Source organism: Clostridium algoriphilum (genome assembly GCF_020443705.1).
Taxonomy (GTDB): Bacteria; Bacillota; Clostridia; order Clostridiales; family Clostridiaceae; genus Clostridium_AD; species Clostridium_AD algoriphilum.
Genome location: NZ_JAIZZK010000004.1, coordinates 173,014 through 230,684 on the forward strand (window position 1 = coordinate 173,014; position 57,671 = coordinate 230,684).

At 31.2% G+C, this 57,671-nt stretch carries 52 protein-coding genes (2 of these 52 only partly in view); 29 read left to right on the top strand and 23 right to left on the bottom strand.

Going from position 1 to position 57,671, the window contains the following annotated elements; all coding sequences use genetic code 11:
* Window positions 1-273: the start of a ComEC/Rec2 family competence protein gene (locus LGK95_RS05685; protein WP_226123103.1), read on the bottom strand. Its footprint begins 600 nt before the window's first position; only the first 273 of its 873 coding nucleotides appear in the window; it begins with the start codon at window positions 271-273; the stop codon falls past the left edge of the window.
* 173 nt (window positions 274-446) lie between these two features.
* On the opposite strand from LGK95_RS05685, the gene LGK95_RS05690 reads away from it, so the two are divergent.
* On the top strand, window positions 447-1,175 hold the full coding sequence (locus LGK95_RS05690) for a lysophospholipid acyltransferase family protein (RefSeq protein ID WP_226123105.1): 729 nt from the start codon (window positions 447-449) through the stop codon (window positions 1,173-1,175).
* Window positions 1,176-1,256: 81 nt separating this feature from the next.
* Here the strand turns inward: LGK95_RS05690 and LGK95_RS05695 are convergent, their stop codons facing one another.
* Together LGK95_RS05695 and LGK95_RS05700 are read right to left on the bottom strand one after the other, a co-directional pair.
* A complete protein-coding gene (locus LGK95_RS05695; RefSeq protein ID WP_226123107.1) occupies window positions 1,257-2,693 on the bottom strand; it encodes an NADP-dependent glyceraldehyde-3-phosphate dehydrogenase in 1,437 nt (478 codons plus the stop codon).
* Between the two features lie 95 nt (window positions 2,694-2,788).
* Window positions 2,789-3,097: a hypothetical protein gene (locus LGK95_RS05700; protein WP_226123109.1), complete on the bottom strand. Its 309-nt coding sequence runs from the start codon at window positions 3,095-3,097 to the stop codon at window positions 2,789-2,791.
* Between the two features lie 38 nt (window positions 3,098-3,135).
* On the opposite strand from LGK95_RS05700, the gene LGK95_RS05705 reads away from it, so the two are divergent.
* Window positions 3,136-3,597, top strand: a complete 462-nt coding sequence (locus LGK95_RS05705) for a hypothetical protein (protein WP_226123111.1) — start codon at window positions 3,136-3,138, stop codon at window positions 3,595-3,597.
* A gap of 95 nt (window positions 3,598-3,692) precedes the next feature.
* On the opposite strand, the gene LGK95_RS05710 is transcribed toward LGK95_RS05705, so the two are convergent.
* The 5 genes from LGK95_RS05710 to LGK95_RS05730 all read right to left on the bottom strand — a co-directional run bounded on the left by LGK95_RS05710 (window position 3,693) and on the right by LGK95_RS05730 (window position 7,113).
* Window positions 3,693-3,914 carry a DUF378 domain-containing protein gene (locus LGK95_RS05710; protein ID WP_226123114.1) on the bottom strand — a complete coding sequence of 74 codons (222 nt, stop codon included), beginning with the start codon at window positions 3,912-3,914 and terminating at the stop codon, window positions 3,693-3,695.
* 78 nt (window positions 3,915-3,992) lie between these two features.
* Complete coding sequence (gene panD, locus LGK95_RS05715; RefSeq protein WP_226123115.1) at window positions 3,993-4,376, bottom strand: aspartate 1-decarboxylase; 384 nt, start codon at window positions 4,374-4,376, stop codon at window positions 3,993-3,995.
* Between the two features lie 124 nt (window positions 4,377-4,500).
* On the bottom strand, window positions 4,501-5,346 hold the full coding sequence (panC, locus tag LGK95_RS05720; RefSeq protein ID WP_226123117.1) for a pantoate--beta-alanine ligase: 846 nt from the start codon (window positions 5,344-5,346) through the stop codon (window positions 4,501-4,503).
* 84 nt (window positions 5,347-5,430) lie between these two features.
* Window positions 5,431-6,258 (bottom strand): 3-methyl-2-oxobutanoate hydroxymethyltransferase, encoded by an 828-nt coding sequence (gene panB / locus LGK95_RS05725; RefSeq protein ID WP_226123120.1) that lies wholly within the window; start codon window positions 6,256-6,258, stop codon window positions 5,431-5,433.
* Entirely contained in the window at window positions 6,259-7,113 is an 855-nt protein-coding gene (locus tag LGK95_RS05730; RefSeq protein ID WP_226123123.1) for a Rossmann-like and DUF2520 domain-containing protein, read from the bottom strand. It abuts the gene before it with no gap.
* Window positions 7,114-7,441: 328 nt separating this feature from the next.
* Here LGK95_RS05730 and LGK95_RS05735 point away from each other — a divergent pair, with 328 nt between their 5' ends.
* Window positions 7,442-7,816 carry a hypothetical protein gene (locus tag LGK95_RS05735; protein WP_226123125.1) on the top strand — a complete coding sequence of 125 codons (375 nt, stop codon included), beginning with the start codon at window positions 7,442-7,444 and terminating at the stop codon, window positions 7,814-7,816.
* A 48-nt stretch (window positions 7,817-7,864) separates the two neighbouring features.
* Here LGK95_RS05735 and LGK95_RS05740 read toward each other — a convergent pair whose 3' ends face one another.
* Both LGK95_RS05740 and LGK95_RS05745 read right to left on the bottom strand, forming a co-directional pair.
* Window positions 7,865-9,466, bottom strand: coding sequence for an amidohydrolase (locus tag LGK95_RS05740; RefSeq protein ID WP_226123131.1), 1,602 nt, complete (start codon window positions 9,464-9,466; stop codon window positions 7,865-7,867).
* Window positions 9,467-9,582: 116 nt separating this feature from the next.
* Window positions 9,583-12,633: a vitamin B12-dependent ribonucleotide reductase gene (locus LGK95_RS05745; RefSeq protein ID WP_226123138.1), complete on the bottom strand. Its 3,051-nt coding sequence runs from the start codon at window positions 12,631-12,633 to the stop codon at window positions 9,583-9,585.
* A 357-nt stretch (window positions 12,634-12,990) separates the two neighbouring features.
* On the opposite strand from LGK95_RS05745, the gene LGK95_RS05750 reads away from it, so the two are divergent.
* The 3 genes from LGK95_RS05750 to LGK95_RS05760 all read left to right on the top strand — a co-directional run bounded on the left by LGK95_RS05750 (window position 12,991) and on the right by LGK95_RS05760 (window position 15,029).
* Window positions 12,991-13,497 (top strand): gamma carbonic anhydrase family protein, encoded by a 507-nt coding sequence (locus LGK95_RS05750; protein ID WP_226123139.1) that lies wholly within the window; start codon window positions 12,991-12,993, stop codon window positions 13,495-13,497.
* Between the two features lie 170 nt (window positions 13,498-13,667).
* Window positions 13,668-14,165: a GAF domain-containing protein gene (locus LGK95_RS05755; protein WP_319001902.1), complete on the top strand. Its 498-nt coding sequence runs from the start codon at window positions 13,668-13,670 to the stop codon at window positions 14,163-14,165.
* Window positions 14,166-14,186: 21 nt separating this feature from the next.
* Entirely contained in the window at window positions 14,187-15,029 is an 843-nt protein-coding gene (locus LGK95_RS05760; protein ID WP_226123140.1) for a CvfB family protein, read from the top strand.
* Between the two features lie 54 nt (window positions 15,030-15,083).
* On the opposite strand, the gene LGK95_RS05765 is transcribed toward LGK95_RS05760, so the two are convergent.
* The 3 genes from LGK95_RS05765 to LGK95_RS05775 all read right to left on the bottom strand — a co-directional run bounded on the left by LGK95_RS05765 (window position 15,084) and on the right by LGK95_RS05775 (window position 18,913).
* Entirely contained in the window at window positions 15,084-17,747 is a 2,664-nt protein-coding gene (locus LGK95_RS05765; protein WP_264174483.1) for a cation-translocating P-type ATPase, read from the bottom strand.
* A gap of 110 nt (window positions 17,748-17,857) precedes the next feature.
* Window positions 17,858-18,394: a chromate transporter gene (locus tag LGK95_RS05770; RefSeq protein WP_226123143.1), complete on the bottom strand. Its 537-nt coding sequence runs from the start codon at window positions 18,392-18,394 to the stop codon at window positions 17,858-17,860.
* Complete coding sequence (locus tag LGK95_RS05775; RefSeq protein WP_264174484.1) at window positions 18,395-18,913, bottom strand: chromate transporter; 519 nt, start codon at window positions 18,911-18,913, stop codon at window positions 18,395-18,397.
* A 314-nt stretch (window positions 18,914-19,227) separates the two neighbouring features.
* Here LGK95_RS05775 and LGK95_RS05780 point away from each other — a divergent pair, with 314 nt between their 5' ends.
* Complete coding sequence (locus tag LGK95_RS05780; protein ID WP_226123149.1) at window positions 19,228-19,650, top strand: YaaR family protein; 423 nt, start codon at window positions 19,228-19,230, stop codon at window positions 19,648-19,650.
* Window positions 19,651-19,720: 70 nt separating this feature from the next.
* On the opposite strand, the gene LGK95_RS05785 is transcribed toward LGK95_RS05780, so the two are convergent.
* A complete protein-coding gene (locus LGK95_RS05785; protein WP_226123162.1) occupies window positions 19,721-21,631 on the bottom strand; it encodes an NAD(+) synthase in 1,911 nt (636 codons plus the stop codon).
* A gap of 371 nt (window positions 21,632-22,002) precedes the next feature.
* On the opposite strand from LGK95_RS05785, the gene LGK95_RS05790 reads away from it, so the two are divergent.
* The 8 genes from LGK95_RS05790 (at window position 22,003) to LGK95_RS05825 (ending at window position 31,485) form a co-directional block, all read left to right on the top strand.
* Window positions 22,003-22,431 (top strand): NfeD family protein, encoded by a 429-nt coding sequence (locus LGK95_RS05790; protein WP_226123163.1) that lies wholly within the window; start codon window positions 22,003-22,005, stop codon window positions 22,429-22,431.
* 28 nt (window positions 22,432-22,459) lie between these two features.
* Complete coding sequence (locus LGK95_RS05795; RefSeq protein ID WP_226123164.1) at window positions 22,460-23,434, top strand: SPFH domain-containing protein; 975 nt, start codon at window positions 22,460-22,462, stop codon at window positions 23,432-23,434.
* 334 nt (window positions 23,435-23,768) lie between these two features.
* Window positions 23,769-24,392 carry a DUF4867 family protein gene (locus LGK95_RS05800; protein WP_226123168.1) on the top strand — a complete coding sequence of 208 codons (624 nt, stop codon included), beginning with the start codon at window positions 23,769-23,771 and terminating at the stop codon, window positions 24,390-24,392.
* Window positions 24,393-24,452: 60 nt separating this feature from the next.
* Window positions 24,453-25,934, top strand: coding sequence for an L-fucose/L-arabinose isomerase family protein (locus LGK95_RS05805; protein WP_226123170.1), 1,482 nt, complete (start codon window positions 24,453-24,455; stop codon window positions 25,932-25,934).
* A 56-nt stretch (window positions 25,935-25,990) separates the two neighbouring features.
* Window positions 25,991-27,523, top strand: a complete 1,533-nt coding sequence (gene xylB / locus LGK95_RS05810; RefSeq protein ID WP_226123172.1) for a xylulokinase — start codon at window positions 25,991-25,993, stop codon at window positions 27,521-27,523.
* Between the two features lie 12 nt (window positions 27,524-27,535).
* Entirely contained in the window at window positions 27,536-28,183 is a 648-nt protein-coding gene (gene fsa / locus LGK95_RS05815; protein ID WP_226123174.1) for a fructose-6-phosphate aldolase, read from the top strand.
* A gap of 14 nt (window positions 28,184-28,197) precedes the next feature.
* Window positions 28,198-30,186 carry a transketolase gene (gene tkt / locus LGK95_RS05820; RefSeq protein ID WP_226123176.1) on the top strand — a complete coding sequence of 663 codons (1,989 nt, stop codon included), beginning with the start codon at window positions 28,198-28,200 and terminating at the stop codon, window positions 30,184-30,186.
* Between the two features lie 120 nt (window positions 30,187-30,306).
* Window positions 30,307-31,485 (top strand): ROK family transcriptional regulator, encoded by a 1,179-nt coding sequence (locus LGK95_RS05825; protein WP_226123178.1) that lies wholly within the window; start codon window positions 30,307-30,309, stop codon window positions 31,483-31,485.
* A gap of 187 nt (window positions 31,486-31,672) precedes the next feature.
* Here LGK95_RS05825 and LGK95_RS05830 read toward each other — a convergent pair whose 3' ends face one another.
* Window positions 31,673-33,052: a sugar porter family MFS transporter gene (locus LGK95_RS05830; RefSeq protein ID WP_226123180.1), complete on the bottom strand. Its 1,380-nt coding sequence runs from the start codon at window positions 33,050-33,052 to the stop codon at window positions 31,673-31,675.
* Window positions 33,053-33,601: 549 nt separating this feature from the next.
* Between LGK95_RS05830 and LGK95_RS05835 the strand changes: the two genes are divergently transcribed.
* Window positions 33,602-34,780: an ROK family transcriptional regulator gene (locus tag LGK95_RS05835; protein ID WP_226123182.1), complete on the top strand. Its 1,179-nt coding sequence runs from the start codon at window positions 33,602-33,604 to the stop codon at window positions 34,778-34,780.
* Window positions 34,781-34,998: 218 nt separating this feature from the next.
* On the opposite strand, the gene LGK95_RS05840 is transcribed toward LGK95_RS05835, so the two are convergent.
* The gene (locus tag LGK95_RS05840) at window positions 34,999-35,601 is read right to left on the bottom strand and encodes a flavin reductase family protein (protein WP_226123183.1); all 603 of its coding nucleotides are present in this window, start codon (window positions 35,599-35,601) and stop codon (window positions 34,999-35,001) included.
* A 258-nt stretch (window positions 35,602-35,859) separates the two neighbouring features.
* On the opposite strand from LGK95_RS05840, the gene LGK95_RS05845 reads away from it, so the two are divergent.
* Both LGK95_RS05845 and LGK95_RS05850 read left to right on the top strand, forming a co-directional pair.
* Complete coding sequence (locus tag LGK95_RS05845; protein ID WP_226123194.1) at window positions 35,860-36,222, top strand: hypothetical protein; 363 nt, start codon at window positions 35,860-35,862, stop codon at window positions 36,220-36,222.
* A 311-nt stretch (window positions 36,223-36,533) separates the two neighbouring features.
* Window positions 36,534-37,460, top strand: coding sequence for an alpha/beta hydrolase (locus LGK95_RS05850; protein ID WP_226123196.1), 927 nt, complete (start codon window positions 36,534-36,536; stop codon window positions 37,458-37,460).
* 444 nt (window positions 37,461-37,904) lie between these two features.
* Here LGK95_RS05850 and LGK95_RS05855 read toward each other — a convergent pair whose 3' ends face one another.
* Genes LGK95_RS05855 through LGK95_RS05865 form a run of 3 tightly spaced genes read right to left on the bottom strand, consistent with a single transcriptional unit; the run spans window position 37,905 to window position 42,127 of the window.
* Entirely contained in the window at window positions 37,905-39,671 is a 1,767-nt protein-coding gene (locus tag LGK95_RS05855) for an NADH-dependent [FeFe] hydrogenase, group A6 (RefSeq protein WP_226123198.1), read from the bottom strand.
* Between the two features lie 21 nt (window positions 39,672-39,692).
* On the bottom strand, window positions 39,693-41,588 hold the full coding sequence (nuoF, locus tag LGK95_RS05860; RefSeq protein ID WP_226123200.1) for an NADH-quinone oxidoreductase subunit NuoF: 1,896 nt from the start codon (window positions 41,586-41,588) through the stop codon (window positions 39,693-39,695).
* A gap of 59 nt (window positions 41,589-41,647) precedes the next feature.
* On the bottom strand, window positions 41,648-42,127 hold the full coding sequence (locus LGK95_RS05865) for an NADH-quinone oxidoreductase subunit NuoE family protein (RefSeq protein ID WP_226123202.1): 480 nt from the start codon (window positions 42,125-42,127) through the stop codon (window positions 41,648-41,650).
* A gap of 341 nt (window positions 42,128-42,468) precedes the next feature.
* Here LGK95_RS05865 and pepF point away from each other — a divergent pair, with 341 nt between their 5' ends.
* The 4 genes from pepF (at window position 42,469) to LGK95_RS05885 (ending at window position 45,550) form a co-directional block, all read left to right on the top strand.
* Window positions 42,469-44,268, top strand: a complete 1,800-nt coding sequence (pepF, locus tag LGK95_RS05870; RefSeq protein ID WP_226123204.1) for an oligoendopeptidase F — start codon at window positions 42,469-42,471, stop codon at window positions 44,266-44,268.
* Between the two features lie 296 nt (window positions 44,269-44,564).
* On the top strand, window positions 44,565-44,705 hold the full coding sequence (locus LGK95_RS05875; protein ID WP_226123206.1) for a hypothetical protein: 141 nt from the start codon (window positions 44,565-44,567) through the stop codon (window positions 44,703-44,705).
* Window positions 44,706-44,925: 220 nt separating this feature from the next.
* On the top strand, window positions 44,926-45,228 hold the full coding sequence (locus LGK95_RS05880; RefSeq protein ID WP_226123208.1) for a DUF2089 family protein: 303 nt from the start codon (window positions 44,926-44,928) through the stop codon (window positions 45,226-45,228).
* Window position 45,229: 1 nt separating this feature from the next.
* Entirely contained in the window at window positions 45,230-45,550 is a 321-nt protein-coding gene (locus tag LGK95_RS05885) for a hypothetical protein (RefSeq protein WP_226123210.1), read from the top strand.
* A 157-nt stretch (window positions 45,551-45,707) separates the two neighbouring features.
* Here LGK95_RS05885 and LGK95_RS05890 read toward each other — a convergent pair whose 3' ends face one another.
* Window positions 45,708-47,045 carry an APC family permease gene (locus tag LGK95_RS05890; RefSeq protein WP_226123212.1) on the bottom strand — a complete coding sequence of 446 codons (1,338 nt, stop codon included), beginning with the start codon at window positions 47,043-47,045 and terminating at the stop codon, window positions 45,708-45,710.
* 159 nt (window positions 47,046-47,204) lie between these two features.
* Complete coding sequence (locus tag LGK95_RS22795) at window positions 47,205-47,372, bottom strand: lipoate protein ligase C-terminal domain-containing protein (RefSeq protein WP_226123250.1); 168 nt, start codon at window positions 47,370-47,372, stop codon at window positions 47,205-47,207.
* Between the two features lie 371 nt (window positions 47,373-47,743).
* Here LGK95_RS22795 and surE point away from each other — a divergent pair, with 371 nt between their 5' ends.
* Window positions 47,744-48,496, top strand: coding sequence for a 5'/3'-nucleotidase SurE (surE, locus tag LGK95_RS05900; RefSeq protein WP_226123214.1), 753 nt, complete (start codon window positions 47,744-47,746; stop codon window positions 48,494-48,496).
* Between the two features lie 135 nt (window positions 48,497-48,631).
* On the opposite strand, the gene rd is transcribed toward surE, so the two are convergent.
* Window positions 48,632-48,793 carry a rubredoxin gene (gene rd, locus LGK95_RS05905; RefSeq protein ID WP_226123216.1) on the bottom strand — a complete coding sequence of 54 codons (162 nt, stop codon included), beginning with the start codon at window positions 48,791-48,793 and terminating at the stop codon, window positions 48,632-48,634.
* 384 nt (window positions 48,794-49,177) lie between these two features.
* Between rd and LGK95_RS05910 the strand changes: the two genes are divergently transcribed.
* From LGK95_RS05910 to LGK95_RS05925, 4 genes are all read left to right on the top strand, one after another.
* Window positions 49,178-50,083, top strand: a complete 906-nt coding sequence (locus LGK95_RS05910) for a LysR family transcriptional regulator (RefSeq protein WP_226123218.1) — start codon at window positions 49,178-49,180, stop codon at window positions 50,081-50,083.
* Between the two features lie 161 nt (window positions 50,084-50,244).
* Entirely contained in the window at window positions 50,245-52,008 is a 1,764-nt protein-coding gene (locus tag LGK95_RS05915; protein ID WP_226123220.1) for a bifunctional homocysteine S-methyltransferase/methylenetetrahydrofolate reductase, read from the top strand.
* A 189-nt stretch (window positions 52,009-52,197) separates the two neighbouring features.
* Window positions 52,198-52,560 carry an ArsR/SmtB family transcription factor gene (locus tag LGK95_RS05920; RefSeq protein WP_226123222.1) on the top strand — a complete coding sequence of 121 codons (363 nt, stop codon included), beginning with the start codon at window positions 52,198-52,200 and terminating at the stop codon, window positions 52,558-52,560.
* Window positions 52,561-52,627: 67 nt separating this feature from the next.
* Complete coding sequence (locus LGK95_RS05925) at window positions 52,628-54,772, top strand: heavy metal translocating P-type ATPase (protein ID WP_264174486.1); 2,145 nt, start codon at window positions 52,628-52,630, stop codon at window positions 54,770-54,772.
* 66 nt (window positions 54,773-54,838) lie between these two features.
* Here LGK95_RS05925 and nagE read toward each other — a convergent pair whose 3' ends face one another.
* Window positions 54,839-56,239: an N-acetylglucosamine-specific PTS transporter subunit IIBC gene (gene nagE / locus LGK95_RS05930; RefSeq protein WP_226123224.1), complete on the bottom strand. Its 1,401-nt coding sequence runs from the start codon at window positions 56,237-56,239 to the stop codon at window positions 54,839-54,841.
* A 327-nt stretch (window positions 56,240-56,566) separates the two neighbouring features.
* Here nagE and LGK95_RS05935 point away from each other — a divergent pair, with 327 nt between their 5' ends.
* Both LGK95_RS05935 and nagA read left to right on the top strand, forming a co-directional pair.
* Window positions 56,567-57,298, top strand: coding sequence for a GntR family transcriptional regulator (locus LGK95_RS05935; protein ID WP_226123226.1), 732 nt, complete (start codon window positions 56,567-56,569; stop codon window positions 57,296-57,298).
* 78 nt (window positions 57,299-57,376) lie between these two features.
* Window positions 57,377-57,671, top strand: partial view of an N-acetylglucosamine-6-phosphate deacetylase gene (gene nagA / locus LGK95_RS05940; RefSeq protein ID WP_226123252.1) — the 5' portion only. The gene runs 869 nt beyond the window's last position; 295 of the gene's 1,164 nt are visible here — the first part of the coding sequence; it begins with the start codon at window positions 57,377-57,379; the stop codon falls past the right edge of the window.

The following is a 57,671-nucleotide window of genomic DNA, read 5'->3' on the forward strand; positions in this document are numbered from 1 at the left end:
TATATAGTCAAGTTTCTTAATATTATTCTTTTTTAAATACCTAATTAATTTTTGTTTTGAATCACTGGTTCCACTATCAATTAATAGGTTTTTATTATTTACTTGAATAAGTATACAATCACCCTGTCCTACATCAATAAAATGAGTAACTATATTATTTTTTAAATCTAAGTTTGTTTTTATTGTAGAGTTATAACCTACAGCAATGCAGATAGTTATAAAAATTAAAACAATGCAAATCAAGGTATATTTTAACCAGATTTTCTTTGGCATACGACTAATCTCCTATGTATATATTTGAAGTATATATGTAATATTAAAGCATATAAATGATTTTATCCAAATATATAAAAAAATATCAATACATAAGGAGAAATTTGAAATAAGGCTTACTAACTAGTATAATCATAGTTGTAATTTAATCTAAGCATGAAAGGAACAGATATATGAGAACTATATACTTTTATTTACTTATTATTATTAATCTAATTTGGATAAACTTTAAAAAATTAAAATTTAATAGCATAAAAACGAAAAAGTCTATTAAAGAGGCAGAGGTGTATCTATTTAAGGTAGCTACGAATTGGGCTAATTTCGTACTTAAGACTGCAGGTTTAAATTTAACAGTTGAGGGGAAAGAAAACATACCAAATGAGGCCTGCCTTTTTGTGGGAAATCACCAAAGTGATTTTGATATACCTGTAATACTTGCTAATATGGGCAGACTTACGGGTGCAGTTGCTAAAAAAAGTATGGTGAAGATACCAATAATGAGCTATTGGATGAAGCAAATACATTGCGTATTTATGGATAGGGAAAACCCAAGAGAGGCATTAAAGTCAATGGCTGAAGGTGTTGACAATTTGAAAAATGGGTATTCTATGCTTATTTTTCCTGAAGGGACTAGAAGTAGAAGTAACAATATGGGTGAATTTAAGAAGGGAAGTATGAGGCTAGCGATAAAGGCTGGAGTTCCTATTATTCCTATAACAGTTTATGATACTTATAAAGTAATGGAAGGTAATAATGGGAAAATAAAAAAGGCAAATGCTAAACTTATAATTGATAAACCTATATATCTTGATGGTATGTCTAAGGAAGAAAAAGCGAATATTTCAGATAGAGTAAAGAACATTATCCAAGGTAATTTAGATAGGGAACGTGATAAGAACTAAAAATTATATACGATATGTTATTTATTTTAATGTGCATAAAGAAAGAAGCAGCTAAATAAAATGGTTGCTTCTTTCTTTATGCTATGGGTTTATGAGTAATACTGTAGCTTTTGATCTAGTCATAGCTTCAATACTATATCGTATACCTTGAGTACCCATACCTGAGGATTTTGTTCCTGAGAAAGGAAAATGGTCAGGTCCTCTTTCGGGTTTATTGTTAATTTGAACAGTACCTACCTCTAATTGATTTGCAATATTAAAGGCATGATCAATATTTTTAGTATACACAGAGGATTGGAGGCCATACTCAGAACTGTTCGCAATCTCAACAGCTTCATTAATGCTATTGACTCTAATTACCGGGAGTACTGGCCCAAAGGGTTCTTCCCATGCGAGTCTCATATTAGTAGTAACATTATCAAATAATGTTGGAAAAATTAAATTATTATCTCGTTTATTTCCACATAATAAAGTAGCACCCTGACTTATGGCATCATTAATCAGATCTTGAACATAGTCTGCAGCTTTATTATCTATAAGGGGGGTTATCTCACAACTATCTTCTGGATTTCCCACTTTTAGAAGTTTTATATTTTTTAACAATTCATTTATGAGATCATCTGCAATATCATTTAAGACTAATACTCTTTTAACTGCAGTACATCTTTGGCCGGAATAGCTAAAGGCTCCCGCAACAATATCTTTGGCTGCACTATGTATATCAGCATCGCTTAAGATTATAGCCGCATCTTTACCGCCAAGCTCCATAATCATAGGAACCATACCAGCAATTACAGCTATATGTTTTCCGATTTCAGTGCTTCCAGTAAAGTTTATAAAATTTATATCCTTGTGAGTGACTAAATAATCGCCTATTTCAGAACTTTTACCTGTTATTGTGTTTAGTACTCCCTTCGGAACACCTGCCTCGTGGAAAAGGGCAGCTAGATGGAGCGCACTAATAGCTCCTTGAGTAGAAGGTTTAAAAATTACACTATTTCCACCAATTAAGGCTGGAGCAATTTTTGATGCAGGCAGGTTAATTGGATAATTAAAAGGGGAAATAGCAAGAACTATTCCTACTGGTACTTTGGATACAAAAGATATCTTATTTTTCTTAAAACCAGGGAAATTATCTGCACCTATAGTTTCGCCTTCTAAATGTTTGCCAGCGTCAGCAGTGAATCTAATAAAATCTGCAGTTTTTTTTATCTCAGCTATACATGAATCTTTATCTTTAGCAATTTCCTTTTGCATAATGTGTGACAAGTAATCTATATTCCCATCTAGCAATGTAGCGCATTTATGCAAAATTGATGCACGGGAGCTAATGGGCATATCAGCCCAACTCTTTTGATAAATTTTTGAATTTGCAATAACTGCGTTAACTTCGTCAAAGCTCATAGCTGGAATTGTGCCGACTAAACTATTATCTACTGGAGAGAAAATATCTATTGTATTTTTAGACGTAACCCAATCACCATTATATAAATTTTTGTAAGCATTATCTTGGCTCATACTATCGAACAAGAAAAATCACCTCGCTTTAAGATTGTTTTACCTGTATAGTATTAACCAAAGATAAGTATATTATTGCAGGACTAAAGTGATAATTAATAGTGTCTTTTGGTCATTAAATCCTCTATTATAGATATTTTAGACTGCAGTAATGCATTTTCATTTTCAAGTTTTAATATAGTATTTTCAGCTTCTTTATTTTTGTTACTTGCAATAGTTAAAGTTTTTTGTAGTTTTTTATTTTTGTTTAGTTTTTCGTCTATTGCTGGTTTATATTTTTTGCTTAAAGCAAAATTCTTATTGATTAAAAAGTATGTTTCGTTATAAAATGTAATTAAATATATCTTTATTTCTTTAGTAACACATTTAAAATTGGAAATAAGTAAATCTATTAATTTATTCATAAATAATCACCTCAAGTACATTCTACATAAAGAATACTATGAAAGGCAAGGTAATAATAATGGATAAAAATAATAATGAACGTTATTTAGAAAATATTAAACATAAGATTGAGAAACTTGATATAAAAGGGGAAGAATATGAATTACAATTAGTCCAGCAAATAAAGATCCTCGAACATAACAATGAGACAATTCAAAAATTTAAGTTTACCCATGATATGTTATATGACAAATATATTAGCTTAATAAGTTTGCTTGAGAAACAAGGGATAATTTTTGAGATTAACTTTAATGATTATAAGCCACACGAATGGGAAAATTTATTGGTAGTAAAAACAGGAAGTGGATATGAAATTCGAACTAAAGCTGGTCATAGGTTAAAAATGTTAGATGAAAATTATTCGAAGATTATTGGAGATATAAACAAAAAAGAAGAACATAGCTTAATTGTAATAAGAGTTACAGATAAAACCTCGCTAGTTCAACTTAGATTTAACTAAAGTAGAGAATATAGTATTTCGTAAATAATTACAAATAAAAGAAACTGAATTTGAAATTCAGTTTCTTTTATTTGTTGTAACATTCAATTTTAAAACTATTTAACCTCAGTTCTATCTCTGTCACTATCTCTGTCTCTTCCTAAGAAAGATAAAGCATATAGGCCACATAAACCTACTAGAGCAAAAATAATTCTTGTAAATGCAGTATTTGTACCAAACAAGCTTGATACTAGGTCAAATCGGAAAAATCCAATTAATCCCCAATTTATAGCGCCTATAATAATTAATACAAGTGCAGTAGTATCTAATGCTTTCATTGCAAACATCTCCTTTAATTAATTCTTGTTATTATTGTTTGCAATTTTGTAAAAAATATTACAATATTATAAAATAAATTATTTTATTTCACCATGTTTTTCATAATGAGCTATTTCTAATAAATTGTTGTTATTGTCAACAAATACTACTGTAGGTTTAATATTTTTTGCTTCTTCTTCATTAATTTGGCAAAAAGTCATAATTATTATTTTATCACCAGGTTGAACACATCTTGCAGCAGCTCCATTAATACACATAGTTCCGCTACCAGGATCCCCTGCAATAACATAAGTTTCAAACCTGTTTCCATTATCAATATCTACAATTTGCACTTTTTCATATTCTAGAATATTTGAGTTTTCCATTAGCGTTTTGTCTATAGTTATACTTCCAACATAATTTAATTTAGCATCTGTAACAATAGCTCTGTGTATTTTAGATTTTAACATAGTTAATATCATATTGATCCTCCTATATTTCTCTGTGATAGATAACAATTATTAATTGTTATCCATTCTGTATTTTTATAAGCACATAACAATTATTTTTTGGTATCACTCGTTTATTCTTTAGTAGTATTTTAACTTAAGCTTCCCATATAAAATTATCTATTAATCTCGTTTTGCCGATGAAGACTGCTATGGCAATAAGAATAGGCTTATTTACAAGTTCTACATCATTTAGCGACATTGCATCAACAACCTCTATATAGTCAATTTTAGCCAAAACCTCATTTTGAAGTACATTTCTTATAATTTTTTTTAAAAGTTCAGTAGATTTTTCACCAGATGACAACAATTCTTTACCTTTAGTTAAGCTCCTGTTTAAAACTAAAGCTGCTTGTCTTTCTTTTGATGACAAATAAGCATTGCGTGAGCTTTTTGCAAGTCCATCGTCTTCTCGTACAATAGGGCACCCAATAATTTCTATATCAAAATTCAAATCTCTTACCATTCTTTTTATTATAGCCAATTGTTGAGCATCTTTTTCCCCAAAGTATGCTTTATCGGCTGGAATTATATTAAAGAGTTTTGAAACTACAGTACATACACCGTTGAAATGACCAGGTCTTTTAGCACCACAAAGTCCTGTTGTAAGTCCTTGTACACTAACGCCTGTTACCATATCAGTGTAATACATTTCAGAGGTTTCTGGAGCGAATATTAGATGTGCTCCAGCTTTTTCACATAGAATTGAATCTTTATCTAAATCTCTTGGGTAAGATGATAGATCTTCATTAGGACCGAATTGTATGGGATTTACAAATATACTTACAACAACTTTTTCATTTTCTTTTGATGCACGGTTTATTAGGCTTGCATGGCCTTCATGTAGGGATCCCATAGTAGGAACTAAGGCGATGCTGTAACCTTCTTTTTTCCAAGATTTCATTTGATTTCGAGCTTCCTCAATAGTTTTTACAGTAATCATTTGCTAGAGGCATTTATAAAGTGTTCTTATTTATACTTTATTAATGCCAGCTACACTTCCTTTCTTATGTATATTTAAAATACGTTAATATAGTTTATTTAAAATTTCATCATCAATTTTAAAACAGTGCTCTTTAGCGGGGAAAGTTCCTTCATTAACTTCTTTAACATATAATTTAAAACCGTCTCTCATGAGATCTCCAACATTTGCAAAGTCTTTTACAAACTTAGGTTTAAAGCCATCAAACATATTAAGCATATCTTGATACACCAAAATTTGGCCATCACAGCCACCACCAGCACCAATTCCTATAGTTGGTATACTAATGCTACGTGATATAATATCAGCCAGTTTTGAGGGGATACATTCAAGTACAATAGCAAAAGCACCTGCTGCCTCTATTTTTTTAGCATCTTCAATAAGTTTCTGTGCATCAGTGGTATTTTTACCTTGGACTTTAAAGCCTCCAAACATATTAACAGATTGTGGAGTTAGACCAAGATGACCCATTACAGGGATTTGAGCATTCACTATAGCTTTAATTTGTGGGCAAACGATGGCACCACCCTCGAGTTTTATAGCTTGTGCTCCGGCTTCTTGTATAAATCTGCCTGAATTTTTGACCGCGTCATATAGTGATGCTTGATAGGACATAAAAGGCATATCACCGACTACAAGAGCATTTTTACTTCCACGAACAACAGCTTTAGTGTGATGCAACATATCATCCATAGTTACGCTTAAGGTGTCCTTATATCCAAGGCAAACCATACCTAAGGAATCTCCTACTAGAATTCCATTAACGCCACATTCATCAATAATCCTAGCCATGGAATAGTCATAAGCTGTAAGCATTGTTAATTTTTGAGCCGATTTTTTAGCTGATATAAAGGTTGAAACTGAATTTTTCAATTAATAGTCCCCCTTCATGCTTAAATATTCTTTAAGCTTTGTGTAATCTTTGTCTTTATGTTTCTTTTGGGATAAAGGTAGTAGATTTAGTGATAATTTTTTATATAATTCTACATCAATCTTAGGAATAGCATTCATGTGAAGGTTTACCGTGCCTATATCGTTTCTATCGATTGGACCAGTTAAAGCAGATTTGCATCCATCATGTTTTATATTATCAATATTATTTTGTATTAAAGGTAGTAACGCTTCTAAGGCATCATTTTCACTTAGCCCACATTGACTTAAGTAACTGCATCCAGTATTAATTAAAGATAAAACTAAATTTGATACTGTTACGCTAGCTAAATGGTAAAGTGCCTTATTATCTTTATCAATAACAAAAGATTTATTGCCTAATGAATGAATAAAATCTTTGAGCTGATCAATATGACCTTCTGGTCCTTCTATAGAAAAATAAGCATTTTGTAGGTTTTTGTATGAATTATATTTATCTGAAAATGCAAAAATTGGGTGAATCGAATATGCGAATGCATCTGAATTGTTTATATTTTTAAAAATGCTAGAGGTTAAAGAACCACTAGTATGACATATTATTTTATTAGTTAAGTTAAAATTTAATAATTTCTGCCAAACTTCGTGAATTGAATCATCAGGAGTAGTAATGAAAATCATTGAACTATCCTTTACCAAATCATTGATTGTCTCATAAGCTTTTGAATTAGTGAATTCAGATGCTTCTTTTGCATCTTTATATAATTCACTATAATATCCAGATAAAATTATTCCTTTCATGGAAAAATATTTTCCAAGAGAAAATCCTACCTTTCCTGATCCAATAAAGCCGATAACCATAATATCGCCTCCAATTTAATACAGTATAAAAAACGTCTCAGATAACTGAGAGTTAAATCCTCCTGTATAGCTGTCCCATTCATAAAGATATGAGCAGAAAAAATAAATCAAACCACTTTAGTAGATAAAGCTACTTTAGCAGGTTATTAATAATATGTTAAACAATTAAGTGCAGTTCTTATTAGATACTACCCATAAATATTTTAGCATAAAATTTTTTTAAATACAAATATAAATTAATAAATTAATACATATACTATTGATATATATTAAGAAATGTTTGATAATGTATAGTGTACTTTTATTTATAAAGAAGGGGGGATAAAATATGAATATATTCATACAAATACTTAGCATGATTGTATTTGCAATTATTGCTCTTGCATTATATTATGTTTTAAAAACTTATGTATTGTACAAGATTAAAATTAGTAAGTGGATAGTTCTTGGAATAGCTATAGTATTTTTTATAGTTCCTATGATCGTATGGCCAACAATGCCGACCTTTGTATCTAAATATGTAATACCAGGAATATTTGTTATATTTGCTTTATGGTTTATGGATTTAGCAGGTCTTATGAGAAAGAAGAAGAATGTTTCTAAAACAAATTATACAAGTACTAATTCGAAAAAAGATAAAAAAGATGACATAGTAATTAGGCCTAAAGCTAAGCCTAATAGAGTTAAAAACAATAAAAAATAATAGGAGAGAGTATAGATTTCTATATGAAATCTATACTCTCTTTTTGCTTTAAAACATTTTAATGCCACCTACGTAGGTTTCTAAAACATTTATATCCTTTATATTATGAGGTTTGCAGTGCATAATATCTTCTGACAACACAACAAAGTCAGCTAACTTTCCTAGAGATATACTGCCTTTAATATCTTCTTCAAAGCTCATATAAGAAGGACCTATAGTATAGGCCTTTAACGCCTCAACAACGGTTAAGTTTTCAGTATTGTTAAATCCACAAGTAGGATTACCTAGCAAATCCTTTCTAATAACTGCTGCATATATACCTTGCATAGGGTTAAACAGTTCTATCGGTGCATCAGAGCTAAAGGCAATAGGAATGTTTAAGCTAAGCATATGTTTAAAAGCATAGCTATTGTTTGAACGAGTTTTGCCAACTGCTTTTTCTACAATTGGGTGATCAGACATAACGAATGTTGGTTGAACATTAGCTATTATATTTAATTTCTTGAATTTGTTAAGTATTTCCTCATTTGTGAATGTGCAATGGACTATAGTTAGTCGTAAATCCTTATTGCTTGAGATAGATATAATTTTTTCATAAGAATTTAAAATAGTTTCAATAGCATTATCTCCTATAGCATGAATACTTATTTGAAAGCCAGCATTATGTGCAAGTTTTGTAATATGATTTAAAGATGCCTGATTATAAATTAATACGCCTGTAGTGTCATCATCACAGTATTCTTTTTTCATAGAGGCAGTTCTAGCACCTAAAGAACCATCTTCAAATAGTTTTATAGGACCTATCTTTAACATATTACTTCCAATATTTGAATGTAGTCCTAAACTAATTGCTTTGGACATACTTTTAACACTTGGTAAATTTAATTGAAGTATAAATCTTAGAGGAATAGCTCCATCGTTTTCTAATTCTCTATAGGCACATAATAAATTATCTATTGAGCCACACTCCGTTAAATCTTCAGTTTGAATGGTAGTAATTCCTACTTTCAAAGCATCCATAAAAGCAGACTTTAATAATATTTTTATCTGCTCCTTGGGCATTGTAGGAAGAAAATCAGAAACTATATTTAAAGCATTTTCTCTAAGTATTCCGGTGGGAATCCCATTTTCTTTATCAATAATACCACCATTTGGATTTTGAGATGAGGAATCTATGTTTAGTAATTGTAAAGCTTTAGAATTAAAAACTCCGATATGTCCACATATTCTTGCAAAATATATAGGATGATCTGTACTTATTTTATCGAGATCGTATCTATTAGGAAGTCTTTTATCAGAAAATAAATTATCATTCCAACCTCTAGAAAGTACCCATGCATCATTTGGAATACTACGATTTTTTATGTATTCTTGGCTTGCACGGACCATATCATTGATAGATCCGACATTTAATAAGTTAATATTATTCTTTTGAGCAGCGTAGGTTAAGAAATGCATATGGGCATCATTAAATCCCGGAACAACTGTATTGCCTTTAAAATCAAATACATCATCACAAGGTTTACATAAGCTCAATATTTCTCTAGTAGTACCTACAGCTTTAAAAATACCATGCTCTACATAAAAAGCCTCACAAAGCTTATTATTATTATCTAAAGTTATTATGTTTCCGTTAATAAATGCGGTCATTTTAAACATCTCCTTTAAAGTAGCAAAGACTCATTAGTTGTTAACTGTCTCCAATCAATTACCAAAATTAATTATAAATCAAAAGCCCCCATAAGTGGGGGCTTTTGATTTATTTATTAACTACATCCAGTAGTAGTTCCACACTCTAAACAAACTTTGCAAGTACCGTTTCTAACAAGTCTTGTACTTGAGCAATGAGAGCAGGTTTCAGAGTATAATCTTTCACCTTGAATTTTGCCTGTACTTATGTTTCCACCAGTACTTGTGCTAGTAGGGGAGGTAGCATTCTCAGCTTCTGCAAGACCTGTTGAGATTTCATTTTCATCAGGTATTAGAGGGTTATTTGGTATATCACTGTTATTATAGTTTTCAGGTTTAATTTGACATCTACTATAATCTCCTAATTCTATATCAATAATCTTACTAATTAAATCGGATATAGAAGAGACAGATTTAATGTATGGATGTTTTTGTACAAAACCATAAGGTTCAAATTTTTGTCCTCGAAGCATTTTAGAAATAGCTTCTCCGGGCACATGATGTTGAAGCATTACTGAAATTGCCTTTGAAAGGGAATTTAGTAACCCAGTAATAATAGTACCTTCTCTATCTGTAGTTATATATATTTCAGAAATTTCTCCATTTGAACGTCTATTAACAGTAGTATAAATTTTTACATCTTCTATTTGAGCAGGATGAGTAGTTCCATAACGTATTCCAATTGGCTTCTCTCTTGTAGAATGATTAGATGTTTCTTGTAATGATTTTGCTTTCTTTAAAAGAGCTTCATATGACAAATCCTCAAGTGATACTTCTTTATCTTCAGACAAAGTAGTATTTAAAGGCTGACTAGCTTTTGAACCATCTCTATATAAGGAGATACCTTTTACGCCTAGTTTCCAAGAACTTAATATAACTTCTTTAAAGTCTTCAATAGTTGCATTTTTAGGTAAATTGACAGTCTTTGATATAGAACCTGATATCATTGGAGTTATTGCTGCCATCATAAGAACATGTCCCATAAATGAGATATATCTTTGACCACTACCGCATTTGTTTGCTGTATCAAAGATAGGCAAATGTTCTATCTTTAAATGTGGAGCGCCCTCAATCTTTCCATCAACAATTTTTTCGTATTCAAAGCCGTTTTCATTAACTTTTTCTTTTCTTAGAATATATTCTAGAATATCATTTGTTTCATCCGTAGAATATCCAAGGTTATCCAAGGATTCTTTAATTACAGGATTTACGATAGTCATAAATCCGCCACCAGATAATTTTTTATATATACAATGACTAAAATATGGTTCAACTGATGTTGCACCACAATCCATTGCAAAGGAAATAGTACCAGTGGGAGCTAAAACTGTAACTTGTGCATTTCTAAAACCATATTTTTCACCACTACTTAAAACTTTTGACCAACAGTTTTTAAGGGTTTCACTTATATTACCTAGAGAGTTATTATTTAATATAGCATGGTTAACTTTTATAGGCTGATAATTTAAATTCTCATATTTACTATTTAGTGCTCCAGCAGCTCTAGCATGATTTCTTATAACTAATTGCATATGGTTTTTATTAGTTTCATATTTTTCAAAGGGAGCTAGTTCTTTTGCAAGCATTGATGAAACATAGTAGGACTGAGCAGTCATTATTCCACTTAGTGATGCAGCTATATTTCTAGCATCTTCTGAGTCATAAGGGTAGCCCATTACCATAAATAAAGAAGCTAAATTTGAGATTCCAAGACCTGTGGTTCTAAATAGGTAACTTTTTCTTGCTATATCTTCAGTTGGAAATTGCCCCCAATGTATTGAGGCTTCAAGAACTAATTGAGTAAGCCCTACTAAATGGACATATCCATTAACATCAAATTTCTTGGCTTTAGCATCATAAAATTTATAAATATTTATAGATGCTAAATTACAAGATGTATCATCTAAAAAAGCATATTCTCCACAAGGATTAGTTGAATTTATTCTATTATATTTAGCATTAACTACTCCATCTTCTCCACCAGGACAAGTATGCCATGCATTAAAAGTATCATCAAACTGAGGAGCTGGGTCAGCACATTGCCAAGCAGCATTATTAAAAGTATCCCATAATTCTTTAACACTTATTTCTCTATCAATTGATGAATCACACCTTCCTTTAAGTGTAATAGTCTGGTCAGGATCTTTTGATAAGTTATCTACCTTCATCATGAATTCATCCGAGAATCTTATAGAGTTATTTCCATTTTGGCCAGATACAGTCTCATAAGCTTCTCCTTCGAAACTACCATCATAACCCATTTTAGTAAGAGCACGTACTTTATCTTCTTCTTTAGCTTTCCAAGTCATAAATTCCATTATTTCAGGGTGATTAATATCAAGGCATAACATCTTAGCTGCACGCCTTGTAGTTCCACCAGATTTTATAGCTCCAGCATTTCTGTCAAGTCCTCTTAAAAAACTCATAAGGCCTGATGAAACCCCACCACTAGATAATTTTTCACCGCGAGCCCTTAGGCTAGAGAAGTTAGTTCCAGTACCAGAACCACCTTTAAATAATTTAGTTTCTGTTACATACTGCTCAGAAATTGAATGTTTGCCAAGTAGTTTATCTTCAATTGAAAGAATGAAACAAGCTGATGCTTGAGTTCTTGTATAAGCATCTTCACTTTTAACAATCTTTTTTAATTTTTCATCATAATAAAAATTATCTAAAGATCCACCTTTTATACCATAGGATAAGTTAAGCCCAGTATTAAACCATTGTGGAGAATTTGGTGCAAACATTTGATTTAAAAAAGCATATATTAATTCATCATATATGATGTTTCTTTCTTCTTCAGTTTTAATGATAGTCTCGTCAGTTAAGGCTTCACACCAGAAATTAACAAGCCTATGAGATACCATTTTCATACTATTCTCATAGCCTTCTTTGTTGTTAACACCAGATTTTCTAAAATATTTTGAAGCGATTATATCGCATGAATTCTGAGAGTAATGCTCTGGAAATTCTAAATCCTTCATATCTAAAAGTACTTTATTAGTTTTATGGTCTTTTAATAAAACATTTACTTTTTTCCAATTAAATAAATCAAAAACAGTAATAGTTTTATCTTTTTCTAGTTCAGTTGTAAAAACTCTTTTAATTAAATTTTTTATCTCCGCCATAATTAATACTAGCTTAAAAAAAACTAGTATAGACACCTCCTATTAGTTGCATATTAAATCTAAATCATGTAAAATGTACTTCGGTATGTTTGAAAATACTATACCTAAAAACTTTCTTGATTATTTAGGCTAATATTATGTGTGAAATAAGTATAATACCATATGTAGTAATTACGAAACAATCTCCACTACATATGGTATTATATAATAAAATTTAAAATAAATCAACAATAAATATTAACTTATAATGTGACAAATTATAGTCTCATTTATCAAATATAGTAGTATAATAAACATATATTTACGATACTATTTTTATGATAAACAAATTAATTTGAAAGAGGAGATGATGAAATTATGATACATCAATTCGATGGACAAATACCTAATGTACATAAAAACACCTTTATTGCTAGCAGTGCAGACGTTATAGGAAATGTAACTATAGGTGAGTACAGTAATATTTGGTTTGGAGCTGTACTAAGAGGTGACATGAACACTATGACTATAGGTGAATATACAAATGTTCAAGATAATTCGACTGTTCATAATGATCACGGTTTTGCAGTTAATATCGGAGATTATGTAACTATAGGGCATAATTCCATAATTCATGGTTGTAAAATTTCAAATTATACTCTAATCGGAATGGGGAGCACAATACTAAATGGAGCCGAAATAGGAGAATATACTATAATTGGTGCAGGTAGCTTAGTTACTCAAGGAAAAAAGATACCGACCGGCGTTTTATGCATGGGAGTACCAGCAAGAGTCATTAGAGACCTTACAAAAGAAGAAAAAGAGGGTTTAAAAGAATCAGCACAATATTATGCAAAGTTATCAATGAAGTATATTACAAAATAAAATGTATTTGAATATAGCATAGTAACCTTTTTGTAAAATTTATCTACTTGAAGGTTGCTATATTTTTTTGAAAACTTATTTTAAAAATATAGTTAAAATAGCTTTTATTTATGTTGCTTTTTTAATACAATAGAGTTATATGGATAAGGGTTTGTTAAGAGGTGAGAAAAATGATAAAATTAAATGGAATAGAAAAGATGACAAATGAGCAGAAATACAAATATATGCTTATTCTGTTAGAAGGGCAGCTCAGCTCAGAAGAAAATGATCTGGCAAATTTATCGAATGCAACCGCAATTCTAAAGGCAATTATGGATAAGATAAATTGGTCAGGGTTTTACATACTCAGAGATAATACATTAGTTCTTGGAATGTTCCAGGGACTGCCAGCATGTAACAGAGTAGAAATAGGTAAAGGCGTATGTGGATCCGCAGTAACAGAAAAAAAACTTAAGCGAATAGAAAATGTTCATGAATATTCAGGTCACATTGCTTGTGATAGTGCTACAAATTCAGAAATTGTTATACCTATAATAAAGGATGATGTGGTTTATGGAGTTTTGGATATAGATAGTCCGGATATAGGAAGATTTACGGAGCTTGATGAAAAGTATTTAGTACAATTTGTTGATAAACTTAACAAATATATAGATTGGACGAAAGTTTAAATAAAAGGTAGGAGATAATAAATGATAAACATAGGAGATTTAAATAGTTTAACAGTAGTTAGGCGTGCAGAATTTGGGTATTATTTGGGTGCTGGGACAGACAACACTAGCGATGACATATTATTACCAATGAAAAGTACAGTAGGTAGAGCGCTTAAAATCGACGATGAAGTTGAAGCCTTCATATATAGAGACTCAAGTGATAGATTAATTGCTACTTTAAAAAGACCACTCGCAAAGGTTGGCGACTTAGCTTATCTTAAAGTTGTTGACATGACTCCAATAGGAAGTTTTGTAGAGATTGGTTTAGAAAGAGACATATTAGTTCCTTTCAAGGAGGAAAATTATAGCTTAGAAACTGGTAAAAAATATCTTTTTTATATATACTTAGATAAGACTGGAAGACTCGCAGCTACTACATTTATTGATAAATATTTATACGAGACAGATTCATATAATATTGATGATGAAGTGGAGGGTACAGTATATGGAATCCAGACTAATGGTACCTTGATGATAGCTATTGATGATATTTATAGAGCGGTTATTCTAAAAAATGAGAATTATACTAGTATAACACCTGGAGATAGACTAAGTGTACGAGTAAAAAAATATTATGAAGACGGTAAAATGGACGTAACAGCAAGAAAGCCAAGACTTGAGGAAAGAGATGTAGTTGAAGAACAAATATTAGAATATTTAGCTAAATCTAATGGTTCTATGCCATATAATGATAAAAGTTCACCAGATGATATAAAGAAAATATTCAAAACTAGTAAAAACTCTTTTAAAAGAGCATTAGGTGGACTTATGAAAAGTGATCTAATTACTCAAGATGAAGATGGTACCACTTTAAAACAATAAGACATCTTTAAAATAATAAAATGCCGATGAATTAATTCATCGGCATTTTATTATTTAAATTTTAGATGAGCTACGTTTAAACATTTTTACAACTTCATTAAATAAAAGTGGCATTAAGGATAAGATAGTAACGATACCCCAATCTGCCAAACTCAAAGCATGAACACTGAAAGCATTTGCGAGTGGTGGCACAGTTATTATTAAGTTTTGTAGCACTATTCCTATAATTATAGCTCCAATTAAATATTTGTTTGTAAATAAACCTATTTGAAATATAGATTTCTTATCATTTCTCATATTAAGTGAATGAACAAGTTGAGAAACACTAAGTACTACAAAAGTCATAGTTTGTGCATGTTTTAAAGCATCTTGTGAAATATTTTTAGGGAATAAAGGGAATAAATTTGTTGTTCCACTATAATACTTTGCACCTATTATGAATGCCACTAAAGTTACTACACCAATTAACAATCCGTTAAGAAGCAAACTTACAGTTGCACCCTTAAATAAACTATCTTTCGGGTTACGTGGTTTATATTTCATAACGTCGGGGTCACCAGGATCTACACCTAAAGCTAAAGCTGGTAGTGTATCTGTAATTAAGTTAATCCATAGTATATGGATAGGTCTAAGAGGCGATGCCCATCCTAGAAGTATTGCAAGAAATAAAGCTATAATTTCTCCAACATTACATGAGATAAGGAATACTACAGTTTTCTTAATATTTGTAAATATATTCCTTCCTTCTTTTATAGCAGAAACTATAGTTGAGAAGTTATCGTCTATTAATATCATGTCAGCAGCACCCTTAGCTACATCAGTACCTGTTATACCCATGGCAACACCTATATTTGCCATTTTAAGGGATGGAGCATCATTTACTCCGTCTCCAGTCATAGATACAATGTTGCCTTTGGATTTAAGAGCCTTTATAATTTTAACTTTATGTTCTGGGGACACTCTTGCAAATACGCTTATATTATCAATTTTACTAATTAGTTCAGAATCCGACAATTTATCAAGCTCAGTGCCAGACATAACTGCGGATGAATCTTCAGTAATATTAAGTTCTTTGGCTATGGCAAAAGCTGTGTTTTGGTGGTCACCGGTTATCATAACAGTTTTTATTCCAGAGTTTTTACATAAGGAAATAGAATCTTTAACCTCAAGTCTAGGTGGATCTATCATACCTACAAGTCCAATAAATATCAAATCATTTTCTAAGGAATTGATATCTACATGAGAAGTTGGAAGGATTTTATAAGCTGAACCTAGAACTCTTAATGCGTTGTCTGACATATTGTTAGAGGCAGTTAAAATTTCTTTTTTTATGCTTTCAGTAATATCTACTATGTTACCTTTTATATAGGTTTTAGTGCATAATTTGAGCAGGTTATCAATAGCTCCTTTAGTCATTACATAATACTCATTATCGTATTTATTTACAGTAGTCATTAATTTTCTATCTGATTCAAAGGGGATTTCATCAATTCGTTGATGCTTTTTTTCTAAATCATCTTTGAAAGTTTTGTAATTAACTCCAGTTACCAATAGAGCAATTTCAGTTGGGTCACCTGTTTTTGAGTTTTCAGAATAGGTAGCATCATTACATAAAATGAGACTCTCAAGCAAGAGCTTATGTTCAGTGTTATTTATGTTTAGACTGTCTATATTTTCTGAATAACCACCTGAGTAGAATTTTGTTACTGTCATTTTATTTTGAGTTAGAGTTCCTGTTTTGTCTGAACATATAATATTTACTGAACCTAAAGTCTCAACAGCAGGTAGTTTACGTACAATAGCTTTCTCTTTTATCATCTTTTGAACACCCATAGCAAGCACTATAGTAACTATAGCAGGAAGACCTTCAGGGATAGCAGCTACGGCTAAACTAATAGATGTAAGGAGCATTTCAAAAAGATCCCTTTTTTGAAGAACGCCAACTACAAACATAAGAGCACATATGAGGAGAGCACCTATACCAAGATATTTGCCAAGCTGGGCTAGTTTATTTTGAAGAGGGGTTTGGGCATCTACTTTTTCATCGAGCATTTTAGCAATTTTACCTATTTGTGTATTCATCCCAGTGTGTACAGCTATCCCAACACCTCTACCATATGTTGCGAGTGTAGACATGAAGAGCATATTCTTTTGATCACCCAGTGGAATATCATCTCCAGTTAAGACTAGTGATGCTTCTTTATCTACTGGCACAGACTCACCTGTAAGTGTAGATTCTTCAATTTTTAGATTAGCAGTTTCAAGTAGCCTTAAATCACAAGGCACATATCGTCCTGCGTCAATGATAATAATATCTCCAGGTACAACTTCCTGTGATGGAATTTCTTTTAATTCACTATCTCTTCTAACTACAGCCTTAGGTGTAGATAATTTTTTTAATGCATCTAGAGCTTTTTCAGCTTTTGACTCTTGAATAATGCCTACTGAAGCATTAATAATAATAACAATACCAATTATTATTGCGTCACTTGTTTCACCAAGTAGTGCAGATATCGCTGCCGCTACAATTAAAATGTAGATTAAAATATCGTTTAATTGAGCAAAAAACATAGCTATTAGAGTTTTAGGCTTTTTAGATGCTAATTGGTTAAGTCCGAATTTTTCTCTTTGTAATTCTGCTGCCTTTTGAGAAAGTCCAGTTATTGGATTAGTTTCCAATTCTTCTAAGACCTCATCTATTGTTTTGTTAAAGAACATGAATATATCACCTCGTCTTATAGTATTTGTTATAACAGTGTAATTTATTAAAAATAAAAATAGGTTATATCATATTTTTATGTGGTATTAGAAAATATATTCAACAATGTTTATATAGGTATTAAAGAATAAAATATAATACCTAATATTCCTGAAATCATTATTACTGAAATCGGATGAAGTTTATTAGTTAACAAGAGTATTAAAACTATAATTCCAATAACTATGCTTTTAATGTCTTTATATGATTCTTTACCCAGGGACACAAAAACAGAAATTATAAGTCCAATCATAGCAGGTCTCATACCTGCAAGTGCTGCCTTCATTACAGTGGATTCTTTAAATTTTAGTAAAAAATGGTTGGCTATGGAGACTAGGAAAAAAGAAAATGAAATTACACCTAGGGTTGCAGCAACACTACCGAATACACCAGAAACTTTAAAACCAACAAAAGTAGCAGAATTTATTGCTATTGGTCCTGGAGTCATCTGAGATATACCAATAATATCTATAAACTGTTTGGCGGTAATCCACTTATGATTTTCTACAATTTCTCTTTGAATAACTGGAAGCATAGCATAACCTCCACCAAAACTAAAGGCACCTATTTTTAAGAAGGATAAGAAAATTTTTATAAGAATAGACATTTACTTCGCCTTCTTTCCAAGAAATATTACCCCATATAAAGCAGATAAAAGTATAACTATAACAGGATGTACTTTTAAAAGTAATATACTAGCAATGGTTACTAAAATTATAATAAGATTTACATAACTTTTTTTTAGAGATTTGGATAAGCTTACTACAGCTATGAGTATTAGTACTGGCACTGCAGCAGATATACCTTCAAATATCAAATTCACATAATAATAGTCACGAAACTTTATAAAGAAAACAGCAATGCATAATATTATAAAAAATGATGGCAAAATTACTCCTAAAAGTCCAATCACAGCACCAAGTAAGCCACCAATTCGATAACCAATAAATATGCTGCTATTAACAACTAAGGCTCCAGGAAAGGTCTGAGAAATAACAACTATATCTAAAAAATCTTCTTTTGAAATCCACTTTTTTTTGGTTACAATTTCAGTCTCAATGAGTGGAATCATGGCATATCCTCCACCAAAGGTAAATGATCCTATTTTAAAGAAAGTCCAAAACATATTTAGTAATCTATTTATTCTACTCACCTCTAACAATCAAATTTTTATCTATATTAATAGAAATAAAAATATCTAGTATCATTTGAAAAACAAACCTATGTTTATAATCTATAATATTTACCATTTAATTATACTAATATAAAGAAAAGTGGCAACATATAAGCAAAAATAAATTCATTACGGCAAAATATTTTTAAAATGGGGCTAGAATTTATTTTCGGAGCTATTTTTTTCCATGAAGTTCGATATAATATATATAACAATGTATTTAAGATAAGAAGCACTAATAAATGCAAATGGGGGGTGAAAACACAATGGAAATATCAAGAACTAGAAGAAATTCAACTGTTTCAACGGAAAAAAAACCTGTTTCTAGTAAAATGGATTTTTCTCAAAATTTTGGTTTTGCTAGGCAACATAAATCGGAAGAAAAATTAATGGAGATGATGGATGATATAAAAAAGAAAGGTAATAGGTTTACTATTACAAAATCCTTTTCAGATGTCAAAGCTTATAAAAATTTAATTAAGCAATACTTGGACTCTGTTTTAAAACACATGTACGAGGTGAAAAAGGATATTAGTTTTTGGCAAACGCAATATTTTATAACGGTTGAGACTGTTGACACAAAACTTGAAGAACTTACTAAGCTTTTATTAAATCAAGAAAAAGAAAATCTTAGTATAGCAAATACTATCGACGAGATTTCAGGTCTAATTGTAGATATTTATAAATAAAAAAAATACAAATATTGTGTAAAGTTTGATGCAGTCACCTTACACAATACAATATATGTACTCCTTTAAACTAAAGGAAAGAGTTAAAACTAGCATCTGATGGCATTCTAAGATCTCCTCTTGGGGATACACTTATAGTTCCTACTTTTGGACCATCTGGTAGAGCTGAGCGTTTAAATTGTTGAGTAAAAAATCTTTTTATAAACTTATCTAACCATTTAACTATTTCAGCTTCTGTGTAATCATCTTTAAAAGCCTCTTTCGCTAAAAACAATATTTTTTTAGTAGAAGCTCCTTGTTTCATAAAATAATAAAGGAAGAAGTCATGTAGTACATAAGGTCCTACTATGTCTTCAGTTTTTTGAGTGATTAAACCACTTTTATCTTTAGGCAAAAGCTCCGGACTTACAGGAGTATCAAGAATATCTAAAAGGATTTCTGTTACTTCTTTTGAAGATTCTTTATCCGCTACATATTTAACTAAATATCTTACCAATGTCTTCGGGATTGAGCAATTCACAGAGTACATGGACATATGGTCCCCGTTATATGTGCACCAACCTAAGGCGAGTTCTGATAAATCACCTGTACCTATTAATAGACCACCTTCTTTATTAGCAAGGTCCATAAGAATTTGAGTTCTTTCTCTTGCTTGAACATTCTCATAAGTTACATCATGTTTTTCAACTGGATGACTTATATCTTTAAAATGTTGAAGGCATGCATCAACTATATTAATTTCCCTAAGATCTGTCCCTAAATTCTTACATAAATTCACTGCATTCATATATGTTCTATCAGTAGTTCCAAAACCAGGCATAGTTATAGTAATGATGTTTTTTAATGGTATTTTTAACTTATCAAAGGTTTTAACTATAACAAGGAGTGCTAGTGTCGAATCAAGCCCCCCGGAAATTCCAACAATAGCTTTATTAAGCCCCGTATACGAGAATCTTTTAGCCAGTGCTGATGATTGAATATTAAATATTTCGCCGCAACGTATATCACGTTGAAGTTGATTAGAAGGAACAAAAGGATATTTATCTATTTTCCTATCAAAAGCTCCAAAATCTAAGTCTGAAAATTGAAAATGAATTTCAATAACTTCAAACGGACATATAGAGGTACTATTTCTAAAACTCATATTTTTAAGTCTTTCACTATTTAATTTATTTATATCTATAATAGAATTAATAACTTCGTTTTCTCTTTGAAATCTATCATTCTCTTTTAAGATTAAACCATTTTCACTAATTAAAAGATGACCACTAAAAAGTAAATCTGTAGAAGACTCGAAAACACCAGAGGATGCATATAAATAAGAACACATACATCTTGCACTTTGAGATGAAACTAAAGATTTTCTGTAATCTGCTTTGCTTACTAATTCATTGGATGCTGATAAGTTAGCTATTATGTTTGCTCCTTGAAGAGCTAAATAGCTGCTTGGTGGAACGGTTACCCATAGGTCCTCACATATTTCAAAACCAAATTTAATATCGTTACAAGTAAATAATAAATTTGTTCCAAAAGGAATCTCCTTTGTAAAAGAAAGATTTATAACCTTGTTAATTATCCCAAGACCCTCAGTAAACCATCTTTTTTCATAAAACTCTGAGTAATTCGGAATGTAGCTTTTTGGTACTATTCCTAAAAGTTTACCGTTAAATATTACATACGCACAATTATAAAGACAATCATTACTATATAGAGGGGATCCAACAGCAATTAATATATCTTTGTTTTTAGAAAACTCACATAGGGATTTAATTGCACTTTCAGATTCCTCAATTAGTCTACGTTGCATAAATAAATCAGCACAGGTGTAAGCTGTTATGCAAAGTTCTGGGAAAACTATAAATTTTGATTTTTCGTTTATTGCATGCTCGATACAACTTTGTATATTAGTTAAGTTAAATTCTATATCTGCCACACTAACAACTGGACAAGCAACTGAAACCTTTATAAAAGAAGTTTCCAAACTAATTCACGACCTTTCTCTGGTTTTTCGAATATAGTATATGCATAAATGACTTGAAATAACAAATATTTACTCAAATTATATCATTATTTTAGTTTAATTAGTAGGTGCAACTAATGATTATTTTACCATGTTTAAATAAGGTAAAACACCATGTGGTATTATATTACATATAATACAATAGAATAAATTATTATTAAGTTTAAAAACTACAATATTATATAATAATAACAATGAAATTTTTATTATTAATAAGTTATATAAAATTGTATTATAAAGTTCATAAAAGATATATAATTAAAATAGGATTAATAGTGCAATAATGAAGTAGATTTAATAATATTATTTAATATCCATAAGGAGGATACGATATGAAATGGACGCCAATGATATTTTGGGTAGTTGTAGCATTGGGGGCATTAGCCATTGATATTACAACTAGTAGTTTTATGTTTGTATGGTTTGCTATAGGTGCTATCGCAGCAATAATTGCTATTGGTTTAAATGCTTCGGTAATTGTTCAAGTATTTGCTTTTGTAGCAGTTAGTGCAGTGGTTATGGCCATCGGGTATCCTATTGTTAAGAAAACCATAAAGAATACTGTGAAAAAAACTTTGACTATGGAGGAAGGGTATGTCGGGCGCGAATTTACAATAACAAAAGATATTGATGAAAAAGCAAGCATTAAATTCCAAGGGATTTATTGGACTGTAAAGAATGTGGGAGAACCTTTAAAAAAGGGTGACTCGGTTCAAATTACTGGTATCGAAGGAAATAAATTATTAATAGCTAAAGTATAGTTATATTAAATTCGAGGAGGAATTTGTTATGGGAACAATTATAGGCTTGGTTTTATTACTAATAATAATTATTATGATTTTAACATCTATTAAAATTGTTAATACTGGGTATGTGCTTTTAGTAGAAAGATTTGGTCAGTTTCATAGGATACTAGAACCGGGTTGGCATTTAACAATTGTATTTGCAGATTTTGTTAGAAGAAAGATTTCTACTAAGCAGCAAATATTAGATATTCAACCACAGAATGTTATAACTAAGGATAATGTTAACATATCAATTGATAATGTTATATTCTATAAGGTTATTAACTCAAGGGATGCTGTATACAATATTGAGGATTATAAATCAGGTATAGTATACTCAACTATTACTAATATGAGAAATATTGTGGGAGACATGACTTTAGATGATGTATTATCAGGAAGAGATAGAATAAATTCTAGGCTTCTTGAAATAATCGACGAAATTACGGATGCTTATGGAATAAAAATATTGTCTGTAGAAATTAAAAACATTGTTCCACCAGGTGAAATACAACAAGCTATGGAGAAACAAATGAGAGCAGAGAGAGATAAGAGAGCATTTATCCTCACAGCAGAAGGTGAAAAACAAAGTTTAATTGAAAAAGCAGAAGGACATAAGCAAGCTCAAATATTAAATGCTGAGGCTGAAAAACAAGCAAATATTAGACATGCAGAAGGACTTAAAGAATCTCAACTTCTTGAAGCAGAAGGTAAAGCTCGCGCTATAGAAACTATTGCAATTGCAGAAGCAGAGGCTATAAGAAAAGTAAATACAGCTATCATAGAGTCAGGTACTAATGAAACTGTAATAGCATTAAAACAGATAGAAGCTCTTAAAGAAATGGCGAAAAATCCAGCTAATAAACTTATACTTCCAAATGAAACATTGTCAAGTTTCGGTAGTATAGCAGCAATAGGTGATATGTTAAGAATGAATAAAAATAGTGAGAATATTTCAATGCCAAACAAATCAATCTAAACTGGTACCTATGTCAAGTACATTCTAAAAAAAGGTGCCAACAAAACAAGAGACGATTCCTGTACTGTACAGGGGTTATCTCTTGTTTTGTTTTTTAAGCCTTTTATTCTTGTAATACATAAAAGAAGAAATAGATTTTCGATTTAAATTGAAAATAATTATATGGGATGAAGAACTATTAAAAATCAAGATCTTAATAATTTTAAAAAAAATGAAAAAGTTTACATAAACCTATTGCAGAAAACGCAAAAGAGATGTAAAATAAACTTATTAAAGTGAGTTTAAAAAGATATTTCAGTTTAATCTAAATACTTAAACGAAAGGGAAGATAAATATGATTATTAAAAAAGTTACAGATAATGAGTTCAAAAAATATGGACATGTTTTAAATAATTATAATTGTTCTGAATTAATTGAAAAAATGAAAACGACACCAGTGCCAAGTAATGTAATTTATGAACCATCAATTAAAGAATTAGAAGATTTAAAAATTGCTGAGGATTTAAGAGCAAGAGAATTTGGTGAATTACCAATTCAAATAGGATATTGTAACGGTAATAATTATTTACTAAACGCAGTTGAATATCATCGTTCATCTGAAATAAATGTTGCAGTAACTGATTTTATTTTACTTTTAGGTTGTATCCAAGATATCGATCAGGATTATTCATATGATACTTCAAAAATTGAAGCCTTTTTAATTCCAGCTGGTACTATAGTAGAGATTTATGCAACTACACTTCATTATGCACCTTGTAATGCAAATGAAAATGGATTTAAGTGTGTGGTTGTTTTACCAAAGGATACTAATCTACCACTCGAAAGTAAAATTAATAAATCTGGTGAGGATGCATTACTATTTGCTAGAAACAAATGGTTAATTGGTCATAAAGATACTGATCTAGGCGCTCAGGGAGCATTTATAGGACTAAAAGGAAAAAATATTTCAATAAAATAATAAAATAATAGAAAATAAAATTATTAAAATAAATATTTATAATAAATTGGAGGAATTAAAATGATAAATTTACCACAATTAAAATTAGGAATCGTTGCAGTAAGTAGAGATTGTTTCCCAATGGAGTTATCCGCTAATCGTAGAAAGGCAGTAGTTGAAAATTTCAAAAAATCTAAGGTCGATATATTTGAATGTCTAACTACTGTTGAAAATGAAACACATATGTTAAAAGCATTAAAAGAAGTTAAAGAGGCAGGAGTAAATGCATTAGTAGTATACCTTGGAAATTTTGGTCCTGAAACTTCAGAAACACTACTTGCAAAACAGTTTGGTGGACCAGTGATGTTTGCTTCTGCTTCCGAAGAAAGTGGAGATAACTTAATGAATGATCGTGGAGATGCCTATTGTGGAATGTTAAATGCAAGTTATAATTTAGCACTACGTAATATAAAGGCATTTATACCTGAGTATCCTGTTGGAACAGCTAGCGAAGTTGCAGGTATGATTTCAGAATTTGTGCCAGTTGCGACTTCTATACTAGGACTCGATAATTTAAAAATAATCTCTTTCGGACCTCGTCCACAAGATTTCTTAGCATGTAATGCACCAATTAAACAGTTATATAATTTAGGTGTTGAAATTGAAGAAAATTCAGAACTCGATTTATATGCATCATTCAATACTCATTCTAATGATTCAAGAATTCCAAAGGTAATAGCTAGCATGGAAAAAGAATTAGGTGAAGGAAATAAAATGCCTGGTATTTTATCAAAGCTTGCTCAATATGAAATTACATTACTGGACTGGATGGAAGAACATAAGGGTTCAAGAAAGTATGTTGTTTTTGCAAATAAATGTTGGCCATCATTCCAAACTCAATTTGGATTTGTACCTTGTTATGTAAATAGCAGGTTAACCGCAATGGGAATTCCTGTATCATGTGAAGTTGATATTTATGGTGCATTAAGTGAATATATAGGTACATGTATAAGCCAAGATGTTGTAACATTACTTGATATTAATAATACAGTACCAGCTGATATGTATGAATCAGAAATTAAAGGTAAATTTGATTATACATTAAAAGATACTTTTATGGGATTCCATTGTGGTAACACAGCAGCTTGTAAATTAACAAGTGGTACCATGAAAAACCAAAAGATTATGGCAAGAGCACTTGAACCAAATAAAGAACCAAACATAACAAGGGGAACACTTGAAGGAGATATTATTCCTGGAGATATAACATTCTTCCGTTTACAAAGCAATGCAGAAGCAGAGTTAACAGCATATGTAGCAGAGGGTGAAGTTCTACCAGTTGCAACTCGCTCATTTGGATCTATTGGTATTTTTGCAATCCCAGAAATGGCAAGATTTTATCGTCATGTATTAATTGAAAAGAGATATCCACATCATGGTGCTGTTGCATTTGGACATCATGGAAAAGCAATTTACAATTTATTTAAATATTTAGGTGTTAAAGAATTAGGATTTAATCAACCAAAAGGAATGCTTTATAAATCAGAAAATCCTTTTAAATAATTATCGAATAACAAAAAATATTCTAAATAAACGAATTTTTTTTAGGAGGAGATTACATGACTTATGTTTTAGGTATAGATATAGGAACTTCAGGTACAAAAACTATATTGTTTGATGAAAAAGGTAATAACATTTCAAGTGCTTTCAAGGATTATCCATTATATCAACCTGAAATTAGATGGGCGGAGCAAAACCCTGAAGATTGGTGGGATGCTGTAGTAGTTACAATAAACTCAGCAATACAAAAAAGTGGAGTGGATATAAAAGACATTAAAGGAGTAGGTTTATCTGGGCAGATGCATGGCTTGGTTATGATTGATAAAGAAGGGAAGGTTCTAAGACCTTCAATAATATGGTGCGATCAAAGAACTACAAAAGAATGCGATGAAATAACAAAGTTAGTTGGAGCTGAAAGGTTAATTGAAATAACAGCTAATCCTGCATTAACAGGTTTTACTGCATCTAAAATTATGTGGGTTAAAAAGCATGAACCAGAAACTTATAAAAAAACTTATAAAATACTTCTTCCAAAGGATTATATAAGATTTATGCTTACTGGCGAATTTTGCACTGAAGTATCAGATGCCAGTGGAATGCAACTTTTAGATGTGCCTAACAGAAAATGGAGTGATGAAGTATTAGAAAAACTTCATATTGATAAAAACTTACTTGGAAAAGTTTATGAGTCACAAGAAGTTACTGGAGTAGTTAATAAAGTTGCGTCGAAACTTACGGGACTTAAAGAAGGAACTAAGGTAGTTGGAGGAGCAGGAGATCAGGCGGCTGGTGCCGTAGGAAATGGTATTGTTAGGCCGGGAGTTATATCTTCGACAATAGGAACATCAGGTGTTGTTTTTGCTCATACTGATAAAGTTACTATAGATAAAAAAGGACGAGTGCATACATTTTGTCATGCGGTACCAGGCGCTTGGCATATTATGGGAGTTACCCAGGCAGCAGGATTGTCTTTAAAATGGTTTAAAGATAATTTATGTGTTTTAGAAAATCAAAATGCGGCTTCCTCAGGTATTGATGTATACGAGGAGTTAAATTGCGAGGCCGGATCTGTAAAACCGGGTGTTGATGGGCTAATGTATTTACCTTACCTTATGGGTGAGCGAACTCCACATTTAGACCCTTATGCTAGAGGCGTATTCTTTGGCCTTAATGCAAGACATAACAAAAATGATATGCTTAGATCTGTCATGGAAGGTGTAGGCTATAGCCTTTTGGATTGCATGGATATTATTAACGAAATGGGTATAACTGTGAATGAAGTAAGGGCTTCAGGCGGTGGTGGTAAAAGTGAAGTTTGGAGGCAAATTCAAGCGGATATGTTTAACTCTGAAGTGGTTACTATTAATTCTAGCGAAGGGCCTGCTCTAGGAGTAGCAATTTTAGCTTTAGTAGGTGTGGGAGTTTACTCATCTGTAGTAGAGGCTTGTGATACTATTATTCATAAGGTTACTTATCAAAACCCAATTAATGAAAATGTTGAATTGTATAGTAAATATCATGAAATTTATAAGCGATTATATACAGCATTAAAACCTGAATTCATTTATTTAAAAGATAGAATTAAAAACTAGGAGGAATTAAAAATGAAATTATTTATTGATACAGCTAATGTTTCTGATATTCGTGAAGCTAATGAAATGGGTGTTATTTGTGGTGTAACTACTAATCCATCCCTAATAGCAAAAGAAGGTAGAGACTTTAATGAGGTTATAAAGGAAATAGCATCTATTGTAGACGGACCTATAAGTGGAGAAGTTATTTCATTAGACTCTAAGGGCATGATAAAAGAAGGAAGAGAAATAGCTAAGATTCATAAAAACATGATTGTTAAAATACCAATGACGCAGGATGGTCTAAAGGCTGTTAAAGTACTTTCTAATGAAGGAATAAAAACTAATGTAACATTAATATTTAGTGCAGGACAAGCTCTCCTTGCTGCAAGAGCAGGGGCTGCTTATGTTAGTCCTTTCATAGGAAGACTTGATGATATAAATGCTAATGCTATGGATCTCATAAGAACTATTGTAACAATATTTAAAGTACACGCAATAGATACTGAAATAATTGCTGCAAGCATAAGAAACCCAATGCATGTTACAGATGCTGCAGTTGCAGGTTCCCATATTGCTACAGTGCCTCTTAAAATAATTAAGCAAATGATAAAACACCCATTAACAGATAATGGAATAGAAAAATTCATTAAGGATTGGAATGACACATTCAATAGATAATTAGGAGGGCGTTTATGAATAAAGATAATTTGGCAATAAATACAATAAGAATGCTTTCAGCAGAAGCTATTCAAAAATCTAATTCGGGACATCCGGGATTACCACTTGGGTGCGCTTCTATGGCCTACACTCTATGGGCGAAACAGATGAAACATAATCCGAAAAATTCGAAGTGGCAAGATAGAGATAGATTTGTATTATCAGCAGGACATGGTTCCATGCTTATATATTCATTACTTAATATTTTCGGATACGATTTGAGTGTAGATGATATTAAAAACTTTAGACAATTTGGAAGTAAAACTCCAGGACATCCAGAGTATAAACATACAGATGGAGTGGAAACTACTACAGGTCCTTTAGGTCAAGGGATTTGTAATGCTGTAGGTATGGCTATTTCTGAAAGTTACCTTGCAGAAAAATTTAACAAACCGGATTTTAAAATTATAGATCATTATACATATACTATTGCTGGTGATGGCTGTTTAATGGAAGGAATTTCAAGTGAGGCATCTTCATTAGCAGGAACACTAGGACTTGGAAAACTTATAATGATGTATGATTCTAATAATATATCGATTGAAGGAAGTACCGATATTGCTTTTAGAGAAGATGTTGCTAAAAGGTATGAAGCTTATGGTTGGCAGGTTATAAAGGTAGCTGATGGAAATAATACAGAGGATATAAATTCTGCTATAGTTGATGCTAAAAAAGAAGATAAAAAGCCAACTATTATTATAGTAAAGAATATAATAGGATTTGGTTGTCCTGATAAACAAGGAAAGGCATCAGCACATGGAGAACCACTTGGTGCGGATAATATGATTTGTATGAAAAAGAATTTAAATTGGAATTATGAGCCTTTTACTGTTCCAGAAGAAGTTAAAACACACATGAAAGATTTTAATAAACAAGCAAATGTTAAAGAAGAAGAATGGAATAAGTTATTCGAAGGATATAAAATGGCTTATCCAGAGCTTGCTAAAGAGTGGGAGCTTTGGTTTAGTGGTAAAATAGCCACTGATCTATTAGGCGATGAAAGTTTTTGGAGTTTTGATAAACCAATGGCAACAAGACAATCTTCGGGAATACTTATTAACAGATTAGCAAAGCTTGTTCCAAACATAATAGGAGGTTCAGCAGATCTTGCTCCTTCAAACAAAACTTATATGAAGGGCAGAGGAGATTTTTCAGCGGAAGATAGATCAGGGGCGAACATGCATTTTGGAGTAAGAGAACATGCAATGGCAGCTATCGCTAATGGAATATATCTTCATGGTGGTTTAAAAGTATTTGTATCTACGTTTTTCGTATTCAGTGACTACATGAAGGGTGCCATGAGACTTTCATCAATAATGAAATTACCAATACCCTATGTGTTAACTCATGATAGTATTGGAGTTGGAGAAGATGGACCAACACATGAACCTATAGAACAGTTAGCAGCACTAAGATCTATACCAAATATGACAGTATTTAGACCAGCAGATTCAAAAGAGGCAGCAGCAGGTTGGTATTATGTTGTAGCTAAAGCGAAAGGCCCAGTATCACTTATTTTAACAAGGCAGACATTGCCGCTATATGAGGATTCTGGGAAAAGAGCTCTTAAGGGCGGATACATAATTAAGGACTGTAAAAAAGAAACACCAGATGTAATTTTAATTGCATCAGGTTCAGAAGTGGAACTTATCTATAAGGCAGCTGATGAATTATTGGCAAAGGGAATAGCGGCAAGAGTTGTAAGTATGCCTTCCTTTGAATTATTTGAAGCTCAGAGCATGGAATATAAAGAATCAGTACTTCCCAATAAAGTGAGAACAAGAGTTGCAGTAGAAGCAGCTACCTCATTTGGTTGGCACAAATATGTGGGTCTTGATGGAGTCGTGATCTCAATCGATCACTTTGGTGCATCAGGTAAAGCAGAAATTCTATTTAAAGAGTTCGGATTTACAGTTAACAATGTAGTTGATACTGTATTGGGATTGAAAAATAAAAAGAACTAAACTTAGTTTAAACAAAATAAAAAGTGGTATCTTAATTAAGATACCACTTTATTATTTATGTCTTAATTAAGACAAAAAATGTTATGATATGAGAGAAACTAATGAAATGGGTGTTATAATATGAAAAGTTTAAAAACTATAAATCAAGAAACAATAAAGATAACAAATCAAAAAAAAATAATTCAATTGTTATACAGGGAAAAACAACTTACAAATCTAGTAATATCTAAAACCATTAAGGTAAGTATTCCAACGGTTATAAGTAATGTTAGGGAACTTATAAAACAAGGATATTTAGATGAAACTGAGGTTGGGGAATCTTCTGGAGGAAGAAAACCCGTAATTGTTAGATTTTTACCAAATTGTAGATATTCTTTTGGGGTACTTATTACAAAAGAACAGGTTAGGATTATTATGACTGACCTAAATTTTAAGATAGTAGTCCAAAAGATTATTAATGTGACTGATAAGATAGATGATTTCAACAGTGTTATTTTAGAAATTAAAAAAGAAATTAATAATATTATTAGTACAAACAATATACCATTATATAAGATATTGGGAGTAGGTTTTTCTTTACCTGGTACGGTAAATGAAGAAAAGTTAATTTTAAAGAATGCACCAAACTTGAAGTTGAAAAATATATGCTTTAAAAATTTTGAACGTGATTTTCCAGTCCCAATATTTATAGAAAATGAAGCTAATGCGTCGGCATATGCAGAAGCATTTATAAATTTTAATTATGTTGAAAGTAGTTTGGTTTTTATATCTATAACAGAAGGTATTGGTACGGGTATAATAATTACAGATAATGTTTATAAAGGTTACAATAAGCGTGCTGGAGAATTTGGTCACATGACTTTAATAAAAAACGGAAAACAATGTAATTGTGGTAAAAAAGGATGCTGGGAATTATATGCTTCTAAAAAAGCATTACTGGATGAATATAAAAAGGCATACAATATTAAAAATAACAGTTTAAAGGACTTTATGGGGATGTCAAAAACAGATAGTAAGGCAAAAGAAATATTAGAGGCTTATTTAGAATTTTTAGCTGAAGGAATTAAAAATATAATATTGATATTAGATCCAGGATGTATAATTATAGATGGAGAAATATCCGATTATAAGAGTATTATTGAGACAGAATTAATAGACAAAATATTTAAGCAAAATGATTTTTATGATAAAAAAGAATGTAACGTATCGTTTTCTAATTTAGAAGGTAATGCATCTATATTTGGAGCGGCATTCTTGCCAATGAGAAAATTATTTTTTTTAGATGAAAAGGTAATTTAGCTATAATTATTTATTATACAAATTTTTTACATACAATTATGCGACATCATTTTAATTTATGATTGGTTACATAACATTATTGATAGTGTATCTATTGTGCCTTACAGTTCAAACCTGTTCACTGCGCTAACTAAATACAGAAAAAGCTGTTGTACTAATTTCTCAGTGCAACAGCTTTCTTAAAATTCTAACTACAAATATTTTTCTTGTCATTCTCACTAGCATGTGCCCTAAGAGTAGCTTCAATCTCCTCAAGAGAACGATTACGCGTTTCAAATACCTTAGATTTAACAAACCATATTGAAACAAAACAAAGGACACCATAACCTATGAATAAACTACCAGTCCCAAAGAAATTCAGTAATGGAGGAAATGTTAATGATACAAGCATGTTAGCACCCCAATTAATTACACTACTGAATGAGTTGCCTAAACCTCGAATATTTAGAGGGAAGACTTCACCAATCATGACCCACATTACAGGCCCCCAAGTAGCTGAGAAAAAACCAATATAAACGGTTAATGCGATAACGCAAATAATTGCAGCAGTTAATGACCCATGAGAGAACTTCATTGAAACGCTCATAATTAGTAAGGAAGTTCCCATTCCAATAGATCCATAAATCAACATCTTTTTACGATCAACTTTATCCATGATCATGACAGCTACAACAGTAACAATAACGTTAAAAATTCCAATTCCGATGTGGGCAAGTAAAGCCGCTTGAACACCAAAGCCAACCTCAGTAAAGATAGTTGGTGCATAGTAAAGAACTGTATTGCAGCCCATAACTTGTTGAAAAATAGCTAGTCCAGCACCAATAACCAATGCTGGGTGAACAAATTTACCGAATAATTCTTTAATTCCACCACTTTTGATTTCAGCTTGTTTCTTAATCTGGATAAGTTCATCATTAACAGCACTTTCATTATGTTTATTCATTTGATCTAAGACATCTCGGGCTTCATCAAGTTGACCATCTTTAACTAAAAAACGAGGACTTTCTGGTAATACAAGACCTCCTAGGAAAAGAATTGCGGCTGGAATAGCAGCAAATCCAAGCATCCAACGCCAACCACTATACAAATCGGAGAAACTATAGTTAGTTATATAGGCTAATAAAATACCACTCATTACCATTAGCTGGAACAAACTTGACACAGAACCACGTTTTTCTGCAGGTGATAATTCAGCTAAGTATGTTGGAATTAAAGCAGAGGAAGCACCTACTGCCATACCAAGAACAATACGTGATAAAATCAATGTCGAAACCCCTGGAGAAAATGCTGATCCAAGTGCACCAATAAAGAAAATAATTGATGATAGTAAAATCAATTTCTTACGCCCGTACTTATCAGACATTGGTCCAATAATTGCAGCCCCAAGAACAGCCCCTAGTAATACAGAGCTAACAACCCAGCCTTGTTGCCATGAATCAAGGTGCATTTGTTTTTGAATAAACAGAATTGCACCTGAAATAACTCCAGTATCATAACCAAACAAAAGGCCGCTAAGTGCACCGAAAACATATATTAAAGAAGTGCTAATTTTTCTTTTTACCCTCATTTAAACCATCCCCTATTTTTATTTAATTTAACTTAGTTGTAAATTTATTATCGCATGGGTTTGTAAATATTAAACGGTTTCATAATTATTAAAAAGTTTCTTATAAGTTATTATCATCCCCTATTTTTATTTAATTTAACTTAGTTGTAAATTTATTATTGCATGGGTTTGTAAATATTAAACGGTTTCATAATTATTAAAAAGTTCCTTATAAGTTATTACCATCTCCCATTTTTTATTTAATTTAATTGTAATTTTATTATCGCATGGATTTGTAAATATTAAACGATTTCATATTTACTAAAAAACTTCCCATGAGTTATTTTAATAAATTTAGTATAACACATGAGAAAAACTTTTTCAAGGCGTTTTAAAAAGTCTGAAAAATTTCACGCACTATACTAAATATGATAGGGTTATTAGAAAATATTCAAATTTAATATTAACGTAGAAAAAATATAATAATGGTGTATAATATTTATACACCATTAATTAATAGTACAACCAATGTTATGATATAAGAGAAACTAGTGAAATGGGTGTTATAATATGAAAAATTTAAAAATTATAAATCAAGAAACAATAAAGATAACAAATCAAAAAAAAATAATTCAATTGTTATACAGGGAAAAACAACTTACAAATCTAGTAATATCTAAAACCATTAAGGTAAGTATTCCAACGGTTATAAGTAATGTTAGGGAACTTATAAAACAAGGATATTTAGATGAAACTGAGGTTGGGGAATCTTCTGGAGGAAGAAAACCCGTAATTGTTAGATTTTTACCAAATTGTAGATATTCTTTTGGGGTACTTATTACAAAAGAACAGGTTAGGATTATTATGACTGACCTAAATTTTAAGATAATAGTCCAAAAGATTATTAATGTGACTGATAAGATAGATGATTTCAACAGTGTTATTTTAGAAATTAAAAAAGAAATTAATAATATTATTAGTACAAACAATATACCATTATATAAGATATTGGGAGTAGGTTTTTCTTTACCTGGTACGGTAAATGAAGAAAAGTTAGTTTTAAAGAATGCACCAAACTTGAAGTTGAAAAATATATGCTTTAAAAATTTTGAACGTGATTTTCCAGTCCCAATATTTATAGAAAATGAAGCTAATGCGTCGGCATATGCAGAAGCATTTATAAATTTTAATTATGTTAAAAGTAGTTTGGTTTTTATATCTATAACAGAAGGTATTGGTACGGGTATAATAATTACAGATAATGTTTATAAAGGTTACAATAAGCGTGCTGGAGAATTTGGCCACATGACTATAATAAAAAACGGAAAACAATGTAATTGCGGTAAAAAAGGATGCTGGGAATTATATGCTTCTAAAAAAGCATTACTGGATGAATATAAAAAGGCATACAATATTAAAAATAACAGTTTAAAGGATTTTATGGAGATGTCAAAAACAGATAGTAAGGCAAAAGAAATATTAGATGCTTATTTAGAATTTTTAGCAGAAGGAATTAAAAATATAATATTGATATTAGATCCAGGATGTATAATTATAGATGGAGAAATATCCGATTATAAGAGTATTATTGAGACAGAATTAAAAGAAAAAATATTTAAGCAAAATGATTTCTATGATAAAAAAGAATGTAACGTATCGTTTTCTAATTTACAAGGGAATGCATCTATACTTGGAGCGGCATTCTTGCCAATGAGAAAATTCTTCTTTTTAAATGAAAGGGTAATTTAGTTATAATTGTTCAATCATTTACAAGTTTCTATCAAAGGCTTATTCAAAAAAAGTAAAAAACTATTCTAACTCTAATGTTTAGAATAGTTTAATTTATTGAGCATCAACTTATTTAATTTAAAACATAGACTGATGGTAATTATAATGTCATAACCACTTTTTTTACTAAAGGATTTAAACCTTCAGGAGTAGTGTCCGTTCTATAGGCAGCATTACAATCAGGCTTTATTTTTATGCTTTGTATGCGACTTATTATTTATTTTCTGAACTGAGTAACCGAATTTTCCCAAGGGTTTAGAGTTAACACTGAAATATTCACCATGAGAATAGGTAATGAGATCTGCTTTTTCAAAATGTATCTTCCCATTAACATCTATTAAAGAATTGTCAACATGAGTATTTACAATTTCAGCTAAAAATAAATCGTGGCTACCTAAAGTTGTAATGCTTTTAACTTTGCATTCGAGAGATATGAAGCACTCAGATATTATTGGGGCTGTAACATCTTTGCTGCTATCCATGGTAAAGTTCATTTCGTTAATTTTATCTATTATCTTTCCAGAACGTACACCACAGTAATCAACTTCTCTAACCATTTTAGAATTCGGTAAATTTACTACAAAGTCACCACTTTCTTTTATATAATCATAGGATAGTCTTTCAGGTTTTATGGCTACAGTAATCATTGGGGGTTTAGTACAAGCCGTGCCTATCCATCCCACCGTAAAAACATTTACTTTACCTTCTTTATTTTTTGAGGTAATTAATACTACTGGAACAGGATTTAACATTGCACTGCCTTTAAATATAGTCTTTGTCATGTGTTTTCACCTCTATATTCTAGACATACATTAGTAGTATGTCTTTATTTTCTTATAACATTATTCATTATACAATACCTTAAAACATTTATAAAGTCGAAAATTTAAGCTGAAAAATGCTTTATATATTTAAGGGAAAATGTTATTATTATAAAAATAAAAGGAGCAATTAAGTTTTTACCATCCTGATCAGTAATAATTTCTAAGCAATATGGTATAATAATGTATATAAGAATGAATATAGGTATGGTGATAATTATGACAATAGCAGGAAAAATGATTTATGGTGTTGGAAAATTAGTAGGAAATACCGCGGGATATGGTATCGAGATAACGGGAAATGTTATATCTTCTATAGCGGAAAAAGCGGGTAGAGAAGAACTAGCGCAAATCAGCAAGAAGTATAGCAAAATAGTATCAAAGGTAGTGGGTAAAACCTCAAAAATAACAGCGGCCGTAACAGCTGTTGTAGTAGATAAAACTATTGATGTGGCTTTCAATACTGCAAAATATATTGCTCAAAATGCTGTAGAAACAAATGTACGTATTTATGGACAATCAGAGAAATTTTACGATGAAGATAAATATATAGAGGTGGAATATAAAGTTTTGGAGAAATAAGGGTCCATATGTTAAAAAATATACTTTGATGCAACATTTTTTTAAAAGTTGACTAATATTACTTTCCAAATATATCTTTTAGTGATATAATTTTTATTGAGAGTAAATATGAAATATGGCTATGAGAAATGAGAGCCACACTAAAAAGTCTATTAAGCAGTAGATTTATATAGTGTGGCTTTTTTGTATTTAAGTGTTTTAATTGTTAGCGTAGTAACAGTGCTATATTTGTGATTATTTTTTAGAATAATAATTATAAAATTATAAAATAAAGAAATATCATGTACATATAAATAATAGGGGATGAAGTTATGATATCGGAAAGTTTTACGTTTAAGCATAAGGGCAATTTAGATATATTCGTATACAAATGGCTACCTAATGAGAATATAGAAGTTAAGGGAGTAGTGCAGATAGCACATGGGATGGGAGAGACAGCATCTAGGTACGAAAGTTTTGCAACGTTTTTAACAGATAATGGGTTCGTAGTCTATGCTAATGATCACTTGGGTCATGGAAAAACTGCAGGTCAAATTGAAAAATTAGGAGACTTAGGCGAGGACGGATTTAATTCAATGGTTGAGGATATGCATGGACTAAATGAAATAATTAAAGCAGAAAATGTGGGCTCGCCTATATTTTTACTTGGTCATAGCATGGGATCTTTTTTAACTCAAAGATATATTTGTTTATATGGAAACGAATTAAATGGCGTTATACTTACAGGAACTTGCGGTAGGCGAGGAATTATTATTGATATAGGCAGAATAATAGCAAAAGTTGAGATTAAGAGAATTGGAAGATGCGCTAAAAGCATTCTACTAAATAAATTAATGTTTGGAAGGAATAACAATTCGTTTAATCAGAGTAGAACAGCCTTTGATTGGTTAAGTAGAGACAACAAGGAAATAGACGAATTTGTAGATGACCCATACTGTGGGTCAATTTTTACAGCAGGATTTTTCTATGATTTTTTAGGTGGGCTGAAGGGCATAGAAAGCATGGCTGAAATTAAAAATGTTCCTAAAAATTTACCTATATATATTTTTGCGGGAGACAAAGATCCTATAGGGAAAAATGGTGTGGGTGTTCTAAGGCTAGTTAAAACTTATAATAAACAGGGAATTAAAGATTTAGTTTATAAAATTTATAAAGATGGGCGGCATGAGATGCTTCATGAAACTAATAAAGAGGAAGTATTTATGGATGTAGTGAAATGGATTAATATGCACATATAATCTAAGCGCATTTTCATGAATTATGATATAACAAAAAGTATATATTGCTTGAAATGCTTTCACTTCACCAAGTAATTCTATAAATTATTTTATTTACAACTACTAAAAAATACAAATTCGCTTGCGCTCAAACATGTATTTTTCTTGACGTATCTCAAAATAGAATAAATAAAGAATTACTAAGGCTTGTTCAAATATATTCTACGCAATATATACTTTTGTTAGCATAATCTATTAAAAAGGACTTTGTTCAAAATAGTGTGGATAAATTTTCTTAGTATATGCATAATAATATGAACTTTCTCCGGAAGCAACCTTGCACTGCGAGCTTTGCAATAAGAAGAGCAGAAACACTAGAATTCCTTAATGGAATTTCACGTTTCAAGCCCTTATTTCAAGTCACGCAGGAGAAAGTTCATAGGTCTTCACTCTTATTATTTATTGTTACTTAGGGTCATATTTTTTCATCTTTTGATATTTACGATCCACAAAATGAGTATGAAGTAGCTCATGAGCCTTTTCACTGTAAGGGGAACCTAAAAATTCACTATAAAGTTTTTGAATATAAGGATTTTCGTGAGATTTTCTTATAACTTTATTATCATCTTCTTTGTAAATAGCCTCTACTCTCTTTTGTAGTATATCAATATTACCGTAAATATATGGTTGGCCACCGCCCCCAATACAACCACCTGGGCATGCCATGATTTCAATTATATGGTAGGTAGATTCACCACTTTTTATAGATTCAAGTAGCTTTCTGGCATTGCCTAGACCACTGGTTACTGCTACATTTACATCCATATCTTTTATTTTAACGGTTGCTTTTTTAGAGCCTTCAAGCCCCCTAATGGAATGAAATTGTAATGCTGGACCGGTTTCACCAGTAATCCACTCATAAGCAGTACGGACAGCGGCTTCTAGAACTCCGCCGGAGGCTCCAAATATAACGCCAGCTCCAGAGGATTCGCCCATTGGATCGTCAAAATTATCATCTTCTAAAGAAGCAAAGTCGATACCGGCTTCTTTAATCATTTTCGCGAGTTCCCTAGTGGTTATTACAATGTCTACATCTCTTAAATCATCATGTTTTAGTTCATCCCTTGCAGCTTCATATTTCTTGGCAAGACAAGGCATGACAGATACTACTACTATTTTTTTAGGATCTATGTTCATTTTTTCTGCAAAATATGTTTTAGCTATAACGCCAAACATTTCATGTGGTGATTTACAAGTAGATGGAATATCTAACATTTCAGGATAGTCATGTTCTAACATATTTATCCAAGCAGGGCAGCAACTTGTGAGTATAGGCAATTTACCACCATGTTCAAGTCTATGTACAAATTCACTAGCTTCCTCCATTATAGTTAAGTCAGCAGCAAAGTCTGTATCAAAAACATAATCGAATCCTAGTGCACGTAGAGCTGATACCATCTTACCAGTTACTACGGTGCCAGGCTCTAAACCAAATTCTTCTCCAAGAGCAGCTCTTATGGCTGGTGCAGTTTGTACTATCACCACTTTAGCTTTGTCGTCTATAGCATCCCAAACATTTGGAGTGAAATTTACTTCTGTTAAGGCTGCAGTTGGGCATACTGCAACACACTGACCACAGAAAGTACAGTTTGTTTCAGCTAAGGGTGAATTAAAAGCAGGAGCTACATTGGTTGAAAATCCTCTATTTATTCCAGACAAGACCCTGCAGGTTTGAACTTCATTACACATAGTTTCACACCTTCTACACAAAATACATTTATCTAGGTTTCTTATAATAGAATAACTTGAATTGTCAGTTGGATAATGGGACATTTTGCCTTCATATCTAATTTCTCGAATATCCAGTTCTGCGGCTAGGGATTGGAGTTCACACTTACGATTTTTCTCACATAACAAGCATTCTTTAGGATGATTAGAAAGCAAAAGCTCTACTACTGTTCTACGTGCTTTTATGGCTCTAATGGAATTTGTTTTTATGACCATCCCATCACTTACAAGCGTTGAACAGGCAGGAGCTAAATTTCTACGTCCTTCCACCTCTACTACACATACTCTACATGAACCGGGATCGTTTATAGTTCTGCCATCATGAAGCTTAAAGTAACATAAAGTTGGTATATGGATATTAAGGCTTTCGGCAGCTTTTAGAATAAAAGTACCTTGAGCTACTTCTATTTTTCTGTTATTTATAGTTAAAGTTACTAAATTCAAATTTATCACCTCTCTTAAGTATTACTTTCGTGTTATGGCGTCCACTGGGCACTCTTCATAACATGAACCACATTTAATGCATCTATCCTTGTCAATAACATGTAGCTCTTTAACTTTTCCGCTAATGCAGGTAACGGGACAAATTTTAGCACAACGAGTACAACCTATACATTTATCTGTAATTTCATACATTAATAAGTCTTTACATACTCCAGCAGGACAGTGTTTATCTTTTATATGAGCATTGAATTCCTCTTCAAAATACCTTAGATTACTTAGAATAGGATTTGGAGATGTTTGACCAAGACCACAAAGAGCAGTATCTTTTATAATTTGACCTAGCTCTTTTAAGTTAACTATATCTTGCTCTGTAGCCTTACCTTTTGTTATTTTGTCTATTAGTTCATACAATCTAGTATTTCCTATTCTACAAGGAGTACATTTACCACAAGATTCTTCTAAAGTAAATTGGAGATAGAATTTTGCAATATCTACCATGCAGTTATCTTCATCCATCACAATCATTCCACCAGAGCCCATCATTGACCCTATTGAAGTTAAAGATTCATAGTCTATTGGGGTATCTAAAAGAGAAGCGGGAATGCATCCTCCAGAAGGTCCACCAGTTTGAACTGCTTTGAATTTACGTCCATTTTTAATGCCGCCACCAATATCGTATATGATTTCTCTTAAAGTAGTCCCCATTGGAACTTCAACTAAGCCAACATTATTGATTTTTCCTGCAAGAGCAAAAACTTTAGTACCTTTAGATGTTTTTGTTCCTATAGAGCTGAACCATTCTACACCTTTATTTATAATGGCAGGTATGCATGCAAAGGTTTCTACATTATTGACACTGGTAGGTTTATCCCAAAGACCACTCTGGGCAGGGAATGGGGGCTTATTTGTGGGCTCTCCACGATACCCCTCAATGGAGTTTATAAGAGCAGTTTCTTCTCCACAAACAAATGCGCCAGCACCATATTTTAAGCTTATATTGAAACTAAAGCTAGTTCCTAAAATATTGTTACCCAAAACACCACACTCGCGTGCTTGATTAATAGCTATTTTAAGTCTATCAATGGCGAGTGGATACTCAGCTCTTATATATATATAACCTAGGGAGGCACCTATTGCGTATCCAGCAATGGCCATAGCTTCTAAAACACTATGAGGATCGCCCTCTAGTATGGAACGATCCATAAAAGCACCGGGGTCTCCTTCATCTGCATTACATATAATATATTTTTGATCGGCTTCATGTTTTTTAGCAAAAGACCATTTTGTGCCTGTAGGGAAACCACCACCACCACGTCCGCGAAGCCCAGAATCAGAGATTAGTTTAATAATATCATCTTGGGACATGGTAGTAATAACTTTGCCAAGAGCCATGTAACCTTCCTGCGCAATTGATTCTCTTATATCTTCAGGATTTATAAGACCACAGTTTCTAAGTGCAATTCTGTGCTGCTTTTTATAAAAAGACATTTCATCTTGTCTTTTAACCTTTTGTTTCAAAGTCGGTTCCTCGTATAATAACCGGTCTATTATATTACCTTTAAGTAAATGCTCTTGTACTATTTCATGCGTATCCTCTGGTTTTACTCCAATATAAAAGACATTATCAGGATCTATTTTTACTATAGGTCCTTTTTCACAAAAACCAAAACAACCTGTTAGATGAGCATTTACTTCAAGGGACAAACCTGCCTCTTTTATCTTTGTGTTCAAGTTATCAATAATTAGTGCACTATCAGCAGAGTGGCAACCGGTTCCACCACAAACTAATATTTCACGGTTGCATCTAGTATGTTCCACGCTTAATTCTTGTTCATGAGAGAATTTTCGAAGTTTTAGTAATTGTGTAAAATCCTCATGAGCTTTTGTAAGATCCTTAAAATAATTGATTTTATTCAAGGTTAAATCCTCCTCGCTATTTCTTAGGTAGATAAGAATTATTAATTAATATCTACCTCCTATTCTGAGTATTCTTCTAAAATTTTAATTACATCATTGGTTTTGAAATGACCATAAACTTTACCGTTAACAGTTACTACTGGAGCGAGTCCACAGGCACCTATACATCTAAGTGATTCAAGAGTATAGTTTTTATCAGGTGTGGTTTCTCCAATAGATATATGGAGCCTTCTTTCAAATTCACCTAAAATATCTGAAGCTCCTAGTACAAAGCAAGCCGTTCCAGTGCATATATTTATAACATATTTACCCCTAGGTAATGTAGTGAAATATGAGTAAAAGGTTATAACACCGTATACTGAGGCTGTAGGAACATTTAATTTTTCTCCAACAAAATCTTGAACTTCATTAGGGAGATAGCCAAATATTTGTTGTGCTTTATGTAAGACCTCAATTAAAGAACTGCGGTTATTAGGTACAGTTTTAATAAAATCTTCTAGTTTTATGAATTTTTCATTAGATAAGTTTTCTAAACACACTATACAAACCTCCTTGCTATTATCTAGAATATAAAACAATTATCAATGATTATATACAACAATATACTTTGGACAAATATTAATAATAGTATTTTCAATTTTAAATTATAATATCCCATTAAACTTTAAAATGATTTTACATATGTTAAAAGGTAATTAGATATTTTGGAATATAAATAAGCTAATGTTTATATACTAAACATATTGTGATTTAAATTTAAATGAAGTTGTAGTATAGTTTACATAAACATCACAATGTGTGAAGCGTAATATCATAATATGTAATTTGATAATGTACCTTAGTGGATTTTAAATTTATAAAATGAAAGAAGGAAATTTTAGTGAGTGAGGTTATAAAACTTAAAACAAGAGATGCAATTGATAGTAATTATAAATGGAACGTTGATAAAATGTATAAAGATTCTGAGCAGTGGGAAGAAGATTTTAGCATACTAAAGTCTAAGGCTCCAGAAATGCAAAGATTTTCTGGAAAACTGGGAACGGCAGAAGATCTATTATCTTTTTTAGAAAGCAATGTAGAGATTGAAAGACTTTTAGATAAATTACTTGTATATGCGCATTTAAGAGGGGATGAGGATACAGGTAATGCTAAGTTTCAAGTCCTTAAAAATAAAATTGATGCATATGGTGCAGAAGTTTCTAGTTTTACAGCATTTTTTATTCCAGAACTATTATTACTACCAGAGGGAGCTGTAGATCAATCAATTAGTAAGTTACCAGCACTTAAATTATATGAATTTTATTTATCAGATATCATAAGTCAAAAGAATCATACTTTAAACGCAGAAGGAGAAAAGCTTTTAGCGTCTGTTAGCGATTGTTTAAATGCCCCGGGAAATATATTTGGGATGCTTACAAATGCAGACATGACCTTTCCATGTATAAAAGATGAAAAAGGTAACGAAATAGAGTTAACTGAGGGAAACTACAGCAATTTTATAAAATCAAAAGAGCGAAGAGTAAGAAAAGATGCTTTTGAAACATTATTTTCAACTTATAAAGGATTTAGCAATACTTTAACGGCATCTTTAACATCTTCAATAAAAAACTTTATATTTTATGCAAAAACAAGAAATTATTCTTCAGCATTAGAAAGTTCTTTAAAGCCTAACAATATTCCAGTAGAGGTTTACCAAAATGTGGTTCATACAATAAATAACAATTTGTCATCCCTTCATAAGTATGTAAGTCTTAAAAAGAAACTATTAGGTCTTGATGAAATTCATATGTATGATTTATATGTGCCAATAGTTGAGGCTGAGCAGGACCATATTGAATATCAGGATGCTGTTAAAATAGCATTAAATGGTATTAAACCTTTAGGTGAAGAGTATTTAAATATATTTAAAGAAGGAATTAATGAAGGCTGGGTGGATGTATTTCAGAATAAAGGTAAACGCTCTGGAGCATATTCATGGGGTTGTTATGACAGCATGCCATACGTACTCTTAAATTATAATTATGAGCTAAATGATGTATCCACTCTTGCTCATGAAATGGGACACTCTATCCATTCGTATTATGCAAGAAAGACTCAACCATATATATATTCAGGGTATGAGTTATTCTGTGCGGAGGTTGCATCTATAACTAATGAATGTCTTCTAATAGATTACTTAATTAAAAATGAGACAGATAAGAAAAAAAGATTATTCTTAATAAATCAACAATTAGAGGGAATAAGAACTACTGTATTTAGGCAATGTATGTTTGCAGAGTTTGAAAAAATAACACATGAAAAGATTGAACAAGGCATACCATTATCCCCTGAGGATTTATGTGCAATTTATCATGATTTAAACGTAAAATACTTTGGTGAAGAGATGGTAGTAGATGAGGGTATAGATATGGAATGGTCAAGAATTCCTCACTTTTACAATGATTTTTATGTGTATCAATATACTACAGGTTTTGCAGCAGCTAATTCTTTCAGTAAAATGATAGTAGAAGAAGGCGAAAGTGCTGTAGAAAGATATATTGGATTTCTAAAGAGTGGTGGAAGTGACTATCCAATAAATATACTTAAAAAAGCAGGGGTAGATATGTCGTCGCCTAAACCTTTAGAGGATACTATAAAAAGATTTGATGAATTATTAGGGATGCTCGAAAAAGAGATTTAGCAAAAGGAAGGTATATATTACTACAATTGCGTTTCTCTTGGCGACTCCAAATAAGAACTAAAAACAAGAATTTCTAAATTTAAATTTAATAGTTTCTGCGTTTCTTAACTGTAGTCACTAAGAGAAATACCATATCTAAAACCTAATTATATTTTAGACTAAAATTGAATATGTAATGAAAAAATACAGGTGTATATGACTAATGGATTATGTTTTTACATAGTCTTTTTGTTAATTAGTATTATTTTTATGGCTAATACAGTAGAATATAAAAATAATTATACGAGGGGGCTATTATGAAGGCAATTGTTAAGGGCAAGGTAGCTGTTAGCAAGTCAATGGAAAAAGCTAAGAGCGTTAAGGCAAAGTCCAAGATAAAACCTACAGAAAGTATTGCAAGGCAAGGAAATCTTAAAAAGAAGAAAAAAGGGAAATAAAATGTATGTATATATATTTTATTTTAGGAGTATATAGTTATTATCACTATAAAAATACACAAAGGCGGATTCTTAGGAATTCGCCTTTGTGTATTTTTAATTATTTTCTAGAAAGTCAATTACTGATTTATGTTTGCTTTAACAATATTAAAGTATATACTTAATATTATTAAGATACATATTCAATATATTTCAAATAAAATTAAGGTGTGATGCTGAAATGTCAATAGAGGTAATACCTGATTGGTTAGCTACTTTAGATGATGAGGATATAAGTTTCATTAAGAAATTTATAATATCTTCAGGGTCATTAAAAGAAATTGCAGGTATTTATGGGGTCACTTACCCAACTGTAAGACTTAGATTAGACCGTTTAATTCAAAAGATACAAATATCAGAGGATACCACAAACGAGCCTTTTGTTTCACTTATAAAGAAATTGGCAATAAACGAAAAATTAGATTTTGATACTGCTAAAATTTTAATTTCGGAATACAAGAAAACAAAAAAGGAGATTGATTAAAATGGCGAATTTATTCGGTGTTATAGTAGTCCCAATACTTTTAGTAGTAATTATTATGCTACAAATATTTTTATCAAAAATAGAAAGCAAATGGCTTGGTTTTATATTGCCAGCATTCAATGGTGTTTTTTCTGTTATAGCGGTTTTAGGGATGGCTTTTTTTGAAAAGTTATCAATTATTGAAATTATAATACAAGCCACTATGGTGTTTTTATTATGGAATATTCCAACAGCTATTTTAATTTCTATATATTATTCTTGCCGTAAAAAATTAAAGAAGAAAAAAGAAATAGATAAAATGAATATTCAGGATTTGCATTAGAAAATTATAATATCTTTTGATTTCTATTCTTTAGCGAGTTAAGGAAAGTATATATTATGTAAAGTGCATTTGAGCAAGTTTTAGCATCATTCATTAACTTTAGTTTAGAATTTATTAGCGAAGGGAAACGCAATTGAAATAATATATACTTTTCTTTTTACTTGTTCTTTTTAATGTACCAATATATAGGCAATCCAATTAAGGTAATTGCAATTCCTATAAATGCTTTTAATGTATCAGTTAAAATTGTACTTACTAAAATATATATACCACCGATAATTCCGATTAATGGAACTATTGGGTAAAATGGTACTTTATAAGGTCTTACTAAATTTTTATGTTTTGTTCTTAATATAAAGATGCCGGCTACAGCCATTGTGAAAAAAATCCATAGAACAAAGACAACAAGGTCAGTTAAGGTATTAAAAGAGCCACTAAATATGTATATACAAGTAAGCGCTGCTACAAAAATATAAGAGTTTAGTGGAGTTTGATATTTTTGATTTACTTTTCGTAAAAATTTACTATAAGGCAAAAGTTTATTTTGGGCCATAGCAAAAGGGATTCTAACTCCTGTCATTAGGTAACCATTTAATGCTCCAAATATTGAAATTAATATACCGGCAGATATAAATAATGAACCAGCTTTTCCAAATAAAACTGAGGCAACATCAGAAGCTACTTTATTGGAATTTATAACAGATGCTATAGGAATTACATTTATAATTGCTAAATTAAATAAAACATATACTATTATAGTAATGGTTAATCCTATAATTATGGACCTTGGTATGTCTTTTATAGGATTTTTAAGTTCTCCTGCCATATTGCTTACACTTACCCACCCGTCATATGCCCAAAGCGTTCCAAGCATAGCTGCTCCAAATCCAGCACCAGCTGCTGTAGTACCTACCGGTAATGAAAAACTGTGAGCTGTTCCTTTTATAAGGCCTAAGGCAATAATAATAAAAAGTGGTATTAGTTTTGCTATAGTTGCAATAAATTGAATTTTACTAGCAAGTTTCGTTGATAATACGTTTGCTGTAGTAATGACTAATAGCATTAGTATTGCAAATGATTTTTGCTCAAGTCCACTCATAGGTACAAAATTAGTAGCTTGAGTTGCTAAAACTATTGCAAGTGCTGCGACAGAACCCGGTACGTAAATAACTGTTTGTACCCATCCGAATAAGAATGCCCATTTTTCGCCATAAAGTTCTTTAAGATATATAAAGATACCACCAGTTTTTGGAATAGCTGCTGCTATTTCAGCTATAGTAAGGCCTGATGCTATAGTTATAATACCTCCTGCTACCCATGCAAGTATACCTATAGTTGGAGAGCCTGCATTTTTAAATACAATAGAGGGTTTAAAGAAAATACCAGAACCTATTACCATACCTATAACTACGGTAATGGCTTCTAGAAATCCAATTTCCCTTTTTAACTTTTTTGGTAAAATAATGACGGAATTCAAATTTTTTGAAGCTTTCAAAATAAATCATCCTTTCTTTTGTTATCATTAGTTTGTTGAATAGTATTTTTTCCTCCTTGTTAGCTAAGAAACATTACTTAATAATGTGAATATTGACGGATGTATATAAGTTTAATAGCAAATTTAAATATAGTCAACAGAAGTTTGTTTGAAATATTGCTAAACCATACTATATAAAATAGCATCTATATGCGCATTTGAAGAATAATCAGAGATATTAAGAGTTAAAAGTGCTGTTTTTACATCTGATACATGATTTACACCTATAAGGTTAGATTCTATGTCTAATATATCAAGTTTGCTAAAAAAATCACCATATATCTTAATGTTTTATATTATTCCGTCGACAACTTCAATATTAAATTCAATTGTAATAAATGAGAATTTATTTTCATTTATGAAATTATATTTTGGTGAATAATCAAAATTCCATTTCCGAGTAGAATACTTTTCGGTCCTTAGTTAAAGGAAATATTTTTTCGCTTTAAGGAAAATATTCTTGTAAATGGCATAAACTACTTAATATAGGCAAAGGTGAAGGACTTAAGAGGTGAAACTATCCATGCGTTGCCTGTTAAAAAAAGCTTATAAGATAAAAAATGGAGTAACTGGTGCTAAATAAAAATATAATAGAAGCAATACAATAGAAAATATGAGATAATTATTATATATTCTAGTGAATGATTGGAGGAATGAAAATGAGATTATTGCTGACAAACGATGACGGTATAAGTGCAAAAGGCATATACGCTTTAGCTAAGGAACTTGAAAAAGATCACGAAGTAATTATTGTAGCGCCAGATAAGGAAAGAAGCGCATGTGGACATTCTATAACACTTACAAGGCCGCTTATAGTGAAAGAAAATAAAATTAAAGGATTAAAATCAAAAGCTTTCAGTGTAGATGGAACACCAGCAGATTGCGTAAAAATTGGAATTAATAAACTTATCAATGGTAAAATAGATATGGTGATATCAGGAATTAATAGAGGCTTTAATTTGGGCACAGATGTTTTATATTCGGGTACAGTTTCTGCAGCAATAGAAGCGTGTATTTATAAAATACCAGCCATGGCAATTTCTATGGAGATTAAGGACAATATTGAGACTTATGATATGGCAGCTAAATATGCTAGAGAGATACTGCTTAAAGCTAAAGACAATAACATTAAAAGCAATATTGTGTTAAATGTAAATATTCCTTTACTAAAGGAGAATGAAATAAAAGGGATTAAAGTATGTAAAATTGGTAGTAGATTGTATAACAACAAATATATAGAATCTACTGGAGAAAACAATGAAACACAGTATGAAATTAAAGGCATGGTAAAAGATATTCATGAGAAGGATTCGGACACAATATATTTTAAAGAAGGATATGTTACTGTAACGCCTCTTCATTATGATCTGACTAATTTTAGTATATTAAATGATGTACGTAAATGGTTTTAATAATACAGAAATTTAGAACGTTTAATATTCGTTAGGAAATATATAAAGTAATATAAACTTATGCAAGAATTATAAGAAAACCAGTGAAATTCATTTAATCCTAATTAAATTTTACTGGTTTCGTGCATGCATTTTTTATTGAATCTTTTCAAATTCTGATTTCGGAACTCCACACAGTGGGCAAACCCAATTACCAGGAATATATTTAAAATTAGTTCCAGGTTTTATTCCATTGTCTGGATCTCCTATTTCCGGATCATACTCATATCCGCATACTAAACAAACATACTTATCCATAAGAACATCTCCTTTAAAATTAGTTAATATAAACTAGCTAAAAGCCTTTTCTATAACTTTGAATTTTTATATACTATTTTTGTTCTTTAAATAATTTATTTTATATATTATCATTCCCTTTTTTATTTAGTTAAATCAAATTAAATTCTTGTAAGATTTAACAATAATTTATTAAACTGCTTAACTTAAATGTTATTAATAGACTGATACTATTGAGTTTAAGTAGTTAAGTATTAGTTAATGATGTTGTTAAATTTAACAATAGTCTTTTAATACTATAATTTGCTATTGACAAGGATGATCTTTTTCTATATGTTTAGTTAACATAAAAGTAACTTTATCTAAATAGATTTTAATTTAATATTATGTAAGATGGTGAAAATAATGACGTTACAACAACTAAAGTATGCAATTGAAATAGCAAAATGTGGCTCAATAAATATTGCAGCTAAAAAACTATTTATTACTCAACCTAGTCTATCTAAGGCAATTAAAGAGCTTGAGCTTGAATTAAATAAAACTATATTTGAACGAACGAACAGAGGAGTTAGTGTTACTGTTGATGGCGCTGAATTTTTAGGTTATGCAAGACAAGTAATAGAACAAACGGAATTGTTAGAAAAAAGATATTTTAATGTAAAACCGTCTATGCAACATTTTTCTGTATCTACCCAGCATTATGCCTTTGCGGTAAATGCGTTTGTTGATCTTATAAAAGAATATGGCATTGATGAATACGAATTTAATTTAAAAGAAACAAAAACCTATGAGATTATTGACGATGTGAAAAATCTTAGAAGTGAAATAGGGATTTTGTATATAAATGAATTCAATTCAAAAGTTTTAAATAAACTGTTTAAGGAAAATAATTTGATTTTCACAAAGTTATTTGTAGCTAGACCTCATGTTTTTGTTAGCATAAAAAACCCTCTATCAAATCTCAAAGAGGTTACACTTAAGGATTTAGAAGATTATCCTTATCTATCATTTGAACAAGGAGAATTTAATTCCTTTCACTTTTCAGAAGAGATATTAAGCACAATTTCTCACAAGAAGAAAATAAGAGTTAACGATAGAGCAACACTTTTTAATCTATTAATAGGTTTAAATGGGTACACTATCTCAACTGGAATTATAAATTCTGACTTGAACGGAAATGATATTATAGCTGTGCCGTTAAATGTTGAAGAGGAGATAAGGGTAGGTTGGATTTCACACAAAAATATTAAACTCAGCCAACTTGCAAACATCTACATTAATGCACTTAATGAAATAATAAAAAAAATATAACCTATAATTTGTCTAGTTATAAATTTTAATTGCTTGTTATAGTTAAAAACTATAGCAAGCAATAGTTTTTTGGAGTTATACTATAAGCAGAATTCTTTGATATGATTAGTATAAAGAAATTTATATTAAAAGGAGCAGTCTTGAAATACAGGGGGAAATATATGAATATTAAAGTAAGTCCATTAATTTTTGATGGTGCAATGGGCACATATTATGCAAGCGTTTGTAAAAATCCATTATCCAAATGTGAGCTTGCAAATATTTATGATAAAAATACAATATTAGATATACACAAGGAATATATAAATGCAGGATGCATGGCAATTAGAACTAATACATTTGGAGCAAATAAAGTAAGTCTTGAAAATGAAATTGATCTAGTTGAAGAGGTTATTATAAAAAGTTACGAGATTGCACAAGAGGCTACGAAAGGAACTGATGTTTTAGTATTTGCAGATATTGGACCAATTCCATTTTTAGAGAACACAGATTTATGGGAGGCATACAAAGAAATAGTAGATGTGTTTTTAAACCTTGGTGCATCATATTATATATTTGAAACATTTAGCAGTGATGAATATATGGTGGAGATTTCAAATTATATTAAGGAGAAAAATCATGATGCATATATTTTGATGGAATTTGCAGTTTCACCGGAAGGTGTTACTAGGCTTGGTAATTCAGGTGAAAAATTTATAGAGAAAGTTTCACAAATAAAAACTATAGATGCATGTGGGTTTAACTGCTTTTCTGGACCATATCATTTATTAAAATATATTAAAACTCTTAATATATCTAATAAGACAATCTCTGTTATGCCAAACTCAGGGTATCCGACAATTGTAAATAACCGTACTTTTTTTAACAATACCAAAGAATATTTTGCAACGCAAATGTTAGAGATAGCAAAACAAGGTGTGGCAATACTAGGTGGGTGTTGTGGTACAACCCCAGAATTTATAAGAGAAACAGTTACAAAAATAAAAGGGTTATCTGCGCATGAAATTGTTCCAAGTAAACAAACTAAAAAAATTAAGAATGAGAAACCAATAGTTAAAAACCTTCTACTCGAAAAAATAAGGATAGGTAAAAAAATTATTGCGGTAGAATTAGACCCGCCACTTGATACAGGTATAGATTTCTTTATGAATAGTGCTAAAAAGCTAAAAGAACAAGGGGTTGATGCAATAACAATTGCAGATTGTCCTATTGCTAGAGTAAGGGTAGATAGTAGTCTACTGGCTTGCAAGTTAAAAAGAGAAATTGATATCACAACTATACCTCATATGACATGTCGTGATAGAAATATTAATGCGACAAAGGCTCTGCTTCTAGGGTTAAGTATTGAGGGAGTGAATAATGTTTTAGTGGTGACTGGTGACCCTATACCATCGGCTGAGCGAGATGAGGTAAAGGGAATGTTCAGTTTTAATTCTGCAATACTTGCAAATTATATTACAAATTTAAATGATACAACATTTTCATCTCCTTTTAATATTTGTGGGGCTTTAAACATAAATGCTATTAATTTTAAAAGTCAACTAGAGCATGCTAAAAAGAAAATTGAAAATGGTGTAACTATGTTTTTAACGCAACCAATATTAACAAAGCAGGCTGTAGAAAATTTAAAATTAGCACGCACTGAATTACCTGCAAAAATCTTAGGAGGAATTATTCCAATTGTGAGCTATAAAAATGCTTGTTATATGAATAATGAAATTTCTGGAATAAGTGTATCAGGGGAAATAATAGAACAATACAAGGATATTACAAGAGAAGAAGCCGGAATTCTTGCAATTAAAATATCTACTGATATTGCTCGGGAAATCTACCCTTATGTAGATGGGTATTACCTTATTACACCGTTTAAAAGAATTGATATTATTTCAGAAATCATTAAGAGTATAAGCTTTATTAATGATTAAATGAAGCAATTCATTAAAATAACAGCTCCATCATGGATAATCTCATGATGGAGTTGTTATTTTGTTTTTAAATATAAAAAGTTAGGATTGTCCCCAATCAATTATGGAAATATTGACAAGCATTAATGAGTATTATATAATGAACATATGAACAACAGTTCATGTGTTCATATGAATGGAGGGAAATAGATGGAGAAAGATATGGAGTTTTGTAATTGTTCGACTATTCACGAGGACATAGTAGAAAAAGTGAAAAAACTAATACCACAAGAGGAAACTTTATATGACCTCGCAGAGCTTTTTAAAGTTTTTGGAGATAGTACAAGAATTAAAATTTTATGTGTGCTATTTGAAACAGAAATGTGCGTTTGTGATATAGCAGCTCTTCTTAATATGACTCAATCAGCAATTTCTCATCAACTACGTGTACTTAAAAATGCTAGACTTGTTAAGTATAGACGCGAAGGTAAGGTTGTGTACTATTCTTTAGATGATCAGCATGTTCAACAAATTTTTAACCAAGGACTTATACACATAAAAGAACTTAGGTAATACTCTATTACATAAAGAAAAATTAATAATATAAATCAGATAAAAACTTTGAAAGAGGGGGAAAAAAATGAATACTATAATAAGGAGAGAATTCATTTTACAAGGTCTAGGTTGTGTTAATTGCGCAAACAAAATTGAAACTCAATGTAAAAAAATAGATGGAGTAATAGATGCGAATATAAATTTTATCAGCAAAAACTTAGTAATTCAATTTCAAAGTGAAGAAAAAGTATTGAAGGTTATAGATGAAACAGAAAAAATAGTTAAGAGGATAGAACCTGGTGTTAAGTTTATACCAAAAGACGTAAAGGTCGTTAAGCATGGAGAAAAGGATCATAACCATGATCATGGTCATACAGACGAGGATGAAGGAATTAAAAAAAGTAGAATTATACGTTTTTCAGTAGGGGTTACGCTTTTCATTATAGCAGTTATATTCAAGTTGGATCATTTTGTTGAATTTGCTTTATATTTTATAAGTTATTTATTGATTGGTGGAGAAGTCTTAATAGTTGCAGTAAAAAATATACTAAAAGGAGAAGTTTTCGATGAAAATTTCTTAATGTCATTAGCTACAGTAGGGGCGTTTTCTATAGGGCAATTTCCAGAAGGCGTTGGGGTAATGCTCTTTTACCAAGTAGGAGAATTTTTTCAAGATGTAGCTGTAAATAAATCAACAAAGTCTATATCCGCACTAATGGATATAAGACCAGATTATGCAAATAAAAAATTGAAAGATAAAATTGTAAAAGTAGATCCAGAAGAAGTTCACATTGGAGATATTATAATAGTAAAGCCAGGAGAAAAAGTACCTTTAGATGGTATTATTGTAGAAGGTAAATCTTTAGTGGATTCATCTGCCTTAACGGGTGAATCAGTTCCAAGACAAGTTGAGAGTGGTAATGAAATCTTAGCAGGATGCATAAATAAAAATGGATTATTAACTATAGAGGTAAATAAGGAGTTTGGAGAATCAACTCTAGCAAAGATATTGGATTTAGTTAAAAATGCTAGCAGTAAAAAGGCACCAACTGAAAATTTTATAACTAAATTTGCAAGATATTACACTCCAGTTGTAGTTATAAGTGCAACGGCACTTGCCATATTTCCACCACTATTGATACCTGGAGCTTCGTTCTCGCAATGGATATATAGAGCGTTAGTATTTCTAGTAGTATCTTGTCCTTGTGCATTAGTAGTATCTATTCCACTTGGCTTCTTTGGAGGAATAGGTGGTGCATCTAAAAGTGGTATATTAGTTAAAGGTGGAAACTACCTAGAGGCATTGAATAGCGTTGAGATGGTAGTTTTTGATAAGACAGGAACACTTACTAAAGGAGTGTTTGAAGTTACAGAAATGAACGTAGAAGGAGCAATAAGTAAAGATGAATTATTAGAGTATGCAGCATGTGTTGAAAGCTATTCTAATCATCCTATTGCAACATCTATATTAAAAGCTTATGGCAAGGATATACACAAAGAAGATATTAAAAATGTTTCTGAAATAGCTGGGGAAGGCATTAGAGCAAAAGTAAAAGGAAAACTTGTACTAGCTGGTAACTCGAAATTAATGGATAGTATGAAAATTACCTATAATAAACATGAGAATTCCGGCACAATAATATATGTAGCTATAGACAACAAATATGCTGGTAGTATTATAATATCTGATGAGATAAAAGAAGACTCTATTAGCGCTATAGGTAGTTTAAAAGCTATGGGAGTTAAGAAAATAGTAATGCTCACTGGTGATAATAAAGATATAGCTTTGAATATTGGAAAAGTCCTTGGTGTAGATGAGGTTTACTCTGAACTTCTACCACATGAAAAGGTTGAGAAGTTAGAGGCTCTACAAAAAGAAAAATCACCTAAGGGAAAAATAGTATTTGTAGGAGATGGCATTAATGATGCACCTGTGCTTGCAAGAGCTGATATCGGCATTGCAATGGGTGGAGTAGGTTCTGATGCTGCAATAGAAGCGGCAGATATAGTAATAATGACCGACGAACCCTCAAAAATTGCGCAGGCTATTAGAATTGCTAGAAAAACAAAGAGGATTGTAATGCAAAATATTATATTTGCTCTAGGTGTAAAAGTAGCTATTTTGATATTGGCTGTTTTTGGAATTACAACTATGTGGGAAGCGGTTTTTGGTGATGTTGGAGTTGCACTAATTGCAGTGTTAAATTCAATGAGAGCCATGAAGGACTAAATTTAGTTTCACAAAATAAAAAGTTTAACAAGAACAGAAAATTCTTGTTAAACTTTTTTATGAGTTTTATTGTTTCATAGCAGCTTTCATATGAGTAACTAATGGATCAGCAATGGTACCAACTATAATTTGATAGTTATTGCTTCCAACATTCATAACAGCAGTAGCTCCAAGTTGCTTTAATTTAGGTTCATCAATAAGAGAATTATCTTTAAGCGTTAATCTTACTCTTGTAATACAAGCATCTATATTATCTATGTTCGATTTACCTCCAACAGCTACGAGCATGCTAATAGCTCGAACACCTAGTTCTGAATTATTTAGCTTAGCAAGTGCAGGTGCTTTTTCGTCATCACCTCTACCTGGAGTTTTTATGTCAAACTTCTTAATAAAGAATAGGAATACAAAATAATAAATAACAGAAAATATTAAACCTATTATTATTAAAAGTACTGGCTTACTTGCAATTCCAAAACTAAGTACATAGTCAATTAAACCAGCAGAGAAACCAAAGCCAGATCTAATACCAAGAGCAGCACATATAGCAAGAGATGCACCCGTTAATATAGCATGAATGAAATATAGTACTGGGGATAAGAACATAAATAAAAACTCTATAGGTTCTGTTATACCAGTTAGGAAAGCAGTAAAAGCAATCCCCAAAAGCATACCACTTACAGCTTTTCTATTCTCTTTCTTAGCTGCAGTAATCATTGCAAGGCATGCAGCAGGAAGTCCAAACATCATAATAGGAAAAAAACCTGTCATAAAGGTTCCGGCAGTTGGGTCTAAAGCAAAGAATCTTGTTAAATCGCCTGTAACGACTTTACCTGCAGCGTTCGTAAAAGTACCAAACTGGAACCAAATAAGTGTATTAATAACATGATGTAGCCCAAATGGGATAAGTAATCTATTTAGGAAGCCGTAAAAGAAAGCACCTATAGCACCAGAGTGAGCAATAATGTTTCCAGCATTGTTAATTACATTTTGAATAAGAGGCCAGATGTAACCAGCGCCTACTCCGAGTATTAGTGTATAAAAGGATGTTACAATTGGAACAAACCGCTTACCACCAAAGAATCCTAAGAAATCTGGGACTCTTATACTCTTATATTTGTTGTATAAGTATCCAGATAATATACCAACAGTAAATCCCGCAAGTACTCCCATATCTATATTTTTATTAAAGGTTAGAGCGACGTTAGTTAATACAAAGTAACCAACCGCAGCTGCAAGTCCTGCAACTCCGTTATTGTCATCTGCAAGTCCTATAGCAATACCTATAGCAAAAATTATAGGTAAGTTACTAAAGATGGCATTGCCGGCAGCGAACATCCATGTAATATTAAAAACATCTGGAGATCCGAATCTTAATAAAATTGCGGCAGCAGGCATTACTGCAACTGGCATCATCATAGCTTTTCCAAGCTTCTGAAAATTAGACGAAAATTTGTTGCTTTTAGACATTTTATTACCTCCTCGTATTTTTTAATAATAAAAAATAAATTAAAGTTTATATTTTTTTAATATAAACAAAAAAAGCGTGAAAGGATATACCCCCTTTCACGGTTACACTCTTATTATAAATGTTATAATAAAATTAAGATATGATTTTTCTACTGAAATTAATATTAATTGATTATAATATAATATTTAAATTTTATTTATTAATAGAAATAGGTTGTAAAAAAACTAAATTTGTAATATAATTGGTATATACAACATAACAACATGATAACATGCTAAGTGTATTTATGAATACATAAATTTATATATAATTGAGGAGGGAAAGTTTTGAAAAAGGTGTCAAAGAATAATCCTATTCCACTTCATTATCAGATAAAGGAAATATTACAGGAAATGATAGAAAATGAAGTTCTAAAGCCGGGTCAATCTATTCCAACAGAGCGGGAGATTTGTGAAATCCAAGGGGTCAGTAGAATGACTGTAAATAAAGCTATTATGTCCCTTGTAAACGAGGGGCTAATTTATAGAGAACAAGGAAAGGGAACTTTTGTGTCTATTCCTAAGGTTAATCGTGAAATATCAAGACTTAAAGGGTTTACTGAGCAAATGGAGGAAAATGGTCTAATTTCAAAAACGAAAATATTATCTTATAAAATAATCAACGCAACAAAGCAATGTAAATTTGAACTTAAAATGCCAGAAAATGAAGATAAGATATTTGAAATTAAAAGACTTAGATTTAGTGATGAACAACCCGTTGCGATTGAAACAGCATGTCTCCCATATTTTTTATATAATGGAATGACTAGAGACATGATTGAAGATAAACCACTGTATGGCATATTTCGTGAAATATATGGATATCATCCATACAAGGCAACACAATCGATTGAACCTACAATGTTAAGTGAATATGAAAGTAAACTATTAAATCAAGAAAACGGTGCTTTGGCATTAATATTTAGGCAAACGACCTATATGGAAAATGAAACACCGATTGAATTAACTAAAGCCATATACAGAAGTGACAAGTATAAATATCAAATAACGTTAAAATAAGCGTATGGATTGAACATACGCAAGTATTAGCAATATTACAATAATTAAAATACTAAAATATTTGATGGGGTGATGAATATTAAAGCTATAGTTAATGGGAAACTTATTATGAAGGACAGAATAATTCATGAGCACGTAATAATTTTTGATTCTAAGATTATAGGCATTATAGATAACGATAACTTCGCTGAGTATAAAAAAGAATGTAAGGAAGAAATACAAGTGATAGACGCTAAGGGTAATTACGTATCACCTGGTTTTATTGATATCCATATTCATGGTTCTGGTGGTTATGATACTATGGATGCAACGGAGCAAGCGTTAAGGGTTATAAGTTCTACAATAGCTGCAAACGGTGTAACAGCTTATTTAC

Bases quoted from the DNA above. Each gene is read 5' to 3' on its own strand.
- LGK95_RS05915 (WP_226123220.1), top strand. From the start codon at position 50,245: ATGAATATTAAAGTAAGTCCATTAATTTTTGATGGTGCAATGGGCACA.
- LGK95_RS05750 (WP_226123139.1), top strand. From the start codon at position 12,991: ATGATACATCAATTCGATGGACAAATACCTAATGTACATAAAAACACC.
- LGK95_RS05920 (WP_226123222.1), top strand. From the start codon at position 52,198: ATGGAGAAAGATATGGAGTTTTGTAATTGTTCGACTATTCACGAGGAC.
- fsa (WP_226123174.1), top strand. From the start codon at position 27,536: ATGAAATTATTTATTGATACAGCTAATGTTTCTGATATTCGTGAAGCT.
- LGK95_RS05885 (WP_226123210.1), top strand. From the start codon at position 45,230: ATGGCGAATTTATTCGGTGTTATAGTAGTCCCAATACTTTTAGTAGTA.
- LGK95_RS05880 (WP_226123208.1), top strand. From the start codon at position 44,926: ATGTCAATAGAGGTAATACCTGATTGGTTAGCTACTTTAGATGATGAG.
- LGK95_RS05760 (WP_226123140.1), top strand. From the start codon at position 14,187: ATGATAAACATAGGAGATTTAAATAGTTTAACAGTAGTTAGGCGTGCA.
- LGK95_RS05830 (WP_226123180.1), bottom strand. From the start codon at position 33,052: ATGAGGGTAAAAAGAAAAATTAGCACTTCTTTAATATATGTTTTCGGT.
- LGK95_RS05755 (WP_319001902.1), top strand. From the start codon at position 13,668: ATGATAAAATTAAATGGAATAGAAAAGATGACAAATGAGCAGAAATAC.
- LGK95_RS05700 (WP_226123109.1), bottom strand. From the start codon at position 3,097: ATGAATAAATTAATAGATTTACTTATTTCCAATTTTAAATGTGTTACT.
- nagE (WP_226123224.1), bottom strand. From the start codon at position 56,239: ATGTCTAAAAGCAACAAATTTTCGTCTAATTTTCAGAAGCTTGGAAAA.
- LGK95_RS05825 (WP_226123178.1), top strand. From the start codon at position 30,307: ATGAAAAGTTTAAAAACTATAAATCAAGAAACAATAAAGATAACAAAT.
- xylB (WP_226123172.1), top strand. From the start codon at position 25,991: ATGACTTATGTTTTAGGTATAGATATAGGAACTTCAGGTACAAAAACT.
- LGK95_RS05835 (WP_226123182.1), top strand. From the start codon at position 33,602: ATGAAAAATTTAAAAATTATAAATCAAGAAACAATAAAGATAACAAAT.
- LGK95_RS05765 (WP_264174483.1), bottom strand. From the start codon at position 17,747: ATGTTCTTTAACAAAACAATAGATGAGGTCTTAGAAGAATTGGAAACT.
- LGK95_RS05800 (WP_226123168.1), top strand. From the start codon at position 23,769: ATGATTATTAAAAAAGTTACAGATAATGAGTTCAAAAAATATGGACAT.
- LGK95_RS05840 (WP_226123183.1), bottom strand. From the start codon at position 35,601: ATGACAAAGACTATATTTAAAGGCAGTGCAATGTTAAATCCTGTTCCA.
- LGK95_RS05845 (WP_226123194.1), top strand. From the start codon at position 35,860: ATGACAATAGCAGGAAAAATGATTTATGGTGTTGGAAAATTAGTAGGA.
- panC (WP_226123117.1), bottom strand. From the start codon at position 5,346: ATGATTACTGTAAAAACTATTGAGGAAGCTCGAAATCAAATGAAATCT.
- tkt (WP_226123176.1), top strand. From the start codon at position 28,198: ATGAATAAAGATAATTTGGCAATAAATACAATAAGAATGCTTTCAGCA.
- LGK95_RS05695 (WP_226123107.1), bottom strand. From the start codon at position 2,693: ATGAGCCAAGATAATGCTTACAAAAATTTATATAATGGTGATTGGGTT.
- LGK95_RS05745 (WP_226123138.1), bottom strand. From the start codon at position 12,633: ATGGCGGAGATAAAAAATTTAATTAAAAGAGTTTTTACAACTGAACTA.
- LGK95_RS05705 (WP_226123111.1), top strand. From the start codon at position 3,136: ATGAAAGGCAAGGTAATAATAATGGATAAAAATAATAATGAACGTTAT.
- LGK95_RS05805 (WP_226123170.1), top strand. From the start codon at position 24,453: ATGATAAATTTACCACAATTAAAATTAGGAATCGTTGCAGTAAGTAGA.
- LGK95_RS05795 (WP_226123164.1), top strand. From the start codon at position 22,460: ATGGGAACAATTATAGGCTTGGTTTTATTACTAATAATAATTATTATG.
- surE (WP_226123214.1), top strand. From the start codon at position 47,744: ATGAGATTATTGCTGACAAACGATGACGGTATAAGTGCAAAAGGCATA.
- LGK95_RS05875 (WP_226123206.1), top strand. From the start codon at position 44,565: ATGAAGGCAATTGTTAAGGGCAAGGTAGCTGTTAGCAAGTCAATGGAA.
- LGK95_RS05770 (WP_226123143.1), bottom strand. From the start codon at position 18,394: ATGTCTATTCTTATAAAAATTTTCTTATCCTTCTTAAAAATAGGTGCC.
- panD (WP_226123115.1), bottom strand. From the start codon at position 4,376: ATGATATTAACTATGTTAAAATCTAAAATACACAGAGCTATTGTTACA.
- LGK95_RS05775 (WP_264174484.1), bottom strand. From the start codon at position 18,913: ATGTTTTGGACTTTCTTTAAAATAGGATCATTTACCTTTGGTGGAGGA.
- LGK95_RS05690 (WP_226123105.1), top strand. From the start codon at position 447: ATGAGAACTATATACTTTTATTTACTTATTATTATTAATCTAATTTGG.
- LGK95_RS05850 (WP_226123196.1), top strand. From the start codon at position 36,534: ATGATATCGGAAAGTTTTACGTTTAAGCATAAGGGCAATTTAGATATA.
- LGK95_RS05780 (WP_226123149.1), top strand. From the start codon at position 19,228: ATGGAAATATCAAGAACTAGAAGAAATTCAACTGTTTCAACGGAAAAA.
- LGK95_RS05910 (WP_226123218.1), top strand. From the start codon at position 49,178: ATGACGTTACAACAACTAAAGTATGCAATTGAAATAGCAAAATGTGGC.
- rd (WP_226123216.1), bottom strand. From the start codon at position 48,793: ATGGATAAGTATGTTTGTTTAGTATGCGGATATGAGTATGATCCGGAA.
- LGK95_RS05735 (WP_226123125.1), top strand. From the start codon at position 7,442: ATGAATATATTCATACAAATACTTAGCATGATTGTATTTGCAATTATT.
- LGK95_RS05730 (WP_226123123.1), bottom strand. From the start codon at position 7,113: ATGGTTATCGGCTTTATTGGATCAGGAAAGGTAGGATTTTCTCTTGGA.
- LGK95_RS05710 (WP_226123114.1), bottom strand. From the start codon at position 3,914: ATGAAAGCATTAGATACTACTGCACTTGTATTAATTATTATAGGCGCT.
- LGK95_RS05740 (WP_226123131.1), bottom strand. From the start codon at position 9,466: ATGACCGCATTTATTAACGGAAACATAATAACTTTAGATAATAATAAT.
- LGK95_RS05790 (WP_226123163.1), top strand. From the start codon at position 22,003: ATGAAATGGACGCCAATGATATTTTGGGTAGTTGTAGCATTGGGGGCA.
- LGK95_RS05925 (WP_264174486.1), top strand. From the start codon at position 52,628: ATGAATACTATAATAAGGAGAGAATTCATTTTACAAGGTCTAGGTTGT.